We start from the raw sequence: 54,625 nt of genomic DNA, 5'->3' as shown, positions 1-54,625 counted from the left end.
CCGCGTCCGCCGGCCTCCGCGACCCGGGTCGCGGCCCGGCGGCGATACACCTTCACGTGCTTGTTGCGCGCGCGGCGGACCCGGGTGTGCAGTTCGATCAGCGCGTCCTCGTCCAGGCCGGCGAGCCGGTCCGGATCAGCCTCGCGTACCAGCGCCAACTCCGCCTCGGACAGGGAACCCAGCAGCAGATCCATGGCGTTCACGCTAGAGAGCGGACCGGCGGGTCCACCTCATCCGGAACGAGTGATTGATCCGTCGAAGGCGGGGTAGCCGAGCCGCTCGACCAGGTTGCCGGTCGCCTTGACGAAGGCCTCGGTGATGTCGTCGTCGAAGTGGTTGCGCCAGTCGCCGGGCTGGCCCTTGCGGTAGTGCGACACGCCTCCGGCGGCCTTGCGCTCGTTCATGTTGGAGAAGCTGTAGCGGGACAGCAGGGTGGCCAGCTCGGCCGGCGGAATGTTGATCCCGCAGTGCCGCATCAGCTGGTCCACTTCGTTCGCCTGGTGTTCACCGACCAGATCCTCGTAGCGGAACAGCCGGACCTCTTCCGAGGGCGGCGCGACGGCCCAGGAACGGAGCGCCTTGAACCGGCCCTTGGCAGCGAGATTGTCGATCAGATACAGCATCCCCTCCTTCCGCGGCAATTCCTGGAGGACCTTTCGGACCTCCAGCACGTCGCCCATGGGCGCATGTGAATTGCGGGTGGAGAAGTAGCCGGAGACGACCATGTCGCGCGGGTCGCGCATGACGAAGAATGCTCGGTATTTGTCCGGCTTCGGGATCGCGTCGAATTTCTTACGGTTGAAGAAAAGCGACAGGGCGATGCGGTCCGGCGGGCAGACCCGGGGGTGGCTCCAGTTGTAGAACCGCGGGTCGTAGGTGAGCAGGCCGGAGTGGCGGTACACGATCGGATCGCTGAACAGTTCCTTGATCCACTGACTCGCGGTCTTGCGCACCGCGCAGTGATAAATGTTCACGTATTCACTGCGGGTGACCACCGGAACAGTGAGCCGCAGGCGGCTGTTGTGCACTCCGAGCAGCGTCCGGCGCGTAATCACGCGAATGGATTCAGGCGCGTTCTGCTTGGCGAACATCACAGTGCGATTGAACATCGTCCTTACCTGCGCAGTCGGGGGCACGCTTCCGGTACGTCGATCGGGCCGCAGTTTACAACAAATTCGACCGAGTTACTACAGATGATCATGACAGGCGCTCCCGCCGGTTTTCCATAGCGCCCAGCGGTTCCCCAGGGAATTCTCAGCGGCCGGGTGTGACGCCGGTTATGTTTACGACCGGTCGTTCGTTTAGTAGGGTCGGTGGCATGACTCAGGACGGCCGGCTGGCCCGCGGCGAGCGCACCCGGACCGCGGTGCTCGACCAGGCACTGCTGCTCGCCACCGTGGCCGGCCTCGACGGCCTGTCGCTGAGTCAGGTCGCCGACGCGCTGCGGGTCAGCAAGTCCGGCCTCTTCGCGCACTGGCGCTCCAAGGAGGCGCTGCAACTCGCGGTGATCGACCACGCCCGGGCACAGTGGACCGACCGGGTCATCCGGCCGGCGCTCGCCGAGCCCGCCGGCCTGCGCCGGCTGTGGGCGGTGCACGACTACCGGCTCCGTTTCTACGAGGCCCGGGTCCTTCCCGGCGGATGCTTCTTCGCCAACGCCCACTTCGAGTTCAACGCGCGGCCCGGCGTGATCCGCGACCGGCTGGCCGCCGAGATGACCGCTTGGATGACGTTCCTGACCGGGCTGGCCACCGAGGCGGTCACACTCGGCGAGCTGCCGGCCGCCACCGACCCGGCCGCGCTCGCCTATCAGATCGAGTCGCTCGGAGTCTGCGCCGTCATGCAGGCCCCCGTGCTCGGCCCGGAGGCCACCTTCCGTCAGGCGCGCCGTGCACTGCTCGGCCACCTGCGCGGCCTCGCCACCGACCCGACGATCCTTCCGGAGCTGACATGACCACCGTGACCGAAGCCCCCGCCGTCGCGTACGGCGACGTGGTGCCCATGCCCGTGCACTTCGACGACCTCGACGCCATGGGCGTGCTGCACAACTCCCGGTACGCGGTGCTGGTGGAGCGGGCCATGACGCTCTGGTGGACCGAGCGCGGAGTCTCGTTCTCCGGCGGCCGCCCCACCACGCCGGACGCCTTCAACGTGGTCCGGGAGTACGGGATCACCTTCCACCGCCCGGTCCGCGGCACCGGCGACGTGAGCGTGCACTTCTGGCTCGACCGGCTCGGCGCGACAAGCGCGGAGTACCGGTTCCGGGTGACCTCCACCGACGGCGTGACGGTCTACGCCGAGGGCCGCCGGGTCAATGTGCGTCTCGACCCGGCGACGATGCGCCCGGAGCCGTGGACCGAGCACGGTCGCACGATCGCGGGTGCTCTTCTGCGTACCCCGTAGGTGTTGTCAGTAAGAGAGACCACCTGCTTCGCCGAGCAGCGCGCTGCCGTGCCCGCCCAGCCAGCCCTCGGCCGCGGCGGCGTGCTGGCTGAAGGTGTGCATGTCGCGGAAGCGACGCTGGATCGGTGAGGTGTCGCGGGCGGCTTGCCCGCCCGCGGCGCGGTAGCACGTGTCGACGGTGGACAGCGCCGCCTCGGTGACCCAGGACAGGGTGGCCGAGACGCGCGGCCCGGCGGCGGCCAGGCCGGCCGGATCGGTGGAGCACAGCGCCCACACCTCGTCGGCGGTCGAGGCGAGGAGGGCCCGCGCGGCGCGCAGCGTCAGGTCGGCACGGCCGAGGTTCACCTGGAACAGCTGGCTGTCGGCGAGGCGGGCGCGCGCGTACAGGCGCTGCTTGCCGCTGGTGGCGAGCGCGACCGTCGCGTCCAGCGTGCCCTGTGCGATGCCGACGGCGACCGCGCCCAGGTGCAGCACGAAGTGCATCAGCGGGGCGATGAAGCCGGGCCCGGGTATCGAGGAGACGCCGCCGAAGAGGTCGAAGGTGTGCTCGGCGGGCACGTGCACGTCGTTGATCTCGACGTCGTGCGAGCCGGTGCCGAGCAGGCCCAGCACCTTCCAGGTGTCGACGATCCGGGCCTGCGACGCCGGCACGAGCGCCGACCGCATCCCGTCACCCGGACCGACCAGGCAGTTGCCGAAGATCCAGTCAGCGTGGGTGCAGCCGCTGCCGAACGCCCACCGGCCGTCCACCTGGAAGCCGTCGGCGGTGGGCTTGGCCGTGCCCTGCGCGTTGAAGCCGCCGGCGACGATGACGTCCGGGCCGGCCGCGTACATCTTGTCGAAGGTCTCCCGGTCCAGGAACGCGAGCAGTTGCGGCGTCTCCGAGCCGATCATCACGGTCCAGCCGACCGCGGGCTCCGCCGCGGCGAGGGTCTCCAGGACCGCCATCCCGGTACGCAGGTCGAGCTCGTGGCCACCGTGCGAGCGCGGCACGAACATCCGGAAGAACCCGGCCGACCTGAGCTCGCCGACGAGATCCGCGGGCAGTTGCCGCGCCGCGTCCAGCTCGGCCGCCCGGGCCTGCAGTGACGGGGCGAGCTCGGCCGCGCGACGAAGCACCTCATGCATGTGTTCCTCCTGGTGGGATGGGGTTCGGCACCATCCAAACCGGAAGATGTCCCGGTCGGACAGGGACCGGTGTCCCGGCCGGCCGGGAAAGAACGCTAGGCGGGCGGCGCGGCGATGTCGTCCGCCCGTGGGCGCGTCCGCCTCCGCCTCGCTGCTGATCTCGTCTCGTCCGCCAGACGGATCCGTCGGAGTGCCGCCGGGCTCAGCGGGCCGCCGTGGCGGCTTCCGGGGCGTCCAGCATCGGCAGGTCACGCAGACCGCGCACCGGGGAGAGCAGCCAGATCAGCGGCGTGCAGACGGTGACCGCGCCGAAGATGAGCAGCGTGGTGCGGGCGCCGAGCTGGCCGGCCAGCGCACCGGCGATGAGGCCGCCGACCGGGATCGCGCCCCAGGAGACGAACCGGACCGTGGCGATCACCCGGGACAGCAGCTCCGGCGGGCTGGCGATCATCCGGTACGTGCGGGTGGTCACGCTGAGCACCACCACCGTCCCGGCGAAGATCAGGTTGCCGGCGGCGAAGGCGAGTACGCCACCCGCCGGGATGAGCAGCGCGCCCGCCACACCGGCGAAGGCGGCGAAGATCATGCCGCGGGCGGTGCCGAAGCGGTCGGTGTACCGGGTGGTCACCGCGGCGCCGATCAGCGTGCCCAGGCCGTCGGCGGCGAGCAGCAGCCCGACCAGGGCGGGCGAGGCGTGCAGCTCGCGGACCAGGTAGAAGGCGAACAACGCGTGGTACGCGCCGTTGACGAAGTTGACCACGGTGGCCGCCCACATGCCCGGAGCCATCACCGGGTGCCGCGTCACGAAGTGCCAGCCCTCGCGGATCTGCGCGAGCATCGAGGTCCGGGTGGCCGGCGCCGGGACCTGCCGGGCCGGGAGGGTGCGCAGCAGCACCGCGGAGATCAGATAGCTGACCGCGTCGACGAGCAGCGTCGGCGCCGCGCCGAGAACCTGCACCGCGAGACCACCCAGTGACGGCCCGCCGAGCTCGGTGGCCGCGTGGGTGCCGGAGTTCAGGCTGTTGCGGGCCTGGAGTTGCGCGGCCGGCACGATCTCCGGCAGAAACGTCTGGTTGGCGACCGCGAACAGCACGTTCGCGAAGCTCATCACCAGGGCCACCACGACCAGCTGGGCCACGCTCAGCAGGCCGGCCCACCAGGCCAGCGGGATGGAGACCACGGCCAGGGCGCGGACCAGGTCCGCGCCGACCTGGATGCCGCGCAGCGGCATGCGCTGCACGATCACCCCGGCCGGGAGACTGATCACGAGGTACGCCAGATAGCCGGCCGCCGAGATCACGCCCATCTCGAACGCCGACGCGTGCAGCACGGTGAGCGCGGTCAGGGGCAGTGCGACGCCGCCGATCGCCGAACCGAGCCCGCTCGTCGTACCGGCGGCCCACCACCGCCAGAACATAGTAAGTTTCATATTGGAACGCACTATAGTCATAGGTGTGAAACGAGTCGACCTGGCTGACGCGGACTGCGGAATCGCGCAGGCGGTGGGTGTGCTCGGCGACTGGTGGACGTTCCTGCTCATCCGCGACATCGCCGGTGGCGTGACGCGGTTCGACGCCCTGCAACGAACCCTCGGGATGAGCCGGCGGGCCCTCGCCGAGCGGCTCGCCGAGCTGACCGACCACGGCGTGCTGCGGCGCCGCCGCTACTCCGACCGGCCACCGCGCTACGACTACCTGCTCACCGCCAAGGGCGAAGGGTTGCTGCCGGTTCTCATCGCGCTCCAGGAGTGGGGCGACCGGCACCTGATCGGCGACGGCACCCTGACCGCCACGGCACAGGCCGGATCGGCCGAGGCCCGGCGGGTGCACGCGCTCGTCGGCCGCAGAGTGCCGGAGATCGTGCTGACCCGCCACGACGGCGAGCCGGAGCCGGTCGCCACGCCGGACAGCTGGACGGTGCTGTACTGCTTCCCGGGCGCGTTCGTCCCGGAGGCCCAGGGCTACCCGCCGTACTGGTCGGAGGTCCCCGGCGCGGCCGGCTGCACGCTCGAGTCGACCACGTACGCCGCCCGGGCCGGCGACTTCGCCGCCGCCGGCGCCCGCGTCCGCGGAGCGAGCACCCAGCGCCCCGACCAGCTGGCCGCCTTCGCCGCGCACGCCGGCCTGCCCTTCCCGCTGGTGTCCGACCAGGATCAGCGGCTCGCCGCCGGGCTGCTGCTACCCACCTTCCGGGCCGCCGGTGTGGACCGGTTCAAGCGACTCACCCTGCTCATCGACCCGGCCGCCACGGTGCACGCGGTCCAGTTCCCGATCACCGATCCGGCCGGGTCGGTGGACGAGATGCTGCGTCTGGTCCGTGATCGCTGACGAACTGCCGGGTGGTGCGGGTCAGCACGGTGAACCCGGCGGCGAGGTGGAACGCCATGAAGTCCTTCTCGTCCTCGTCGGCGTAGCTCAGCAGGCGGGTCGCGCCGCCGAGGTCCAGCCAGCCGGCGGCCTGGCCGACGAGCCAGGCGCCGATGCCGCGGCCGCGGTGGTCAGGGGCGATCCACAGGTTGCCGATGTCGGCCCAGGCGCCCACCCGGGACACCCGGGGACCGGAGTCCAGGTTCGTGTCCACCTCGATGAACCCGACGTCCTGGCTGCTCAGCGAGGCGGTGAGGCGGGTGCCGTTGATACCCAGCGTGCGTCGCGTGACCAGCCCGGGCACCGGCGCGGCGGGCCGCCGGAGCCGTCCGACGTCGGCCACCAGCACAATCTCGGTACGCCCGCCGGCCCGGAAACCGATCGACTCGTAGATCGCCCGGACGTGCGGCCACTGCTCCGGAACCCCGTACACACCCGGCACCGGCAGAGCGCCGTCGGCGTAGCGGCGGGTGACACCCCATCGGGTGAGCTGGGCGTGGCAGGCCACCGCGAGCGCCTGACCGGCCTCCGCCGCGTCCGGCCAGTACGGCGCGTCCGGCCAGCACAACAGCCAGCGGATCTCGCCGGCATTCCGGTACTCGGCGCCGGTGTTCTCGTCGTCGGCGTACCGCAGCAGGTGTGCCGCCGCCACCACCCGGCCGCGCTGCTCGGCGACGAGGGTGACCCGATCGCGCACCCACCGGTCCACGATGAACTCGCCGGGCTCACGCTCGAGCTGGCTCAGCAGGGCCTGGACGGACAGCGAGACACCCGGGACCACAGCGGCGACGTGGGCGTTGACGAGGGAGGTGACCTGTTCCCGGTCGCTTCGCAGGAACGGCCTGATCTGAGTCGGCATGGTGGGACCTTCCGCGCGGGCGCTGTACGCGCACACCACTGGACGACCCGCTACCGTGCGGTACCGGCGCCCACGCTACCAGCCACGGGCCGGCTCAGGTCAGGGTCACGAGGGCGTCCAGCGGGGTGGTCGGTGTGGCCGAACCGGGGGCGGGCTCCACGGTCACGCCCACTCCTTCGGCGGCGGGGAGTCCTTCGACGAGCTGGACCGCGGCGGCCTGGCCTTCGCCGAGCGCGCCCGCCGACGCCGCGGTCCCGGAGCGGATGGTCCACAACTGGTAGACCTGGCCGGTGGCCGGAGCACCGTCGGCGGCCAGCATGATCACGCCGGCGTCCTGGAGGCGGGAGCTCGCCACCGTGACCCGGCCGCCGGTGTCCAGCGCCTCGTCGCGGACCACCACGTCGGGGGCGGCCAGGATCGACCGGACCCGGGCCTCGTTCTGCCGGGCTGACTCGGCGAGCGTCTCCGCTCGGCGTACCCGCTGATCTTGAACGGTGTAGACGGCCGCGCCCGCCCCGGCCGCGGTGACCACGACGGCGGCCGCGGCCACCAGCCGCAGGCGGTGTGACGGGGGTGTGCGGGCCGGCGTCGCGGCCGGTGGCGGACCGGCGGGGCGGAGCTGGCGGGTGTTCGCGACCTCGGCCATGACGTTGTCCCGCAGCCGTGGCGGCGGCACCGACCAGGCGCCGTCGGCCAGGCGCGCGGCGGCCTCCCGCAGCTCGTCCGCCTCGGCCCGGCACGCCGCGCACTCCCGCAGGTGCCGGCCGAAAGCCGCCCGGTCGATGTCGTCGAGCGCGTCCAGCGCATAGGCGCCGATCAGGGAATGCACGTCCGCGGTCATGCCGCCGCCTCCGCGGACAGGCAGTCGCGCAGCCGGATGAGGCCGTCGCGCATGCGGGTCTTCACCGTCGGCAGGGGTACGTCGAGCAGCTCCGAAACCTGCGGATAGGTGTGCCCCTGGTAGTAGGCGAGGGTCACCGCCTGCCGCTGCAACTCGGTCAGGTAGTCCAGGCAGTGCCGCACCTGCTGACGCTCCAGCCGCAGGGTGACCTCGTCGGCCACCGCGTCGTACGGGGTGTCGACCGAGGCGATGCCCACCCGGATCGTGCGGGCGGCCGCGGACTGCTCGGCGCGTACCCGGTCGACGGCGCGGCGGTGCGCGATCGTGAAGACCCACGCGGTCGGTGAACCCCGGTCCGGGTCGAACCGTGCCGCCGACCGCCACACCTCGACCAGCACCTCCTGCGTGACCTCCTCGGCCTGGGCCGGGTCACGTAGCACCCGGCGGATCAGGCCGTAGACGCGTGGTGCCACCAGGTCGTACAGCTTGCCGAACGCCCTCTCGTCGCCGCGGGCCACCGCCTTGAGCAACGTGCCGGCGTCCGATGCCGGTTGCGGGCCGGGCACCGGAGCCAGGTGCTCCGGGCGGCCGGTGATGCCACGCTCCGCCATCGTGGGTCTCCTTCCCTCCGGACTTGATTCGGCGGAGCGGGCGCGGCGGATGGAACTTTTTCGGATCCGGTACGAGCGGGATGTCAGGAGGCGGTGACGGTCTCGTGCTGTTCGGCCGCCGTCGTGGCGGGCTGGCGCAGGACCAGGACTCCCACCGCGAAGGCGGCCAGGAGCAGGCCGGCCGAGGTGGTGAAGGCCAGCCGGTATCCGTCGGTGAGCGCGGCGGCCTCCGGCTGCCCGGCGGCGAGCAGCTGCTCGGTGCGGGAGGCGGCCAGGGTGGACAGCACCGCGACGCCGATGGCCATGCCGACCTGCTGGGTGGTGTTGAACAGTCCGGAGGCCAGGCCGGCGTCGCTCTCCCGGGCGCCGGACATGCCGAGGGTGGCCAGCGCGGGCAGCACCAGGCCGCCGCCGGAGATCAGCAGCATCACCGGCAGCAGGTGGGTCAGGTAGTCGGCGTCCACCGGGATCCGGCTGAGCAGGCCCATCGCCGCGGTCAGCAGCACCAGGCCGGTCAGCAGGACGGTACGGGCGCCGAAGCGGGCGGTCAGCGGGGCGGAGACGAACAGCGAGATCGCGCCGATGCCGACGGCCGCGGGCAGCATCGCCAGGCCGGTCTCCAGTGCGCCGTAGCCGAGCACCTTCTGCATGTAGAGGGCGACCAGGACCTGGAAGGCGAACATCCCGGACAGCGCCAGCATCTGGGCCAGGTTGGCGCCGGTGACGTTGCGGGAGCGCAGGACGCGCAGTGGCATGAGCGGGGTGGCGGCGGTGGCCTGGCGCAGGACGAACGCGGCAAGCAGCGCGAGTGACACCGCGCCGAGGCCGAGGGTGTGCGAGGCCAGCCAGCCGTACTGCTCGACCTTGACCACGGTGTAGATGCCCAGCATCAGACCGGAGGTGACCAGCACGGCGCCGATGACGTCGGCGCCGGCGGACAGGCCGGCTCCGCGGTCGCGGGGTAGCGCGACGAGGGCCAGGGCGATGGTGGCGATGCCGATCGGCACGTTGATGAAGAAGATCCAGGGCCAGCTCAGGGCGTCGGTGAGCACGCCGCCGAGGACCTGGCCGATGGAGGCGCCGGCGGCACCGGTGAAGCTGAAGATCGCGATCGCCTTGGCGCGCTCGGCGGGATCGGTGAAGAGCGTGACCAGGATGCCGAGGACGACCGCGGCGGCCATCGCGCTGCCGACGCCCTGCAGGAAGCGGGCGGCGATCAGTTGGCCGGGGCTGCCGGCGAAGCCGGCCAGCAGGGACGCGGCGGTGAAGATGCCGTTGCCGGCGAGGAACATGGTGCGCCGGCCGAGCAGGTCGCCGAGCCGGCCGGCGAGCAGCAGCAGGCCGCCGAAGGGGATCAGGTAGGCGTTGACCATCCAGCTGAGCCCGGCCGGTGAGAACCCGACGTCCTGCTGGATGGCGGGCATGGCGACGGTGACGATGCTGCCGTCGAGGATGGTCATCAGTCCCGCGGCCGAGAGTACGGCGAGTGCGGTCCAGCGCGAGTTCGACATGGTGTTCCTCCCCAAGAACGGGTTCCTGGAGAGAGACGCTAGCAGATAGTCCCGTAGTAGACGATATTTTTCGGAACTACTTTGCGCGCTCTCGTGCCCGGCGTGCCGGTTGCGCGCTCTCCACGGGGGTGGCCAGGTGCCCGGTGGCCAACCGGTTCAACGCGCGGACCAGCACCTCACGCTCGTCGTCCGGCACGGCGCCCAGCGCGTCCCGGTGCACGCCGTCGACGATCTGCTGGCTGCGTCCGGCGACCTCGGCCCCCTTCGCGGTCACCGCGATGATCCGGGCGCGCCGATCGGTGCTGGAGGGGCGCCGCTCGGCGTACCCCGCCTTCTCCAGCGCGTCCACCGTGACCACCATGGTCGTCTTGTCCATGTCGCCCAGCTCGGCGAGCTGGATCTGGGTGCGCTCCGCCTCCAGGGCGTGCACCAGCACGCAGTGCATGCGCGGGGTCAGGCCGATCTCGGCGAGCGCCGCGGTCATCCGGGTGCGCAGCACGTGGCTGGTGTGGTCGAGCAGGAAGGACAGGTCGGTCTCGGTGCGGGTGGGGGCCATCGCGGTCATGCCACCCAGCATAGTTTCGCGCCAGATAATCTGCGAACAATCGGGATTGGGGCGAGCCGTTCGGCTGGTTGACGCGTCGCGGGCGGCCGGGGACAGTCGTCCGGCGTACCCGAACGATCTCTGACCTGGAGCAACACATGGCCCGCCGCCTCTCTGCGGTTCTCGCCGGTGTCACGGCGGCCGCGCTGCTGGCGGCCGGCGTCGCCACCGCCGACGCCGGCACCACCACCGTCACCGCGAAGGCGGCCGGCAGCGGCTTCGCGCACCCCGGTGTGCTGGTCAGCCGCGGGCAACTGGACTTCGTCAAGGCAAAGGTGCGGGCCGGGGCGCAGCCGTGGAAGAAGGCCTACGACGCGATGATGGCCAGCCCGTCGGCGTCGCTCGGCTACACGCCTACGGCGTACAAGGTCGTGCAGTGCGGTCCCTACTCGAACCCCGACGTCGGCTGCGGCGCCGAGCGCCGCGACGCCTTCGCCGCCTACACCCTCGCGCTGGCCTGGTATCTGACCGGGGACGAGCGGTACGCCAAACGCGCGATCGTGATCATGGACGCCTGGTCGGGCACCATCACCGCGCACACGAACAGCAACGACGCCCTGCAGTCCTCCTGGTCCGCCTCGGTCTGGCCGCGCGCCGCCGAGATCATCAAGCACGCGTACCGGTCCTGGCCGAACTCGGCCCGGTTCGCCACCATGCTGCGCAAGGTCTACCTGCCGATGGCGCAGGCCGACCGCTCGTCGTGGAACGGCAACTGGGAGCTGACCCAGATCGAGGCGGCCGTGTCGATCGCGGTGCACCTGGACGACCGCACCCTCTACGACAAGACGGTGGCCCGGTTCCGCAAGCGGGTGCCGGCCTACATCTACCTGGCCTCGGACGGCGCCCTGCCGAAGCCACCGCCCGGAACCTCCATCGACACCCGCGCCGAGATCGTCAAATACTGGTACGGCCAGACCACCTTCGTCGACGGCATCTCCCAGGAGACATGCCGCGACTTCACCCACACCGGGTACGGCGTCGCGGCCATCTCCCACATCGCCGAGACCAGTCGCATCCAGGGCCGCGACCTCTACCCGGAGGTGCGTGACCGGCTGCGGCACGCGATGGGCTTCCTGGCCCGCCACGCCACCGGCAACCTGCCGTCCTGGCTGTGCGGCGGCAAGGTGGACAACCGGTGGGTCGGCCCGGTGACGGAGGTGGGCTTCAACGCGCTGCACAACCGGATGGGGGTGCACATGCCCGCCACCGAGAAGCTGACGGTGGGCCAGCGGCCGACCGGCAACAACAACTTGATGTCGGCGTGGGAGACGCTCACGCACGCGGAGAATCGCGCCTGATCGGGGGCTGCGGCCCAGCGCGGCTCGGCTCGGTAGCTAGAAGCAGTGGCTGTCTCGTACCGTGGGCGGCGCTACCACCCGGACCCGGCACCCAGCGCGACGGACTGGTGTTTCCCGGCGGCCGCGCTGGGGCGGTGAGGGAAAGCCTGGCTCGCGCCGGGAGAGCGGGCACGCGTCGGCTTCGGCAAGAAGCCGGTCACGCGTACCCCGAAGAAGCGGGACCGAAAGGGTCTAGAGGGCTCCGTAGCGATGATCTTGCTTGGCCCACGCTCAATGCTGTCTCAACGGCCGCCAGACAGCACTCACGTTGGGCCGGACGAGGGGTCTAGTTCTTCCGGCTGAGCAGGGCGCGGGCGAAGCGGGCTTCCAGCAGGGCGGCAGCGCGTACGACCGCGGGCAGGGTGATCGCGAACAGGACGGCGAGGACCAGGTAGAAGCCGATCGAGGTCAGGTACGAGTCGCCGAAGCCGAGCAGCTCGGGCAGGTCCCGGTCGTCCGGGCCGTTCGGCAGCGACCAGCCCCAGAGCGACCAGGTGAGCGAACCGAGCAGGCCGGCCCACCAGGCGAGCACGAGCGAGAACGCGATCGTGCTGGGGATGAAGCGTACGGCCGCGTGTGCGAGGTCCAGCCAGGACTGCGGGTCGGTCAGCGTGGCGACCAGCCGGCGCGCCTTGCCTTCCGCGGTGCGGTAGTCGGGCTGCGGGACCGGCCGGCCGAGCACGTTGGCGATCCGCTCGCGTTCCGCGACCGCGAAGCCGCGGGCCAGCATCATCGCGGCGATCATGATCGGTACGCCGACCCAGACCACGGCCAGGCCGAGCCCGGCGGCGAATCCGGTGAGGCAGAGGACGACTCCGGCCAGGCCCAGCGGAAAACCGGTGAGCACGTAGCGCGTGTCGCCGACGAGCTGAGGCAGGATGCGAACGGCGGGGCTGGGAGTGAGAGGTGCGTCGATCTGCGTCGTCGTCATGCCGCTGACGCTATGCGCCGGCGTCCGGGTAACCGATCCGGCAAGCTCCCCGACTCGTGGTAGTGCTAGCCCCACCCCCCGGTCGCTCAGCGGGTGGCCGTGACGACCGCCCGGCCCGGGTCTCGGCAGAGCAGGTGCCGTTCGGCCACCTCGCAACCGAAATCGGTGGGCGAGCGCATCATGCCGATCACCGTCGGCTCGCCGGTGTCCAGGTCCAGCCGGGTCAGGATGGCGTGCCCGACCGGTGTCGTGGTGGTTCGCGAGAGCAGCACGGAGCCGGTGTCGCCGGGTGGGCTGTGGATCTCGCCGCGTCCGCCGGGGCCGATCCGGCGGCCGTCCGCGGTGTCGACCAGCGTCTGAACGGGTGGGAAGTCATTGTTGCCGGCCAGCAGGCGGCCGGTGCCCGCCGGTGCGACGGAGGTGATGCCGGGCATCTGCCAGCGGGTCCGGCCGGTGGCCGGGTCGAGTGCGGACAGGCCGTGGTCGTCGATCAGGCACAGCACCTCGCCGCAGTCCAGAATCCACGGGAAGGAGTTGGTGGTGGTGTGCCACAGCCCGTCGAGTGTCTCGAGGTGGTAGGCGGTCACCGTGGACTGGTAGGTGTCCGTCCGAACCACCAGGAGGCGGTCACCGGCGGTCAGCAGGAAGACGTCCTCGCCGGGGAGGTACCGCGGTAGCGGCCGGCTGTGCACGGGCTCGCCGTCGGTGTATCGCAGGACGGTGATGTCGCCCGGCTTGGTGATCATGATGACGCGATGTGGGCGCCCGGCGTGGTACCCGATCGTGATGGCTTGCACGCCCGGAGCCGGACGGCTCCAGAGGGGTTGGCCGTCGCCGGCGCGTACCAGGCTCAGCGATGAGAAGTCGCCGTTCTTGTCGCGCTGTTCCAGAAGGACGCCGTCGGCGCCGGCGGCGAGCGGCTCGCCGGGCCGGTCCCAGAGCCGGTCGCCGGTGGCGGGGGCCAGCGCGATCGTCTCCCGGTAGTACATGAGAAGGCCGGACTCGCCGTCGCGGAACGTCCGTTCGACGGTGGCCAGGTCGCTGCGCAGCAGCAGGAGGCCGGCGTCCGGCAGGAACTCCACCGCGCCGAGATCCGGACCGACCGGGCGGGCCCATTTCGTCGAGCCGCTCGCGATGTCGTGCGCGGTCAGCACGGCCTGGCCGTCCATCATCCGCTGCGCGACGACGCTGTCGCCGGCCATCATGATGGACTCCTGCTCCTGGACCGGCAGCTCCCACGCCACGTGCACGGCGGGCGGCGCGGGGACCGCGGCGGCGACGAGAGTCGACGCGCACAGCGCGGCCACGGCCGCGACCCGCAGGCGGCGCAGCAGCCGGCGATCCAGACGTGGCATCGGATCGTCGAGCTGTGGCCCGGCCGGCCGGGTGGTGACGTCGCCGAGGTCGATCACGGGTTGCATCGAGGCGATGCTATTCCGGGGCCTCAACTCGAGTCGCGCTCGACCAGCCGCATCGCGGCGGTGTGCAGAACGCCCGGTTCGGTACCGGGCTGCTGGATGAGACGGTCGATGAGCGCGGCCAGCTCGGCCCCGCTCGACGTGTCGAAGGCGATCGAGGTCAGCCGGGGCCGGGCGAGCTGGGCGACGAGCAGGTCGTCCGCGCCGACCACCGCGACGTCGCCCGGCACGTCGAGTCCCTCGTCCTGCAGGGCGCGCGTCAGCAGCAGGGCGTAGTCGTCGTTGTAGCCGAACACGGCGTCCCATCCGGAGTCGTGCCAGGACCGGGCGAGCCGGGCCGCGTCCGCCAGCCGGTAGGCCAGGGGCACCGGGGTGATCTGAACGCCGTGGGTGGCGGCCGCCTGCCGTGCGCCGGCGAGCCGCTGGCCGGCGTAGAGGTCCAGTCCGCGTTCCTGCGGCATGACCACCGCGATCCGCCGCCGGCCGCGCTGTGCCAGGTGCTCGACGGCGAGCCGGCCGGCCTCGTCGTGGCGGAAGATCACCGTGTAGGCGCCGGGTACCGCTTCGGGTGACAGGGCGAGCACCACCCCTACGCCCGCGTTGCGCAGCAGATCGACGGCGGCCGGGGTGAGCTGCATGCCGGGCACCGCGACCGCGGCGGGGCGCAGCTCCGCCCAGGAGCGGGCCAGATCGACCGGATCGCTGTCGTGCCCGCCGTGCAGGACCAGGGTGTATCCATGCCGGTGCAGGCCCTGTTGCAGGTCGTCGAGCCAGTCGCTGACCAGGCGGCCGATCGCCGCCTGGGTGGCCGGCATCAGCACCAGGTTGCTGCGCCCGGCGCGCAGCGATCGGGCGGCGGCGTGGCTGACGTAGCCGAGCCGGGCGGCGGCATCGCGAACCCGCTGCCGGGTCGTCTCGCTGACCCGGCCGGGTTCCGTGTCGTTCAGGACGAAGGAAACGGTGGCGCGGGAGACGCCGGCCGCCCGGGCGACATCGGCGCTGGTGACTCTCGGTGCGGACATCGTCGTCATGGTTTCACAAGACTCTGGCGCGATTGCGTTTCAGTGTGTTAGACAGCACGTTACACGAGTAACGTTACACGTGTAACGCGATGAGGAGCCGCCATGAAACTCACCGACGCACCGCCCGCGAGCGCGCCGCCGCGCACCGCGGGCGGGCTCCTTCCTCTGCTGCTGCTCACCAACGTCGCCATGTACGCCGTCTACCTGGGCGTCGGCGGCGTGCTGATCCCGGCCCAGGTCGCCGCCATCGACCCGGCGAACAAGGTGGCCAACCTGGGTCTGGTGGCCGGGGTCAGCGCGATCTTCGCCACCCTGTTCAACCCGGTCGCCGGGGCACTGTCCGACCGCACCGGCCGGCGCAACCCGTGGATCCTCGGCGGCGGACTGGCCGCTCTGGGCGTGCTCGCCGTGCTCGGCCACGCCCGTACCGTGCTGCTGGTGGCGATCGGCTGGTGCCTGGGCCAGGCCGCGATGAACGTCTACCAGGCCGCTCTCACCGCCGTGGTGCCCGACCGGATCCCGGTCGCCCGGCGCGGCGTCGCCTCGGCCGTCGTGGGCCTCGGCGTCCCGCTCGGCGGCACCCTCGGTGTCTGGATCGCCGCGCGTGCGGCCGGAACCCCGGCGACCGGATACCTGATCCTCGGTGCCGTCGTGGCCGCCGCGGCGGTCGTCTTCACCGCGTTCACCCGGGAGACGAAGGTGCCCCGCGACCCGGTGGGCGTCGGCACCCAGGTACGCGCGTTCCTGTCCTGCCTGGCGCACCACGACTTCCGATGGGCGTTCATCGGGCGGGCGCTGCTCGTCCTGGGCTACTTCGCGGTCAACGCCTACCAGCTGTACGTGCTCACCGACCACATCCGGCTGCCACCCGGCCTGGAACCGGCCGCGGCCGTCGGCGTGCTGACCCCGATCTCGATGGCCGGCATGACGGTCTCCACCCTGGTCGGCGGGGTGCTCTCGGACCGCCTGGACCGGCGCAAGATCTTCATCGGGGTGTCGGCCGCGCTCGCCGGAGCGGTCATGCTGATTCCGTTGTTCAGCCCGACGTGGACCGGGATGCTGCTGTTCAGCGCCCTCAACGGACTCGCCTTCGGCTGCTTCATGGCGGTCGACACCGCCCTCGTCACGCTCGTGCTGCCCCGCGCCGAGGACGCGGCCCGCGACATGGGCGTGCTCAACATCGCCAACGCCGGGCCGCAGATCATCGCGCCCCTGGTGGCCTCTCTCGTCGTCACCACCGCCGGCTACGGCCCGCTGTTCCTGGTCGGTGGCGTGCTGTCCGTCCTCGGCGCTCTTGCGATCATCCCGGTCCGTGGCGTCCGCTGAACACTAGGAGAATCCGTTGAAACTGCACACTCGTACCTGGGGCGACGGCGGGAAGACCGCTGTGCTCGTACACGGCATCATGTCCGACTCGCGAACCTGGCACCGCGTCGCTCCACGCCTCGCCGACCTGGGGTATCGCGTCGTCGCGGTGGACCTGCGCGGGCACGGCGCGAGCCCGCGCGGCGCGTACTCCCCGCAGGAGTGGGCCGACGACCTGGTCGACACCCTGGACGGCCCGATCGCTGTCGCGATCGGGCATTCGCTGGGCGCGGTGGCGCTGAGCCTCGCGGTGGACCGCCTGGACTGCGTACGCGCGATCTACAGTGACCCGGCGTTCCTCATCGGCCAGCTCGGCACCGCGGCGGACCGGGAAGCCTTCCGGCGGTTCAAGCACGCCACCCGGGAGCAGATCGTGGCGGTCAGCCCGCGCTGGGACACCGCCGATGTGGACGTCGAGCTGGCCACCCTCGCCGACTGGGACGACACGACGGTGGACGCGCTCGCCGGGATCGTCGCGGTGGCCGCCCCGGCGAGTCCGCGGATCCCGTCGCTCGTCCAGCTCGCAGAGTTGAGCTTCGGCAACGTGCCCGAGGTGATCGAGAAGATGCGGGAGGACGGTCTCGAGGTGCGGATCGTCCCGGGTGCCGGGCACACCATTCACCGCGACGACCTGGACGGCTTCTTCACGACTCTGGACGGGTGGATCTGATGCGTGCCCGTACCGTGGCGGCCGCGCTGCTTGCCGCCCTTGCCGTGGCCCTGCCCGGTGCCGCACCGGCCGTGGCCGGCCCGGTCAAGCTCCGCATCCTGCTCACCAACGACGACGGCTACACCGCGCCCGGGATCCGGGCGGTCGCGGCCGCGCTCACCGCGGCCGGCCACGACGTCACGATCGTCGCGCCCGCGGTCAACAACAGCGGCGTCGGCACCAAGCAGGGGTACGAGCCGACCCTGCGCGCCCGGGAAGCCGAACCGAAGATCTGGGCCGTCGAGGGCACGCCGGGTGAGTCCGTGCTGTTCGGCCTGCATCACGTCTTCGCCGCGGCCCAGCCCGACCTGGTCGTCTCCGGCACCAACTTCGGCCCGAACGTCGCCGCCGTCGCCAACCATTCCGGCACCGTCGGCGGCGCCATAACCGCGCTGGACTACGGACTGCCGGCGCTGGCGGTCTCCACCGACCTCGACCTCAGCGGCAAGCCGGAGCCCACCCTGCGGGCCATCCCGCTGACGGCCCAGTTCACCGCCCGCCTGGTCGGCCACCTGGCGGCCCGCTCCCGGCACGGCGAGCTGCTGCCGGCCGGCCTGGGCCTGAACGTCAACTACCCGATCGTCGGCGACGGCTCCCGGCCGGCGACCGGCTTCCGGCTCACCGAGCAGAGCCACGAGCCGGTGTTCCACCCGTCGTACACCCCCGACGGCGCCGGGCGGTGGACGATGACGACGGCGATCGACGTGGGGAACCCCGAGCCCGGCACCGATCTGCACGCGTTGCTCGCCGACCGGGTCTCGATCACCCCGATCAACGCCGACTGGAACGCCGGACACCGCGGGCGCGGGCCGGGTGCCGCGCTGGCGGGCTTCCGCGGGTGACGCGCTGAAGGGGTACGGCGCCGGCCGTGCCCCTTCACAGCATGGTGGCGCGCCGCTGAGCGGTGACCACCTCGTGGGCGATCGCGTCGCGTTCGGCGGCCGCCCGTCCGGCCTCGGCCTGCTCGGCCGCGATCCGCCGGTCGTAGGTGGTACGCGCGGCCGCGATCTCGTTCTGGTGTGATTCGGTCCACGTAACAAGGCTGCGGATGGTCTCGTGCAGCGTGGCGCCGAGCGGTGTGAGCGCGTAGTCGACGCGCGGCGGCACTGTGGCGTGCACGGTGCGCGAGACCAGCCCGTCGCGTTCCAGGTGCCGCAACGTCTGCGCGAGCATGCGCTGGCTGATGCCGTCAATCTTGCGCTTGAGCTCGGTGAACCGCAGCGTACGCCGCTCCAGCAGCGCGATGACCAGCAGCGACCACTTGTCGGCCACCCGGTCGAGGATCTGCCGGACCTCACAGTCCTCCCGGGTGTCCCACTGCCAGACGTCGTAGTCGGGGCCGGTTACCTCGCAGGAACCGGGTGCGCCGGAAGTGCCTTCTTCCATGGTCATCGATAGTGCCCGACGATCCGGTCAGTTACCAATCGGAACCGGCATGCGCCGGAGGAACCGGAGAAGAAACACATGAACGCACGGGCATGGGGGGTCCTGCTCGTCCTGAGCGGGGCGATCTTCCTGGAGGGCATCGACGTCGCGATGCTCAACGTGGCGCTTCCCGCCATCCGCCACGACCTCGGGCTCTCCACCGGCGTGCTCAGCGGCGTCGTCAGCGCCTACGTGCTCGGGTACGGCGGGTTCATGCTGCTCGGCGGCCGGGCCGCCGACCTGCTCGGCAAGCGCCGGATGTTCCTGCTCTGGTTGACCGTCTTCCTGGTCTTCTCGGGTCTGGGCGGATTCGCCACCGAGGGCTGGATGCTGCTCACCGCACGCTTCGCCACCGGTGTCGCCGCCGCCTTCATGGCGCCCGCCGGCCTGGCCCTGATCACCGGCACCTTCCCGGAAGGCCCGCAACGCAACCGGGCGCTCGGCGTCTACGCCGGCACCGCCGCCGGCGGTTTCTCGCTCGGCCTGGTCGCCGGCGGCGTGCTCGCCTCGGCCGGCTGGCGCTGGGTGTTCTTCGCCCCGGTGATCCTCGCCGCGATCATCCTGGCCGCCGCCGTCCCGCTGCTGCGCGACGAAACCCCGCCGGCGCGGCCGGCGCGCGGAAGCTTCGACCTGGCCGGTGCGGTCACCGTGACCGCCGCCATGCTGCTTCTCGCGTACGGCGTGGTGCGGCTGGAGCACGGCGGGGACGGCCTCGGCACCACTCTGCTCGTGTTCGCCGCCGGTGCGGCCGCACTCATCGCGTTCGTGGGCATCGAGCGGCGCTCGGCCGCCCCGCTGGTCCGGCTCGGCATCCTGCGTTCACCGGTACTGGTCCGGGTCAACGCCGCCGCGCTGCTGTTCATGGCGGCGTTCGCCGGGTTCCAGTTCATCGTGACGCTGTATCTGCAGGAGCTGCGTGGCTGGAGCCCGCTGCAGACCGGCCTGGTCATGCTGATCGCCGGCATCGACATGGTGCTCGCGCCGACCCTGACCCCGCGGCTGGTCAACCGGTTCGGCACGGTCCGCGTGCTGTTCGCCGGGATCCTGTCCGCGGTGCTGGCCTACGCGCTGTTCCTGCCGGTCGCCGAGGACTGGACGTACGCCGCGATGCTGCCGAGCATGGCCCTGATCGGGCTGGCGTTCTCGCTGGCGTACGGCCCGCTGACCACGGCGGCCACCGACGGCGTGGCCGAGCACGAGCACGGCCTGGCCGGCGGGCTGCTCTACACGTCGATCCAGTTCGGCACCGCGCTGGGCGTCTCGGCGGTGACCGCGCTGAGCGCCTCGCAGCTGACGCTCGAGACGATCCGCGCGGCCCTCGTCCTGCCCGCGGTCGCCGCCGTGCTCGCCGCCATCGTCACCGCCTTCGGGCTGCGATCGCGGGCCGCCGCAACGGTCCCCGTCACGGTCTGAGCCGCCGTGCTCACATCATCCAGTTCGTGGTGGCGATCGGATCGTTGAGGGCCTCGACGCTCGGCGGTGTCTGAGCCGGTGCACCCGCCGCTGCTCTCCCGCGACCACGGAGGGCCGAGAGCCGGGGCCAGCGGCGGCGGGCGCCCTGGCGGGTCATGCCGACCGCACGCCCGATGTCGGGGTAGTCGGCTCCGTACTCGGCGGCCCGGCTGGCGGCGGTCTCCGCCAGGTCGGCGATCTGGGCCTGAACGGCGTGAAGTCCGGACAGCGTCGCCAGCCATGCCTGGCGGCGTTGTTCGTGGCTCAGTCCGGGCTCGTAGGGAGTCGTGACCTCCATCCGCTGCGGGCCTGGCGGCTGACGCCGCGCCCATGCCCAGGCCAGCTCCTGTACTTCGCGTGCGAGTGCTTCGTCCGCCATGACAGCCCCCTGTTGACAACAGCCGTTGTCGACAGCGTCCTGCGGTAAACACTTGTTGTCAATGCCCTGGCCGCAAGGGATGGCCGACGGCCGGTACGCCGGCTACTAACCTGGCGGCCGTGACGGTACGCGTGATGGTGGTGGACGACCACCCGATGTGGCGGGACGGGGTGGCCCGGGATCTCACCGAGGCCGGCTATGCGGTCACCGCCGCCGTCGGCGAGGGAGTCCAGGCCCTGCGGATCGTCGCGGCCGCCCGGCCCGACGTGGTCGTCCTCGACCTGCAGCTATCCGACCTGTCCGGCGTTGACGTGATCCGCGGCCTGCGGGAAGCCATGCCGGCCGTACGCATCCTGATGCTGTCGGCCAGCGGCGAGCAGCAGGACGTGCTCGACGCGGTCAAGGCGGGCGCCACCGGCTACCTGGTGAAGTCGGCCGGCCGACTGGAGTTCCTGGACGCGGTCCGGCGTACCGCGGGCGGCGAGACGGTGTTCACCGCCGGGCTGGCCGGGCTGGTGCTGGGGGAGTACCGGCGGCTGGCCGCCTCCCCGGCGGACAAGCCGGTGCTCACCGTACGGGAGACCGAGGTGTTGCGGCTGGTCGCCAAGGGTTTGTCGTACCGGCAGGTGGCGGAGCGGCTGGGCGTCTCGCATCGCACGGTGCAGAACCACGTGCAGAACACGCTGGGCAAGTTGCAGCTGCACAACCGGAGTGGGCTGGTGCGCTACGCCATCGAGAACGGCCTGGACTGAGTACTTGTACTCATGCCACCGACCCCGGCTGCCGGGATCTTGTCAGGCATGGTTCTCTACGCGTCCCGCGCGACCGTCCGGCGTCGTGATCCGGTGTATCGCGCTGTCACCCGCTTGCTGGCCTTCGCGCTGGCGCCGCTCGCCTGGGTACTCACTTCGGGCCGTGCCCGGCACACGGCCTGTCAGTGGGCACTGAAGCTCCGGTTCCCCGCCGAGGACCTCGCCGGCCTGACCCCGCCGGCCCGGGCGGCCTTCGAGGCGGCGCGCACCCGGGCGCTGTGGTGGCACGGCGAGCTGATCGGGCTGACCTCCGGCTACCGGGACGCCGCCACCCAGGCCGCGCTGTACGCCGCGGAGGTGGAGCGCAGCGGCTCGGTGGCGGCGGCCCGGCGGTGGACGCTGCCGCCGCACGAGTCGCGGCATGTGGCGGGCGTGGCCGTCGACGTACGCCCTTCCGAGGGGGCCCGCTGGCTGGAGGAGCACGGCGCGCGGTACGGCCTGTACCGAACCTACGACAACGAATGGTGGCATTTCGAATACCGTCCCGAGGGACGGCCGGTCCGCCTGCCGCATCCGGGCGCCGCGATTCCGGGACATCAGCGATGATCGTCGACGTGAGTGAGCGGTGGTCGGCGGCCCTGGCGGGTCTAGGTGGCAGTCTCCTGGTCGCGGTGGTGAAGTCCTCCTCGTACGGGGGTGGCTTCTCGCCCCGGCTGGCCGTCCAGGGCCCGGACGCCTACTACGGGCCGTACACGTTCCTGCCGCTGATACCGACCGCGGCGACCGTACTGGCCCTGTGCCTGCTGCGGTGGTGGCCGCATCTGCTGGTGGCGGGTGGGCTGCTGACCGTACCGATCGCCTGGCCGCGACTGCTGCCCGAGACCTCCGGCCTGGAGATGTACTACGCGCTCAGCGCGGTGTTCCCGCTGCTCGTCGTGGGTGCGCTGGGCGCCGCGCAGAGCCTGCTGCGCGGCGGGGCACCGGGCTCGGGCGCGGCCGTGGCCGGTCTGGTCACCGGAGCCGGCCTGTTCGGCGGCGCCCTGGTGGGCCCCGGCTGGCTGCAACAACTCGAACCCGTCCTGCGGGCATGGCACGTACTGCTGCTCGTGGCCGGCCTCGCCGCGATCGCCCCGGCGGCCTGGCGGTGGCGCGGCGGCGACCGGGCGGCCATCGGCTTGCCGGCCGAGCCGGCGTGGAGCTGGCGGCGGCTCCGGCTGATCATCACGGGCGGCCTGGTGGCGCTGGCGGTGCTGCCCCTGGCCCTGCTGTCCGCCGGGCGGCTCGCGACGCTGCTGGACGTCGACTGGACCACACTGTCGCGTTACTCGTACACCAAGACCGCCATCATCGGCGCGTTGACGCTGGCCGTCGCCACCGCACTGTCCCTGCTGGCCGGCCTCTGGCCGCTGGCCGGCGCGCTGACCGCCGCGACCGTGCAGGTCGCGGTCTCCGCCCCGCTGGTCATCGCCTACGCCGCCACCGGCGAGGCGGGCCCGGCACGCTGGTTCGGCGCGTTCGCCGGGGTGGCGATCGGCGCGGCCGCCGCCGCGAGCAGGTGGCGCGTTCCGGCCGCGGCGACCCTTGCGGTGGGTGCCGCGACGACACTGTTCATCGCGTACGCGGCTACCAGCGGCCAGCCGGAGAAGCTGGCCGAGCAGCACCGCGTCGTACCCGCGCTGCTGATGCTCGTGCTGGCGACCGCGGCAGCGACCGCGGTGGTCGGTGCGACCGCGCCCGTGCTGGCCCGGCGCGGGGCGGTCCCCGCGGTGCTCGGCCCCATCGCCGGGGTCCTGGTCGTGGCCGGCCTGCAGACCGTCCCGGTGATCTACCTGCGGGACGGGCAGCCGCTGCCGGAGTCGCTCACCTCGCTGATGCACCTCGACACCGCGGCCGTGCTGCTGCTGGTGGCCGGCGCCGCCATCGGCGGCCTGGGCGTCGCGCACCACCTGAGCGAACGCTGGGCGGAACGCAAGCGGGCCGAGCTGATCCGCCAGGAGGCGGCGGCCGCGGAACGCGACCGGCTGGCCCGGCCCATCCACGACGGTGTGCTGCAAGTGCTCGCCATGGTGCAGCGGCAGGGCTCCGAGCTGGGCGGGTCCGGTGCGCAGCTGGCGGCGCTGGCCGGCGAGCAGGAGGCGGCGTTGCGCAACCTGCTCAGCGGCGGCGGCGCACCGCCGGCGGTGGCCGGCGCGGATCTGCGGGCCGTGCTCACCGCGCTGGCCGCACCGGGAACCGAGGTGTCGGCGCCCGCTGAGCCGGTGCTGTTGCCGCGGGCCTCCGCCGCCGAGCTGACGGCGGCGGTCCAGGCCGCGCTGGACAACGTGCGCCGGCATGCCGGCGCCGGCGCACGGACCTGGATCCTGCTGGAGGACGAGGGCGACGGGGTACGCGTGACCGTACGCGACGACGGCACCGGCTTCGAACCGGACCGCCTCGACCAGGCGGCCCGAGCCGGCCGCCTGGGCGTGGCGCAGTCGATGCGCGGCCGGGTCAGCGACCTCGGCGGGACCACGCTGATCCACAGCCGCCCCGGCGAGGGCACCGAAGTCGAGTTCTGGGTGCCCCGCCGCTGAGTACCGGCCGGGCGTTCATCGTCTAACCTTTGATGATCTTGAGCGATGGGGGTGTGGCGATGCGGCGATGGTGGCCGGTGGTGGCCGTGACGGTGGCATGTGTGCTGGCCGGATGCACGCCGGACGCCGCGGAGCCCGGCGCGGCGAAGTCGCAGCCGGCGGCGGCCTCCGGCACCGCGCAGGCCGCGTTGGAGGGGTTCGTCGAGGTGGTCCGGTCGAGCGTTCCGGAGGTCGCCGCCGAGCGGAGCGACGAGGAGATCCAGGCGGTCGCCGACTCCGCCTGCGCCGATCTGGCCGCCGGCAAGGCCGCCCACGACGTCGTGACGGCGACCCGGTCGCTGGGCACCCTCGACGCCGAGGCGACCGACCAGGCCACCGCCCGCGAGCTGATCAAGCTGGCGATCGACACCACCTGCCCGGACCAGGCGGGGCGCGTCGACGAGTTCTGACCGGCTACGCGTGGACCTCCGCGGTCAGATACGGGGAGAGCGCGCGGAGGAAGTCGGGCGCGTCGAAGATCTGGCCGGCCGAAGCGACGCCGGTGGTCCGGATCTGGCCGCTGAGGATGCGGTGGACCGCCTCCACCGCCAGCGGCGCGGTGATGGCGTAGATGTCCTGGCCACGCGCCACCACGCGGCGCTCCTTGCCGCCGGAGCGGACGATGACGTCGACCAGGAACGTCTGGGCGGACCGGCCGTGCTCGTCGACCGCGGCCGGCGCCGGGGTGTCGGGGGACGACAGCTCGCGGGCCGCCTCGGCCGCCATGTAGGTGCGCACCTCGGGGATGGGCAGGTGGCTGGGGATGGTGACGACGTCGGCCATCGTGAACTCGCCGATGACCGGCCGGGTGCCCAGCGGTTCGGGGAACGCCCAGTCCAGGGTGGGCGGAGCATCGGTACGGTACTCCAGCCGACCGTTCGCGTACCGGACGCGCCGGCCGTCGCGCCGTTCCCGGGAGACCGCGCCGGCGGCGCGCGTGCCCTCGGTGGGGTGCCAGTTGCTCAGTCCGTACGCGACGTGCGCCTCGTCGGCGGACGTCCAGTCGCCCATCGCCGTGGTGGCCAGCAGGTCGCCGAGGCCGCCGAAGAAGGCCATGGCCGGGACGATCACCGCGCCCGCGGCGCGAGCCCGGTCGCTGAAGTGCGCGAACGTGTCGGCGTTGGCTTCGATCTCGGCGGCCACGTCGACGTACGCGATCCCGGCGCGCAGAGCCGCCTCGATGACCGGCCCGGCCGTGGTGGCGAACGGACCGGCGCAGTTGATCACCGCCGCCGTTCCGGCCAGCGCCCGGTCGAGTGCGGCCGGATCGTCGACCGACGCGGGCCGTGCCTCCAAGCCGGTCTCGGCCGCCAGTTTGCTCAGCTTGTCGGCGTCACGCCCGGACAGGACCGGGGTGAACCCACGTTTGCGCAGCTCCGCCACCACGAATCGACCGGTGTGCCCGTACGCGCCGAATACCGTAACCATCATGCGATAGATCATCGTGGGGCCGGACAGTCCGGGCTAGTGTCCGGAACGACAGGGTGCATACAATTCCGGACATGGGCACTGTCGCGCTGGCCGTCACCGACGGGATGTTGCATCTCGAGCTGTCCCTGGCCTATGAGGTGTTCGCCTCCGCCCCGGACGCCGTGCGGGTCCCGTGGTACGAACTCGTCATCTGCGGGCCGGTCGGCGTGCAGGTCGGTCGCTTCCGGCTGGAGCCGGACTTCGGGCTAGACCGGCTCCCGGAGGCGGACACCGTGATCATTCCCGGCTGGGCAGACGTCGACGTGGATCCGCCCGGCGAACTGGTCAGCGCGGTGCGCGCGGCACACGCGGCCGGCGCGCGGGTGGTCTCCCTCTGTACGGGCGCGTTCGTGCTGGCCGCGGCGGGCCTGCTGGACGGACGGCGGGCGACCACACACTGGGCGCACACCGACGTCATGGCCGCTCGCTACCCCCGGGTGGAGGTCGACCCGGACGTGCTCTACGTCGACAACGGCAACGTGCTCACCTCGGCGGGCAAGGCGGCCGCGCTGGACCTCTGCCTGCACCTGGTCCGTCTCGATCACGGTTCCTCGGTCGCCAACGCGGTCGCCCGCCGCCTGGTCGTGCCGCCGCACCGGGCCGGCGGGCAGGCCCAGTTCGTCACCGCTCCGGTGCCCGCTCAGGACGATCATCCGCTGGCCGGCCTGTTCGCCTGGATCGTCGAGCGGCTGGACCAGCCGCTGACCGTGGAGGACCTGGCCCGCCAGGCGCGGATGAGCTCCCGCCACCTGGGCCGCCACTTCCGGGCGGCGACCGGCACCACCCCGCTGCAGTGGCTGCTGAACCAGCGGATCCGGCACGCGCAGGAGCTGCTGGAGAAGAGCGACGACAGTGTCGACGCGATCGCCGAGGCCACCGGCATGGGCACGGCGACGACGCTGCGCCGGCATTTCAACCGTACGGTCGGCGTACCTCCGGACACCTACCGCCGCACCTTCCGGGCCGCTCTATTTACATCTTCAGTTAACAGTCCTAATAATTAGCCATGCGTCGATCCGTGATTCTTGCTGCGGCGGTCGCCCTGGCCGCCGCATGCTCAACCGTCTATGTCGCGACCACCGCGAGTGCCGCTGTGGCCTGCGCTCCCGCCTGGAGCGCGAGTGCCGTCTACGTGAAGGACAACGTCGTCTCCAAGGGCGGCAACAACTACACCGCCAAGTGGTGGACCCAGGGTGAGGACCCGGTCCTCAAGAGCGCGCAGTGGGACGTGTGGATCAACAACGGCGCCTGTGGTGGCACCACCAACCCGTCGCCGTCCCCGTCCAGTGCGTCCCCGTCCCCGTCGGTCTCACCTTCGGCGTCGCCCTCCACGTCGCCGTCGCCCTCGACCTCGCCCAGCACCCCGATCCCGGTCGGTGGCCTGCCCAAGCACGCGCTCATCGGCTACCTGCACGCCAGCTTCGCCAACGGCTCCGGCTATCTGCGGATGGCCGACGTGCCCGCCGAGTGGGACATCATCAACCTGGCCTTCGGCGAGCCGACCAGCGCCACCTCCGGTGACATCCGGTTCGCTCTCTGCCCGGCCGCCGAATGCCCCGGCGTGGAGACCGAGGCCCAGTTCATCGCGGCCATCAAGGCCAAGCGGACCGCCGGCAAGAAGGTGCTGCTCTCCATCGGCGGCGCCAACGGCCAGGTGCAGCTCACCACCACCGCGGCGCGCGACAGGTTCGTCAGCTCGGTCAGCGCGATCATCGACAAGTACGGCCTGGACGGCGTCGACATCGACTTCGAGGGCCATTCGCTGTCGCTGAACACCGGCGACACCGACTTCAAGAACCCGACCACGCCGGTGATCGTCAACCTGATCAGCGCGATCCGCTCGCTCAAGGCCCGGTACGGCGCCGGCTTCGTGCTGACCATGGCGCCGGAGACGTTCTTCGTCCAGCTCGGCTACCAGTACTACGGCTCCGGGCCGTGGGGTGGCCAGGACCCGCGGGCCGGCTCGTACCTGCCGGTGATCTACGCGCTGCGCAACGACATCACCGTGCTGCACGTCCAGGACTACAACTCCGGCTCGATCATGGGCCTGGACAACCAGTACCACTCGATGGGCGGCGCCGACTTCCACATCGCGATGACCGACATGCTGCTGGCCGGCTTCCCGGTCGCGGGCAACACCGCCAACATGTTCCCCGCTCTGCGTGAGGACCAGATCGCGTTCGGCGCTCCCAGCTCGACCAGCGCGGGCAACGGCTACGTCGCGCCGGCCGGGGTGCAGCAGGCGGTGAACTGCCTGGTGAAGGGTACGAACTGCGGCAGCTACGCGCCCCGCAGCGGCACCAACCCGAACTTCCGCGGCCTGATGACCTGGTCGATCAACTGGGACAAGTTCTACGGATGGGAGTTCAAGAACAGCCACGAGCCGTTCCTGAACGCGCTCGGCTGAGCCGGGGCCGGCCGGCCCCGGTGCACCCCGGGGTCAGCCGGCGTCGTGGACCAGGATCGCCGCCTGGACGCGGTTCGCCAGGCCGAGTTTGCCGAGCGCCCGGCTGACGTGGGCCTTGACGGTCGCCTCGCTCATCGACAGCTCGGCCCCGATCTGCGCGTTGGACAGTCCACGGGCCACCGCCTCGATCACGTCGAGCTCCCGGCCGGTGAGCACCTCGAGGCGGGCCCGTGCCTGCTCGGCCGGGCCGGCGTCCTGCCCGGCGAACGAGCTGATCAGCCGCTTCGTCACGGTCGGCGCGAGCATCGCGTTGCCGGCGGCCACGGTCCGGACCGCGCCGGCCAGTTCGACCGGGGGTGTGTCCTTGAGCAGGAAGCCGACCGCGCCGGCCCGTAGCGCGCGGTGCACGTACTCGTCGAGGTCGAAGGTGGTCAGCATGACCACCTTCGGTGGGTCGGTGGCCGCGGCGAGGTGCTCGGCGGCGGTGAGCCCGTCCATGCCCGGCATGCGTACGTCCATGAGCACCACGTCCGGCGCGAGATGCGCCGCCGCGGTGATCGCTTCGGCGCCGTCCCGGGCCTCACCCACCACGACGATGTCACCCGCGGCGTCCAGAATCGTGCGCAGCCCGGCCCGTACCAGGTGCTCGTCGTCGACCACCAGAACCCGGATCACGGCTGACCCACCGGGAAGCGGGCCCGCACGGTGAACCCGCCGTCCGGCTCCGCCCGGGTCTCGAGTTCGCCGTGCAGCAGCTCGACCCGCTCGCGCAGGCCGACCAGCCCGAGTCCCGCCCCGGGCAGTTGCCGGCCGGCGTCGGCCGGTGGACCGTTGTGGACGGTTACGTCCAGCGCGTCCGGCTGGAACCGGACCGCAACGTCGGCCGTGGTGACACCGGCATGCTTGTGCACGTTGGTCAGTGCCTCCTGAACCACCCGGTACGCCGCCCGTCCGACCGTGGCCGGCACGTCGTAGACCGCTCCGGACACCCGATGCCGCACGCTGAGGCCGGCCGCCTCGGACCGGCGGACCAGCTCCGGCAGGTCGTCCAGGCTCTGCGCGGGCCGGGGCACGCCCGCCTCCGGCCGGGGCGAGCGCAGCACACCCAGCACCTCGCGCAGGTCCGCCAGCGCCTCCCGGCCGGTCTCCCGGATCACCGCGGCCGTCTCGACCGTGGCCGGATCGGTCGCGCTCACCTCCAGGGCGCCGGCGTGCACCACCATCAGCGAGACCCGGTGCGCGACGACGTCGTGCATCTCCCGGGCGATCCGGTTGCGCTCCTCGGCCCGGGCGCGCTCCTCCTGTGCCGCCTGCTCCCGTTCCAGGCGGGCGGCGCGTTCCCGCAGCTCGTTCAGCAGATCCCGGCGATTGCCGAGCCACAGCCCGATCACCAGCGGAAGGACGACGAGCCAGAGCAGCATCGCGAAGAAGTTGGCCGGGGTCGCCGTGGTCACGAAGCGCGCCCCGCCGAGATAGCTCGCCACCGGCAACCCGAGGATCAGGACGACGAGCGAGCCGGCCAGGTAGACGCCGAGCCGCCGCTGCCGCAGGCGGCTGCCGGCCTGGTAGGAGGCGACGATCGCGGCCGGCCAGAGCGCGGCGACCACCCACCCGGCGGCCGCGGCGAGAAGGATCGGCCACCACCGTTCCCGGACCAGCGCGGCGGCCAGCCCGGACCCGGCCGCCATCAGCACGATCAGCCAGACGGGCAGCGGGGAACGGACGCCGATCGCGCCGCTCGCGGAGTACAGCGAGCCGGCGAACACCACGAGGCCCAGACCCCACGGGATCAGCCGCTCACGAGCAACCACGCGCCAAGCCTAGGTGACAGTTCAGGGCCGGCCCTGCGACTTTCGTAGGGGGTCGGATCGACTCAGTGCTGAGGAGCGGCGCTGACCGCGCGGCGAGAGTCGGGCCATGGATTCGGTGCTCGATGTTCTTCACCAGACGATGACCTCACCGTGGATCTACGCGGCGCTGTTCGCCATCGCAGTTGTCGACGGGTTCTTCCCGGTGGTGCCGAGCGAGACCGCGGTCATCACCGCGGGCGTGTTCGCCGCGACCGGTTCGCCGGAGCTGCTGCCGGTGATCGTGGTCGCCGCGGCCGGTGCGATGACCGGCGACCACATCTCGTACGCGATCGGGCGCCGCACCGGCCTCGCCGACCGGCTACCGGCCGAGGGGCGGCGGCGTAAGGCGTTCGTCTGGGCTCGTCAGGCGTTGCTGACCCGGGGCGGGCTCGCGCTGATCGTGGCCCGGTACGTGCCGGGCGGTCGTACCGCGGTCACCATGACGACCGGCGCGATCGGCTATCCGCGCCGCGACTTCCTGCGGTACGACGCCGTCGCCGCGGTCTCCTGGGCGGTGTACTCCACCCTCGTCGGCTACCTGGGCGGCCTGGCGTTCGAGCAGGATCCGCTGCGCGGGCTGCTGTTCGGGCTCGGCTTCGCCCTGACCGTGACCACGGTGGTGGAGGTGGTGCGCTACGCCCGGAACCGGCGGCGGAACCGGCCGTCGGTCCGGGCGGGCGCGTGAGATGGCAGGTCAGGGAGTGTCGCCCGGCTTGTCGACGATGCCGGCGCGGTTGCGGACGACCAGCCGGAACACGTCGCCGGCACGGGTCCGCGAGGTCCCGTCGTCGCCCTTGCTGACGTGATTCTTGACGGCTACCAGACGGTCGCCGATCAGCGCGTACGTCTTCGGGTCGAAGAGCAGGTCCTTCTTCAGGTAGCCCTCGACCGTCCAGGTCAGAGCGATGGCCGGGCGCCCGTCGAGGTTGACCGAGCCCAGGTCGACCCGCACGCCGGGCTGGCGGGCCAGCCACCGGAAGATGGCGGCCTCCACGTCCGGCGGGAGCACGTACTGCATCAGCAGCGCGTCCGGGTCGGCGCCGACGGTCTTGGGCGCGGCGATCCACCGGTCGACCTTGTCCGGTGTGGTCAGGGCGGCCAGGTCGGCGTACGGGATGGTGAACCAGGACATCTGGGCGGTGCGCTTGGTGACCTCGGTGCGCCCGCCGTTGTCCCGGTCGGCCATCACGTCGCCGTCGACGCGCATCCAGTTCTCCACCCGTACGGTCTCGGTCTTTCCGGGGACCAGCGGGCCGTTCGGGGCGGCGTCGAGGATCTTCCGCTGGTTGCGGGTGGAGATCGTCTCGACGTACATGAACTGGTCGTCGCGCGGCGGCGTCCACGGCTTGTTGGCGGCCGCCCAGGCCGCGTTCTCCAGCAGTTCGGCAGCCTTCGCCGGCTTGGCGAACGGCAGCGCGGCGACCACCGGCCGGCTGGTTCCCGGCCGGCTGGCGCCCGGCTGCGGCACCTCGGCGGGGCCGACGTTTTCCAGCACCACCACACCCACCGCGGCGGCGGCCGCGGTCGCTACCACCGCGGTGATCCGGACCGCCCAGCGGGGCCGTCGGCGGGCCGGGCCGGGACCGCTGATCCGGTCCAGAAGTGCCGCGCGGGCCCGGTCGTGTGCCGCCGCGGACGGGACCTCGTCGGGCCCGAAGACATCCTTGAGTACGTCGATCTCGTTCACTGCGAATCCCTCTCTCCCAGAGCCGTACGCATCTCCTGCCGCGCCCGGTGCAACCGCGACCGGACGGTGCCGGCCGGAACGTCGAGTGCCGCCGCCACCTCGGGCTGGCTGAGGCCGGCCCACGCCACCAGCAGCAGCGCGTCCCGCTCGCCACTGGACAACCGGGCGAGCGCGGCCGCGAGCCGCCCCCGTTCGGTGGCGGCGTCCAGGCGGCCGGCGACGGCGTCGTCGTGCGCACCGGCCGGTTCGTCCGGGACCAGCCGGGCCAGCGCCCGGTACCGCCGCGACTCGGCCCGCCCGTGACGGGCGATCAGATTCGAGGCAATGCCGTACAACCAGGGCGCCGCGTCGGGGCGGTCCCGGTGGTAGCCGTCGATCCGGGTGAACGCGACCAGGAACGTCTCCGAGGCCACGTCCTCGGCCAGGTCACGGCCGAGCCGCCGGGCCGCGTACGCGTAGATCCGCCCGTAGTGCCGGTCGAACACCGCCGCGAACAGCTCCGGCGACCGGCCGGCCTCCGCGATCAGTTCCGCGTCGGTACGCGCCGCCAGATGTACGTCCGTCTCCATCGGCTGTCACCTTCCTTCCGCACCCTCTTCGCCGCAGGGCGCAGAAGTGTTCGCCGGGGTTTCCTGACCGGGAGAGAACCGGCGGGCGCGTAGAGTGTCGCCGATATGGGGCCTGCCTCGATCCGTCTCGCCGTGGTCGGTGTGGACGGTGCCGGGCGTACGCATCGGCTCCGCGAGCTTGCCGCGGCCGCGACCGGGCCGGTGTGGTGGTTCTCCGGGACCTGGGACGCGGAGCGGGCCGGCGAGCGGCTGGTCATCGTGGACGACGCGCACCGTCTCGACGCCGCGACGTTGCGGGAGCTGGCGGCGGCCGCACGCGGCGGCGTACCGATGGTGATCTCCCGGCGGCCGACGATCGACCGGCCCGAGCTGGCCGATCTCGATGAGACCGTCGCCGCGGGCGGCGTGGAACTGCTCGGTGCTCTCGACCTGGACGGTGTCGGGCGGCTCGTGGCCACGGTGACCGGCCGGCCGGTGTCGCCGGAGGTCGCCGCGGCCGTCTTCGAGGCCTCGGCCGGCGTGCCCGCGGTGGCCGCCGCGGTCGCCACCGCGCCGCCGGGTGTGCCGCCGCCGGCGCTGCTGGCCCGGGTGCAGCGGCGGTTCGCCGTGCTGGATCAGGCCGCGGTCACCGCCGCGCGGGTGCTCGCGTTGCGGCTCGACCTCGCCGACCACGTGCTCGCCGCGGCCGCGGGCGTCGAGCTGGCCGAGCTGGCCGCGGCACTGCGGACGTTGCGGGACGAGGGCCTGCTGGTGCCGGACGGCGAGCGGATGATCCCGGCGGTCGCGGCGGCGGTGCTGGCGGAGTTGCCGGCGGCGGAGCGGCGGCGCATTCACGACGCGGTCGCCGGTGCGCTCGTCGCGGCCGGGACCGATCCGGTGGCCGCGGCCGGTCAGCTGCGTGCGGCACGGGCGGCCACACCGGTCGCGGCCACCGTGTACCGGGAGGCGGGGGAGCGGTTGCGGTTCTCGGATCCGGCCGCCGCGATCGGCTGGTACGACGACGCCGCGGACGCCGGGGCCGATCCGGGGACGCTGGCGGCGGGCCGGGCCGAGGCGAACGCGCTGCTCGGGCTGCCGGTCGAGGTGGACCAGTTCACCCTCGCGAGCCCGGCCGGAGGGCACCGCGGGGACGGGTCGCCCGAGGACGAGCCCGGCACCGCCCACCGGCTCGCCCTGGTCGCCGGTGCGGTCGCGGCTCACCAGGGTCGGGCGGCTCGGGCGGCCGAGCTGCTGCTGGGCACTGCCGATCCGGGGCCGGCGCTCGCCGTACCCTCGCTGGTGGGAATCGGCCGGATGCCGGAGGCGCGTCATGCGGCCGGCGGTCCGGCACCGGCCGCGTTGTCGCGGTTCGCCGAGGGCGCGGTGGCGGCCGTCGAGCCGGCTGTCGCCCTGCCGCTGCTGATCGAGGCGGCGGAGGCGGTGGAACGGGGAGTGCCGGCGGTGGTGCTGCCGGATACCCCGCACGCGGTCGCGGCGGTGATCGCGGTCGCCGCGGGCGATGTGGCGTCCGCGGAGGATCTGCTGGTCCGGGCGGGTGCCGCCGGTGTCGGTGGGCCGGTGGCGGTGGAGCGGCACCGGCTGCTGCTGGCCTGGGTGCGGATGCGGACCGGCCGGTACGACACGGCGCTGGCGGAGCTGCGGCGGCCGGCCGGCGCGGACCCGCCGGGCCGGGACCGGCTGTTGCGGGCCGCGCTGGCGGCGGGTGTCGCCCGGCGGCGTGGTGACATCGCCGGGCTGCGTGACGCCTGGTCGGGTGTGGAGCCGCTGCTGGCCCGCCGCACGGCGGACCTGTGGCTGGTGGAGGTCGTCGAGGAGCTGGCGGTCGCCGCGGCCCGGCTGCGCCGCCTCGCCCGGGTGGAGCCGGTGCTGGAGCTGCTGGACGGCATCCTGACCGGGCTGGACCGGCCGGTCGCGTGGGCTGTGTCGCTGGACTGGGTGCGGTTGCAGACCGCGATCGTGACCGAGGACGAGGACGCGGCGGCCGAGGTGGCCGGGAGGCTGGCGGCGGTGGTGACCGGCGCGGCGCGGCCGTCGGCGCAGTGCACGGCGGCCGAGCGGTGGGCGGCCGTGCTGACCGGGCGGGTGGAACCGGAGGCGGTGCTGGCCGCGACCGAGGATCTGGTCGCCGCGGAGCTGCCGTGGGAGGCGTCGCGACTGGCCGGACAGGCGGCGATCCGTACCGGGGATCCGGCCGCGGCCCGGCGGTTGCTGGAGCGGGCCCGGGAGTTGTCCGAGCCGGAGGCCGCCGCCGGTGGCGGCGCTGCGGCGGCCGCGACGCTGTCCGAACGGGAGGTGACCGTGGCCCGGCTGGTGCTGGCCGGGAGTACCCATCGGGAGATCGGCGCGCAGCTCTACATCGCGCCGAAGACGGTGGAGCATCATGTGGCGCGCATCCGCGGCAAGCTGGGCGCGAACACCCGTGCGGAGCTGCTGGCCGCGCTGCGGGAAATGCTGCCGGACTGAACCACGAGTTGGATATGCGACACGAGACTGTGGATCCCCTAACCGAACCCCTATACCACGGGGAACACCCCGATGCCCGGACCGGGCCGCGGGTCGCACGCTGGTGTCGTGTCCGGGTGAAGAAACCGGATGCGCACCCAGCGAGGAGAGGTCATGACCGTGAACGCCACCGAGGTCCTGAAGGAATTCGTCACCAACCTGCTGAGCGACCGTGAGTTCGCCGCCAAGTACGCCGAGGACCCCAACGGGACCCTGACCGCGGAGGGCGTGACCGACGTCGACCTGTCCGCGGTGGACGTCCCCGCGGTCGTCAACGAGGCCAGCTTCGAGCCGGAGGTTCCGGAGACGGCGCGGACCGCCCTGCAGAACTTCTCCAGCGGCGGCGGCAGCGGCGGCTCAGCCGGTGGCTCGGCCCCGCCGCCCCCGGCCGCGGCGAGCGGCACGCAGTCGGTCGAGCACGTCGTGCAGCACCTGAACTACGTCACCTACGCCACCTACGAGGGCGACGACTTCATCACCCAGAACCTGGACCTGAGCGTCAGCAACACCAGCATCACCGACAACAGCCTCGACGTGGACGTGGACGGCAACGTCTTCGGCGACTTCGACGTCGACAACACCAACGTCAGTGCCTCCGGCGACGGGTCGGTCGCCAACGCCGGCGACGGCGACGTGAACGCCGCGACCGGCGACGGCGCGGTAGCGGTCCAGGACGCCGAGGACGTCAACGCGATCACCGGCGACGGCAACCAGCTCATCGACGGCGACGTCACCTCGCTCAGCGGTGACGGTGCGCAGCTCATCGAGGGCGACAACTTCGGCGCGGCGAACACCGGCGACGAGGCGCTCGTCTTCGACGGCGACAACTTCGGTCAGGCGAACACCGGCGACGGCGCGGTGCAGGCCGGCGGCGACATCGAAGCCGGGGTCAACACCGGCGTCAACACCGGCATCGTGGCCGACGACGTGGACAACGCGGTCGTCGGCGACGGGAACCAGACCGCGCAGGTCGACGGCGACGCCGACGAGTCGGTGTTCAACTTCGGCGACGGCAACGTGGCGAACCTGCCGGACGCCGAGATCGAGGACAGCGCGGTGACGTTCGGGGAGGGCGACGCCGCGAACGCCTCGAACAACGTGGCCGACGACGGCTCGGCGATCTCCGCCGGCAGCGGCAGCGCGAGCGGCAACAACGAGGACAACGACACCACCGTCACGACCGTCAACGACAACGACACCAACATCAACGACAACGACACCAACATCTCCGACAACGACACGAACATCACCGACATCGACACCACCAACACGACCGTCTCCTCCGACGACGACACCATCGAGAGTGGTGACGACACCACCGTCGTCGGCGCCTGACCCGATATATCGACAGCGGGCCGGACGGGCCACGGCCCGGCCGCCCGCTGACGTGCGGAACCGAAGGGAGGAACCGTGACCGAGGTCGCCAAGGCGGTCGCCGTACTGGATCTGGGCCTTCGTGCCTGCACGGCCTACGATCGGCCGGATGCGGCCGCCCGGCTCACCGCCGCCCGCGAAGCCCTGGCCGACCCGGTGATGCACGTCGTCGTCGCGGGCGAGTTCAAGCAGGGCAAGAGCTCGCTGGTGAACGCGCTGGTCGGAGCGGCCGTCTGCACGGTCGACGACGACGTGGCAACGGCCGTGCCGACCTACGTGCGGCACGGCGAGAAACCCGAGGCACACCTGCTGTTCGCCGCGCCGGACCCGGAGCCGCCCCGGCGGGAGACGATCCCGATCTCGGACGTACGCCGCTATGTCGTCGAAGGCGGCGAGAACGGCGGCAACGGCAGCCGGGTCACCGGCGTCGAGGTACGCATCCCGCGCAAGATCCTCGCCGGCGGCCTGGTCCTGGTCGACACCCCCGGCGTGGGCGGGCTGGCCTCACCGCACGCCGCCGCCAGCCTGGCCGCCGTGTCGATGGCCGACGCGGTGATCTTCGTGACCGGCGCCGCGCAGGAGCTCACCCGCAGCGAGGTCGACTTCCTGCAGCGGGCCCGCGCCCTGTGCCCGGTGGTGGCGTGCGTCATCACCAAGACCGACTTCTACCCGGCGTGGCGGCGTATCCGGGACCTGAACGAGCAGCACCTCGCCGCACACTGCCCGGTGCCGCTGATGCCGGTCTCCTCGGCCCTGCGCTCCCGCGCGGTGAAGGCGAACGACACCGCCCTGAACGCCGAGTCCGGCTTTACCAACCTGGTCAAATTCATCACCGACCAGATCGGTGGCAATGCCGCCGACCGGCTCGCCGCCGACGCCGCCGCCGAGGTGATCGCCCTGTGCGACCAGCTCGACAGCCACTTCCAGGCCGAGCGCACGGCGCTGTCCGATCCGGAGGCGGCCCGGCGGGTGGTACGCGAATTGACCGCTGTGAAGAGCCGAGTCGAGACGCTGAAGAGCTCGGCGGCCAAGTGGAACCAGACGCTCAACGACGGCGTCGCCGACCTCACCGCGGACATCGACCACGATCTGCGGGCGCGGGTGCGTACCGTGATCGCCGAGTCGGACGCCGCGATCGAGGAGGCCGATCCGGCCGACACGTGGCCGGAGATGGAGCCGTGGCTGCAGTCGCGGATGGCCGACGAACTGCTGGCCAACTACAACATGCTCCGCGTACGCGCGGACGCCCTCAGCGAACGCGTCGGCAACCACTTCCACGAGGCGTCGACCGCGCTGATGAGCCGGCCCTCCGTGCACAACCCCACCCCGATGTCCGTGGTCGCCGACTTTCAGCACAAGATCGACCTGCAGCGGATGCGGGTGGGCAAACAGGCGATGGTCGCGTTGAAGAACGCGTACGGCGGGGCGCTCATGTTCATCATCCTCGGCAGCCTGGTCGGCGTCTCCCTGGGCCCGATCGGCATCGGCATCGGCCTGGTGATGGGGCACCGCGGCCTGCGCGAGGAGAAGAAACGCCAGGTCCAGCGGCGCCGCACCGAAGCGCGCAACGCGATCCGCCGCTACTGCGACGAGGTCGTCTTCGTCGCCGGCAAAGACTCGCGGGACACCCTGCGCCGGGTGCAACGACAGCTGCGGGACCACTACAGCAGACTGGCCGAAGAGCTCAACCGGTCCAACGCCCAGGCCCTGGCCGGCGCGTCCGAGGCGGCGAAACGCACCCAGGCCGAGCGGGAGCAGCGGCTCAAGGACGTCGACGCCGAACTGGAACGGGTCCGAAAACTGCGGCAGCGGGCACTGGCGGTGATCGGATGAGCCTGATCGACCGTACCCGGGTCCTGCTCGACCACGCCCTGCCGGTGTACCGGGGCACCGAGCACGCCGCCCGCCTCGCCGCCGTACGCGAGCGCCTCGACGCCCCGCTGCGCGTGGCCGTCGCCGGCCGGGTCAAGGCCGGCAAGTCCACGCTGCTCAACGCGCTCGTCGGGGAGCGGCTGGCGCCCACCGACGCGGGTGAGTGCACCCGCATCGTCACCTGGTACCAGGACGGGCACACGTACCAGGTGCAGGCCACCCCGAACCGGGGTGAGCCGCGCGCGCTGCGGTTCAGCCGTGAGGACGGCGCGATCGACGTCGACCTCGGCGGGCTGAACGCGAAGGACGTCGCCCGGCTCGTGGTGACCTGGCCGGCGAAGGCGCTGCGCACGGTCACGCTGATCGACACGCCGGGCATCGGCTCGCTGTCCGAGCAGAACGCACAGCACACCTGGGACCTGCTGGTACCGGAGGACGAGGAGACGCCCGCCGACGCGGTCGTCTACCTGCTGCGGCATCTGCACGCCGGCGACATCGAGTTCCTGCGGGCGTTCCACGACACCGAGGTGTCGCGGCCCAGCCCGGTCAACGCGATCGGCGTGCTGTCCCGCGCCGACGAGATCGGGGTGGGACGGCTCGACTCGATGGCCTCGGCCCGGCGGATCGCTACCCGGCTGGGCACCGACGCCAACGTGCGGCGGCTGGTGCAGTCGGTCGTACCGGTGGCCGGGCTGCTCGCCGAGACCGCGGTGACGCTCACCGAGGTCGAGGTCGCCCAGCTGCGCCGGGTCGCCGACCTGCCGGTCCGGCAGGCCGAGGAACTGCTGCTGTCGGCCGACCGGTTCGTGAACGCGATGCCCGAGCTCGGCCTGACCAACCTGGAGCGTGAGGCCTTGCTGGCCCGTTTCGGCCTTTTCGGGGTACGCCTGACGAGCACCCTGCTGCGTCGTGAGGTGGCCACCACCGCCACCGACCTGTCCCGGGAACTGGCCGAACGCAGCGGGCTCACCCAGTTGCGGGAGATCATCGGTTCCCTGTTCGTGGAGCGCAGTGACGTGCTCAAGAGCCGGTCCGCGCTGCTCGCCCTGGCCGAGACCACCCGCGTCTGCGCCCAGCCGGGCGGCGAGGCGGTGGCCGCCGCGGTCGAGGAGATCCTGGCGTCGGCGCACCCGTTCAACGAACTGCGGGTGCTGTCCAGCCTGCGAGCCGGCTGGATCACCGGCAAGCCGGACGTGGTGACCGAACTGGAACGTCTGATCGGTGGCTCGGGCGGTTCCGCCCACGAGCGGCTCCAGCTGGCGCCGGACACCGGCGCCGGTGAGCTGACGGCAGCGGCCGGGCAGGCGCTGGCACGCTGGCAGCGCCGCGCGGAGAACCCGATGACCACGTACGAGATGGCCGTGGCCGCCCGGGTGGCGGTCCGGTCCTGCGAGGGCATGCTGGCCGGGCTGGGGCAACCGCGATGAGCTCAGCCCAGCGGCTCGGCGTCCGCCTCGTCGTCCCCGTCCGCGTCCTCGGTCCAGCCGGTGACGTCGCTGTCCAGGGCGATCGGGTCGGCCCCCAGCTCCAGGAACTCGTCGTCGACGGTCTCGATGTCGTCCGGTTCGCCGGTCGTGGCGTCGTCCATTGCCTCGGTCGCGGGCCCGGTCTCGGTGCCGGTACCGAAGTCCAGGCCGGTACCGAGGTCGGCGTGCTCGCGGTCGCCGGTCACCGGCGTGAGGTCGTCGAGGTCGCCGGGCTCGGTGACGGCCGGGGCGGTAGCCAGCAGATCCAGCCATCCGGGCGGGTCGGCCGGCGGTTCCGAGCCGATGACGCTGTGTGCCGTCACGTACGGCGCCAGGTGTTCGGCCACCTCGGCGGGGGCGGTGTCGGCGTAGCTGATCACCGCTTCGGCGACGAGGTCGTCCGGCAGCGCGGGGTGGCCCTGGTCGCGCAGCAGCTCGCCCGGGTCGGCGGCGGCGTGTCCGGCGCCGGTCAGGTCGGCGAACACGTCGCGGAGGGGGCGAGCGGATTCCATGTATCCACCTTATGAGCGACGTGCCCCGGATCGTCTCGGGGAAACCCCCCGCCATACCCCCCTTGAACGACGACTACCTACGGAGCGATCTCGATGTACGCACTCGGCATAGACCTCGGCACCACCTTCACCGCCGCGGCGACGTGGCGCGACGGCCACGCCGAGATCGTCCCGCTCGGCAGCCGTGGCGCCGCCATCCCGTCGGTCGTGCTGCTGCGCGACGACGAGACCTTCCTGACCGGCGAGGCCGCGAACCGGCGCGGGCTGACCGAGCCGCACCGGGTGGCCCGTGAGTTCAAGCGCCGGCTGGGGGACACCACACCGATCCTGCTCGGTGGCGTACCGCAGTCGGCCGAGGCCCTCGCCGCCCGCCTGCTGCGTGCGGTGGCCGACGAGGTGATCGGCCGCGAGGGCGGCCCGCCGTCGGCGACGTGCGTGTCCTACCCGGCGAACTGGGGTCCGTACAAGACCGACCTGATGCGCCAGGCGGTGCGGATGGCCGATCTTCCCGGGCCGGTGAGCTACACGACCGAGCCGGAGGCGGCCGCGGTCAGCTACGCGCAGCAGCAGCGTCTCGAGCCGGGCGCCATCGTGGCCGTGTACGACCTGGGCGGCGGCACGTTCGACGCCGCGGTGCTGCGCAAGACCGGCATCGGGTTCGACATCCTCGGCCGTCCGGAGGGCATCGAACGCCTCGGCGGCATCGACTTCGACGCCGCCGTCTTCAACCACGTGCGGACCGCGCTCGCCGGCAAGCTCGCCGATCTGGACGAGGACGACCCCGCCGCGATCGCCGCGGTCGCCCGGCTGCGTGAGGAATGCGTGCAGGCCAAGGAGGCGCTCTCGGCGGACACCGACACCACGATCCAGGTGCTGCTGCCCAACGTCGTCACCGAGGTACGGCTCACCCGGTCCGAGTTGGAGGCGATGGTCCGGCCCGCGCTCTACGGCTCGGTGGAGGCGTTGAAGCGGGCGATCCGTTCCGCCGACTGCACGCCGGACGCCCTGCACGCGATCCTGCTGGTCGGTGGCTCGTCGCGGATGCCGATCGTCGCGCAGATGGTGACCGCCGAGTTCGGCCGGCCGGTGGCGGTGGACGCGCATCCGAAGCACGCGGTGGCACTCGGTGCGGCCTGGCTGGCCAGCGGCGAGCCGGGCCTGCTGGCGCCGGCCGGCCCGGTGTCCGGTCGCGCCACGGCACCGCCGCCGCCCCCGCCGGTTCAGTCGCCGCCTCCGCAGCAGCTGGTGCCGCGCTCGCCCGCGGCGCCGCGCTCGCCCGTGGCGGCGCCGCGCCCACCGGCGGACGCCATGACCGAGCCGGTCGGTCCCTTGCCGAGGTCCGTCGCGGCAGGAGTGGCGGCCGTGCCGACCAGCCCGGCGGCGCCGCCGCCTGCTCCTCCGGCGCGGCCGGCGCCGACCGGACGCCCGGCCGGCAATCCCGGCCGGAAGCGGCGGGTGCTGGCCGGCGCCGGGGCCGCGCTGGCGGTGATGCTCGCCGCCGCCGGCGTCGCCTACGCCCAGTACGGCCGCGACGACGACAGCGGCAAGCAGCTCACCGGAGCCGGAGCCGGCGCCAGCACCCCGCCCAGCGTCGCCGCGAGTGCCGGACCACCGGCGGACGAGCAGTGCACCGACGAGATCAAGAGCAACAAGCGCTGGGTCTGTCTCACCTCGGCGGTCATCGCCGACGGCAAGCTCACCATCGACTACGAGGTCGACTACGCCGGCTCGAAACCGAACGTCAGCGGCGGTTACCACCTGCACATCTACGGCGGCGACGGCGAGTACCCGCCGGATCACTCGATGGGCTCGCACACCCCCAAGAGCCAGCAGGGCGACTGGTACGTCGAGGACAACGAACCGTCGGTGCTGAGAACCAACGACGGCCGCTTCACCCGCGCGATCGGCGACAACCCGAAGGTGTGCGCCCGGATCGCGCTCGCCGGGCACGGGCTGGTGGCCGACACCAACTCCACCTACAAGACCGGCAACTGCCTGCCCATCGTCCGGAAGTGACCCGGAGCGACGGCGCCCCGAGCGGCCGCGACGGCGCTGTGGAAGGAGACCTCGCTGAGCAGGCCCGGCGCGGCGACCATGTCGCCGGCGAGGAACACCCCGTCGCCGCGATCGACGGCCGGCCGGTCGCGCCAGGTCTGTCCCGGCAGATCGAGCGCACCGGTACGGCGGTTCGCGACGCCGTGCCGGTGCCACGTGGTCCGTTCCCGCCGGCCCGGCAGAGCCTGATCGGCCAGCACCGCCAGCCGGGCCAGCCCGTCCGCGTGGCTCTCCGCCGCGCGCAGCGGCAGCTGGGCCTGGACCAGCGACTCGCCGGGCGGCGCCAGGCTCGGGTCGGGCAGCGAATAGCGCTCCAGCCAGCCGGCCTGGTCGAGGTCGGACACGACGAACGGGTCACGGCGGTCGGTGCGCACGGCGAGATCCAGCAGCACCGTACGACCGCTCGCCACCTCCGGCAGCGTCGTGCCGAGCAGACGGGCGGCCGCGTCAAGCGAGGTGGCGACGATGACCGGTGGCTCGGGCAGGGCGGTCACCCGGGCCCCGGTCTCGATGGTGACGCCGAGAGTCCGGGCGCGGGCGGCGAGCCGGTCGACGAGCCCGTTCCACCCGCCGTGGACGTACCGGGCGGGTGGGTTCGGTGCGAAGACCCGCAGCAGCCGCTCCCAGACGAACGCGGCCGACAGGCGCCCCGGGTCGGCGTCGAACGTCGCGACACCCATCAGGTTCGACGCGGCGGATGCCGCCGGATCACCGTGCCGGCCGCTGATCCACGTCCGGAAGTCGATGTCGACCGGAGCGCGGCGGCGGCGACGCGCCAGCACCGGTAGCAGCGCGGCGGGCGGGGTGTGGCGCAGCCGTCCGTCGTGCCGGAAGCGGAAGCCGGCCAGCCCGCGCAGCGGCACCCCGGAGAACGGGCTGATCAGCTCGCGTTCAGCGAGCCAGCGCCACCACGGGCCGTCGGCGTAGAGCACGTGCGGGCCGTCGTGGGCGACGTACGGCGGTGCGCTGGCGCGGGCCCGGCCGCCGAGCCTACGGTGCGCTTCCAGCAGCCGGACCCGGGCTCCGGCCTCGGCACAGGTGATCGCGGCGACCAGGCCGGCGAAGCCCCCGCCGACCACGGTGATGGTCTTCATGTCCGGGAGACGGAGTAGGCCACAATCGTGTGACATGGACGCTTGGGAGCAGCACCGCCGCTACCTGTTCGCGGTCGCGTACCGCCTGCTGGGCAGCGTCGCGGACGCCGAGGACGCCGTGCAGGAGGCGTATCTGCGGCTATGGGCCGGCGCTCCCGCCGACCTGGCGAGCCCGCGAGCCTGGCTGACCACCGTGACGTCCCGGATCTGCCTCGACATGCTCGGCTCGGCCCGCGCCCGCCGGGAGACCTATCCGGGCACCTGGCTGCCCGATCCGCTGATCGGCCACGACGACGCGGATCTGGGCGAGACCACCGTGATGCGGGAATCGGTACGCACCGCCGTGCTCCTGGTACTGGAGAGTCTCAGCCCGGCGGAACGGGTCGCCTTCGTGCTGCACGACGTCTTCGGCATGGACTTCGACCGGCTCGCCACCGTGGTCGGGCGCACCCCGGCGGCCTGCCGGCAGCTGGCGTCGCGGGCGCGCCGGCGGGTGCGGGCCGAGGCGCCGCCCCGGGCACCGGTCTCCACCGGCGAGCATCAGCGGGTCACCGCGGCATTTCTGCGGGCGGCAGCGGATGGTGACCTCACCGAACTGGTCGGCCTGCTCGATCCCCAGGTCGTGTTGCGCTCGGACGGCGGCGGCGAGGTGCTCGCCGCGCGTGTGCCGGTGTACGGCCCGCAACGGGTCGCGACGCTGCTGGCCGGGGTCCGTCGCCGCTACGCCGGGGTGTTGGCGCGCCCGGTCCGCCTGGCCGGCGGTGACGGCTTCGTGCTGGAGCTGCACGCGGCGGTGATCGGTGTGCTGGGTCTGGAGCTCGTCGACGGCCGGATCACCGAGCTGAACCTGCTGGTCAACCCGGCCAAGCTGACCCGAATCGCGCGGTACTGGCATGATGTACGCCACTGAGTGCACTGTGGACCTTGGGGGAATCCGTGGAGGAATCGGCGCATCAGCACCTGAACACCAGCACGCCGCATTCCGCGCGGCTGTGGAATTACTGGCTCGGCGGCAAGGACAACTTCCAGTCGGACCGGGAGGCCGGTGACGCGATCGCCCAGATGCTGCCGTCGATCGTCAGCCTGGCGAAGGAGGACCGCCGGTTCCTGCGCCGGGCGGTGGAGTTCATGGTCCGTGACGGGGGGATCCGGCAAATCCTCGACATCGGCACCGGCCTGCCGACGGCCGACAACACGCATCAGGTCGCCCAGTCGGCCGCCCCGGAGACCAAGGTCGTCTACGTCGACAACGATCCGCTGGTCCTCGTGCACGCCCGGGCGCTGCTGTCCGGCACGCCGGAGGGCGCGACCTCGTACGTCGAGGCCGACCTCAACGACCCCGGCTCGATCCTCCAGGCGGCCCGGGAGACTCTGGACCTCTCCCAGCCGGTGGCGTTGACGCTGCTCGGCATCGTGCACTTCGTGCGGGACGACGACGTCGCCCGTGCGGTGATCCGCGAGCTGGTCGACGCGGTGCCGCCGGGCAGCTACCTGGCGATCGCGCACGGGTGCTACGACATCAACACCGCCGAGGCGAACCGGATCGTGGACTTCTGGAACGAGCGCGGCACCCCCAAGATCAAATACCGGAGCGCCGCGCAGATCGCCGCCTTCTTCGACGGCATGCGCCTGCTGGAGCCGGGCGTCGTCCCGTGCAACCGGTGGCGTCCCGACGCGAAGGCCGGCGACGTCGACGTCAACCAGTACTGCGGCGTGGCGATCAAGGACTGACGCGGCGCGCTCGCAATAGCCTATAAAACCCGTGGGTTATGTGGTTTGCTGTTGGCGGCCACAACCTGCGGGAGGGAACCGTGCCGAGCCTCTGTACCAAGCCGTCGCCTGCCCGGGCGGCAAAGCGATGACCAGCACCGCCGTCCGGCGCCCGGCCGCCGCAGGTCGGTCCCGGGCCCGGTCCGGCGTGATCGCGATCGTCGGCGGGGGGTGCGCCGGCGCCCTCGTCGCCCGCGCGGTGCTCCGCGATCCCAACTGGCGGACCGTACTGATCTCGCCCGAGCCCGAGGCTGGCCGGGGTGTCGCGTACGGGGCGGCCGAACCCTGGCACGTGCTGAACTCCCGGGCGGCGGCGATGAGCGTGGAGTCCGGCGACCCTCTGCACCTGGTGCGCTGGTGCCGCGCTCACGGCACCCCGATCGCACCGACCGACTTCCTGCCCCGGGCCCGCTACGGCGACTACCTCGCCGATCAGTTCGCCGAGGCCGCGGCGGCCGCGGGGGACCGGCTACGGCACCGCGCCGCGTCGGCCACCGAGGTGCGCCCGGACGGCGCCGGCTACCTGGTGTGCGACGACTCCGGCGCGGAGACCCGAGCCGACCACGTGGTCCTCGCCGTCGGCAGCCTGCCACCGCACCGGCCGGCCGGGGTCAGTGACACCGCCTACCGCAGTGCCGAGTTCGTCGCCGATCCGTGGTCCCGCGGCGCACTCGACGCGGTGCCCACCGACGAACCGGTGCTGCTGCTCGGCACCGGCCTGACCGCGGTCGACGTGGCGCTGACCCTGACCGTGGGCGGCCGCCGGGCGCCGGTCGAGGCGCTGTCGCGGCGCGGCCTGCTCCCGCTTGCCCACCCCGGGCTTCCCGCGCCGGCTGTCCCGCTCGGTCTGCCCTCCGGGCGAGACCTGCGGCCGCTGTTGCGCCGGCTACGCGAGGCGGCCGCGGCCGGCATCGACTGGACCGCGATCGTGGACGACGTACGCGTACACGCCGACCGCCTCTGGGCCGGCCTCGACACCGCTGCCCAGGAACGCTTCCTGCGCCACGCCGCCCGGTTCTGGGAGGTGCACCGCCACCGGATGGCGCCCCCGGTGGCGGCCCGGGTCGCGGACCTGCGGCGACAGGGCGTGCTGCGGGTGCGCGCCGGGCGACTGCGGTCGATCGTCCCGCACTCGCGCGGCGGCCTCACCGTGCACGTCGACGGCGAGGAGCCACGCCGTTACGGCGCGGTGATCACCTGTACCGGGCCGGGATCGTTCCCCGGCGCGGCCCCGCCGCCGCTCGCCGGGATGCTGGCCGACGGCCGGCTCCGTCCCGGCCCGCACGCCCTGGGCGCCGACGCCGACGCCGACGGCCGGCTGCTCGACGCCCGCGGCCGGGTCCAGCCGGGTCTGTGGCTGGTCGGGCCGTTGCGACGCGGACGGCTCTGGGAGGCGACCGCCGTGCCGGAGATCCGCGCCCAGGTGGACCGGCTGGTCGCCGCCTTGCCGGCGCCGGTCAGTTCATCTGGATGATCTGGATCAGATTGCCGCACGTGTCGTCGAAGACGGCGACGGAGACCGTGCCCATGTCGGCGGGCTCCTGGGTGAATCGCACGCCCAGGCCGCGCAGGCGCTCGAACTCGGCCCGGACGTCGTCGACCTCGAACTGGGTGAACGGGATCCCGTCGTTGACCAGCGCGTCCTTCCACGGTTTGGCGGCGGGGTGCCCGTCCGGCTCGAGCAGCAGCTCACAACCCGTCGGATTCTCCGGTGAGACGACGGTGAGCCAGCGGCCCCCGGTCTCGCCGATCGGGACGTCGTGCTTCTTCACGAAGCCGAGCACCTCGGTGTAGAACCGCAGCGCCTCGGACTGATCGTGGACGAGAACGCTGGTGATGTTGATGCGCATCAGGTCTCCTTCGTTTCCCGGTTGCGCCACCGGTCGGTGAGGCGCTCCAGGGGGCGGGTGTCGATGTGGTGGAACTTGTAGCGGCCTTCCCGGCGGCTGGTCACCAGCCCGGCTCCGGTCAGCACCTCCAGGTGCTGGGAGATCGCCTGCCGGGACGAGCCGAGCCGGTGCTTCATGGCCAGTCGCGAGCAGATCTCGAACAGCGTCTGGCCGTCGCGCTCCGCGAGCTCGTCGAGAATCTTGCGCCGGGTCGGGTCGGCCAGGGCCTTGAAGACGTCAGCCTCCCCGGCGGTGTCGCGTTCGTGTTCGGCGGCGTCGTCCACACCACGATGATAGGCAAGCAACGACTTGCCTATCAAGCCCGGCGCCTCCCCGGTGCCGACGGAGAGGTGCGAAAGAGACCCGGCGGACTATTCTTCCGGGCCCTCGTAGTCGATTTTCTCCTTACGCACCGTGCCGGTGACCAATTCCTCGTCGCGAACGGTTTGTTTGCTAAGACTCACCCGTTCGACGGGAATCTTTTCGGTGGTAACGATCGGCCGCTCGGCGTGCAGTGTCACCGGCGTGTCGGGGCCGGTGGAGGCCTGGTCATCGTCCTCACTGTCAGTGACCGGAATCCGCTCCAGGCGTACCTCCTCGCGGGTCACCGGTACGGTCACCTGTCGTTCCTCGGTGACCAGGTACTTGCGCAGCCGGACCTTGGTGACCGCCTCGCGGCGGGTGCCGGCGACCAGTCGTTCCTCGGATCGCGTCATCGCGTCGTCGCCCGGCACCGATTCGGAGCTGGAGTCGAAGTCCGAGGTCAGGCCGTAGTGATCGGTGAGGCGTTCGGCGTCGTCCGGCTCGAGGGGGCCGTCGGTGTCCAGCAGGGGAGCCTGCCGGATGCGGGCCTGGTCGACCGCGACGGTGAGTCGTCCGGCGCTGAGGTGAGCGCCGTGCAGCGGCACGAACGACTCCTGGAAGGCCAGCGATCCAGTTCGGACGGTCACCCACAGCGGGTCACCGTCGTGCGGGTCCAGGTAGATCTGGCCGACCGTGCCGATCCGGTCGCCCGTGTTGTCGTACACCTCGGCGCCGCCAAGGTCGCCGAGGTCGTCCTTTGTGATCACGGTTTCGCCTCCGGGTTCAGGAAAGTATTCGTTACCCCGGCGCGGGCGGGTTTCACATCGCCGGCGCGAATTCACGGCGATGGCGGAAAGACAGAATGAATTCGAATTCTTGCGCATGATCGAAAACGCGGTGGGTAGCTGTGGCGTACCGAACCCGAGAGGAGACCCCCGATGATCACTCTGGAGCAGGTCCATACGTTGACCGGGCACGACGTCTACAGCACCGACGGTGACAAGATCGGCAGCGTCGGACAGGTGTGGAGCGACGGCACCGGCCAGCCAACCTGGGCCAGCGTCAACACCGGACTGTTCGGGATGAACGAGTCGTTCGTCCCGTTGCACGACGCCGACCTGCAGGGCGACCGGCTGCTGGTGCCCTACGACAAGGCCAAGGTCAAGGACGCCCCCAACGTCGACGTCTCGCACGACGAGCCGCTGACGCGGGGTGACGTCGAGCGGCTGTACGAGCACTACGGCATGAGCTGGTCGGACAGCTCCCGCGCCTACCAGGCCGGCGCCGCCGCCGGCGACGCGAACTACCGCGGCACGACCGACACGGACTACCGCGACACCGACACCGACACCGGCATCAGCGCCGGTTCGGAGGCGATGACCCGGTCGGAGGAGCGTCTCCAGGCCGGCACCGAGCGCGAAGAGGTCGGCCGGGCCCGCCTGCGCAAGTACGTGGTGAGCGAGAAGCAGCAGGTCAGCGTGCCGGTGGAGCGCGAGGAGGTGCGCCTCGAGCGGGAGCCGATCACCGACGCCAACCGGGACGCCGCCTTCTCCGGCCCCGACCTGACCGAATCCGAGCACGAGGTGACCCTGCATGCCGACCGGCCGGTGGTCGGCACCGAGACCGTGCCGGTGGAGCGGGTTCGGCTCGGCAAGGAGAGCGTCACCGAGGAGGAGACCGTCAGCGGTGAGGTGCGCAAGGAGCGCATCGAGGCCGATCTGCCGCACGAGCAGGGCCGCCGTACCGTCGACTGATCGGAAGCCCTCGCTACTGGCCGGAACCGATCGCGGTTTCGGCCAGTACGCATATCGCAAGCAGGTGCAGTGACGGCCACGACGCCCGCTGCCAGCCCGCCTCGACCTCTGTGGCCGACCAGCCCTTGGCCGTCACCGTGTCGGCTACGCCGTCCGCGTACGCCGCCAGCTTGTCCGGACGCACGTGGCCGAGCGTGTCCCGGATCTGCGCGATGTGCTGATCCACCGCGGCCGCCAGGCCGGGCCGGGTGCGCATCGCTTCCATCCCGGCGGCGCCGAGCCGGCGCGACCACTGGGCGAGAGCCAGCCTCGCCGCCGTCGTCACAGCCTGCGCGCGGCGCTGATCCATCTCCATGACGAGCGACCGTACGAACCGCGCGGCTGCCTGACAAGTCCGAAATCGCACAGCGAGTCCGGCTCAGCTGCGAGTCATTCCCGCAGTTGCCGTGCCGAGGTGCGGACTGAGCTGGAATGTGCATGACCTTCTGCCGCTGCCGGTTGGCATCTGCCGGACGGTAGGGTGCTCGATGTGACGACCTTCCGCCTGGGTGAGGCAGCCGAGCTGCTCGGGGTCAGCGCGGACACGGTTCGCCGCTGGGTCGACGCGGGCAAGCTGGCCGCCCTGCGAGACGAGCACGGTCACCGGCTGATCGACGGTGCCGAGCTGGCGGCGTTCGTGCGGGCGCAGGCCGCCGAGCCGGACGAGCGGTCGGAGTTCTCGTCGGCACGCAACCGGCTCCGGGGGATCGTCACCGCGGTGGTCAAGGACACCGTGATGGCGCAGGTCGACATCCAGGCCGGCCCGTTCCGGCTGGTGTCGCTGATGAGCCGCGAGGCCGTCGACGAGCTCGACCTCCAGGTCGGCTCGGTCGCCGTGGCAGTGGTCAAGTCCACCACGGTGGTGGTGGAGCGCGTGACGCACCGGGGGAGGACCAATTGAGGAGATCGCGCGTCGCGGTGGCCGGGCTGGCCGCACTGCTCGCCTTCGGCTTCGCCGGATGCGGCGACGACAACCCCGGATCGGGTACGGCGAGCAGCGGTAACGCCGTGACCGGCCCGGTGACGGTGTTCGCCGCCGCGTCCCTGACCGAGTCGTTCACCACGATCGGCGAGCGGTTCGAGCGGGCGCGTCCGGGGACGACCGTCACCTTCAGCTTCGCCGGCAGCTCCGCCCTCGCCACGCAGATCAACGAGGGCGCCCCGGCGGACGTGTTCGCCTCCGCCGCGCCGACGAACATGGCCGCCGTGACCAGCGCCGTCAGCCCCACCACCTTCGTGCGCAATCAGCTCGTCATCGCGGTCGCCAAGGGCAACCCGAAGGGCGTCACCGGGCTGGCCGGCCTCACCGGAGCCGATCTGAAGGTGGCACTGTGCGCGGCGGCGGTGCCGTGCGGCGCCGCGGCCAGGACCGCCATCGAGGCGGCCGGCGTCAAGATCACTCCGGTCACGCTGGAGCAGGACGTCAAGGCGGCCCTGTCGAAGGTCAAGCTGGGCGAGGTCGACGCGGCGCTGGTCTACCGGACCGACGCCCGGGCGGCCGCCGCCGAGATCGACGGGATCGAGTTCCCGGAGTCGGCGCAGGCCATGAACGACTACCCGATCGCGGTCCTCAAGGAAGCGCCGAACCCGGTGGCCGCCCAGGCGTTCGTCGACTACGTGCTCGCCGAGGGCATCACGGTGCTCACCGAGGCCGGTTTCCAGGCATCCTGAACAGATGACCTTGACCGAGAGGCGGACGGGCACCACCGCGCGCGTACCCGTACCCCTGCTTCTGCCTGCGGTTTTGGGTTTGATCTTTCTGCTCCTGCCGCTGGTGGGGCTGCTCGCGCGCACCCCGTGGTCGACCCTGCCGCAACGGCTCGCGGAGCCGGAGGTCGTCGCGGCGCTGCGGCTGTCGCTGCTCACCTCGACCCTCGCGACGCTGTTGTGCCTGGCTTTCGGCGTCCCGCTGGCGTGGCTGCTCGCGCGCGTGGAGTTTCCCGGCCGGCGGGTCGTGCGGGCGCTGATCACCGTTCCGCTGGTGCTGCCGCCGGTGGTCGGCGGCATCGCCCTGCTGCTCGCCCTGGGCCGGCGTGGCCTGGTCGGCTCGTGGCTGGACAGCACCTTCGGGATCACCCTGCCGTTCACCACCGCCGGCGTCGTGGTGGCGGAGGCGTTCGTGGCCCTGCCGTTCCTGGTCATCGCGGTCGAGGGAGCGCTGCGCGGCGCCGACACCCGGTACGAGGAAGCGGCGTCCACGCTCGGTGCCACCCGCTGGACGGCGTTCACCCATGTGACGTTGCCGCTGGTCGCACCGGGTATCGCCGCGGGGGCGGTGCTGTGCTGGGCACGGGCGCTCGGCGAGTTCGGCGCCACCATCACGTTCGCCGGCAACTTCCCGGGGATCACTCAGACGATGCCGCTGGCGGTCTATCAGACGATGGAGAGCGGTGACCTCGAGGGAGCGGTGGTGCTGAGCCTGATCCTGCTGGCGGTATCGGTCACCATCCTCGCCGCGTTGCGCGACCGGTGGCTGACCTCGTCATGACCGATGCCCTGCTCGACGCGCACCTGGTGGTGCGGCGCGGCACGTTCCAGCTCGACGTCGAGCTGCGCGTCGGCCGCGGCGAGACGGTCGCCCTGCTCGGGCCGAACGGTGCCGGCAAGACCACCGCCCTGCGCTCGCTCGCCGGTCTCACCCCGCTCTCCGACGGCCGGCTCAGCCTCGACGACCGGGTGCTGGACCACCCGCGGGGGCGGGTGTGGACCCCGCCGGAGGACCGCCCGATCGGTGTCGTGTTCCAGGACTACCTGCTGTTTCCGCACCTGAGTGCCCGCGACAACGTGGCCTTCGGGCCCCGCCGGCACGGGGTGGAGCGGCGGGCCGCGCACGCGATCGCCGATCGCTGGCTGGACCGGGTGGGTCTGGCGGAGTTCGGGCGCCGCAAGCCGCGCGGCCTGTCCGGCGGGCAGGCCCAGCGGGTCGCCCTGGCGCGGGCGCTCGCCGTCGACCCGGTGCTGCTCCTGCTGGACGAGCCGCTGGCGGCGCTGGACGCGCGTACCCGGCTGGAGACCCGGACCGAGCTGCACCGGCACCTGGCCGCGCATCCGGGTGCCACCCTGCTGGTCACCCACGATCCGCTGGACGCACTGGTGCTCGCCGACCGGCTGGTCATCGTCGAGCACGGGCGGGTGGTCCAGGAGGGCGACGCGGCGACGATCACCGCGCGGCCGCGGACCGACTACGTGGCCCAGCTGGTCGGTCTGAACCTCTACCGCGGTCACGCCGACGGGCACAGCGTCGATCTGGCCGGCGGGTTCACCCTCACCAGCACGGATTCGGTGCACGGGGACGCGTACGTCGCCTTTCCTCCGGCCGCCGTCGCCCTGCACCCGCACCAGCCGAACGGCAGCCCGCGCAACACCTGGCCGGCCGTACTCGCCGACATCCAGCGACACGGCGACAACCTGCGGGTACGCCTCGACGGGCCGATCACGGTGTCCGCCGACATCACACCGGCCGCCGCGACCCAGCTGGACCTGCGGCCCGGCCGGGAGATCTGGGTGGCGGTGAAGGCGACGGAGACGCGCGCCTATCCCGCGGATTAGACTCCCCGGCGATGTCGCTCACCGCGCACGAGGTCGATCTGTTCGAGCGCTCCCGGGGCCGCCTGGAGGCGATCGCCTACCGCCTGCTGGGTTCCGCCGGTGACGCCGAGGACGCGGTGCAGGACACCTTCCTGCGCTGGCAGGGTGCCGACCGGCAGCACATCGCCACACCCGAGGCCTGGCTGACGAAGGTGCTCACCAACCTGTGCCTCAACCAGCTGACCTCGGCTCGGGTCCGGCGGGAGACGTATGTGGGGCAGTGGCTGCCGGAGCCGGTGCTCGCCGGCGACCGGATGCTCGGCCCGGCGGAGACCGCCGAGCAGCGGGAGTCGGTCTCGATCGCGGTGCTCACCCTGCTGGAGCGGTTGCCGGCCGCCGAGCGAGCGGTCTACGTGCTCCGGGAGGCCTTCGGGTACCCGCACGGCGAGATCGCCCAGATCCTCGACATCACCGAGTCGAACTGCCAGCAGATCTACCGGCGCGCCCGGCAGCACCTCGCCACCGGCCGGACCCGCGCGGCGATCGACGCGGCCGCCGCCGGCCGGATCGCCGAGGAATTCCTCGCCGCGGCCCTCAGCGGTGACACCACGTCGCTCGTGCGGCTGCTCACCGACGACGCGGTGAGCGTCGCCGACGGTGGTGGCCAGGTCCCGGCTCGCAGCACCCCGATCGTCGGCGCGCTCGCCATCGCCCGTTTCGTGCGGGGCGCGTTGCGGCCGACCGCGACGAAGGAGGCCGTCACCGGCGGCAGCTGGGCCATGTCGGCGGCCGTCGTCAACGGCGGCCCCGCGCTGGTGGCGGCGGTCGGCGACCGGGTCGTCGGCGTCATCTGCCTGGAGGTCACCGGCGACCGGATCACCGCGCTGCGCATCCAGGCGAACCCCGCCAAGCTGGAACGTCTTGCCCGCCAGTGGGCCGGGTGACCCAGCTCATAGCCGCACCCTGTCAGGGATCGCGTCGCTGTCCGGTTCAGGAAGCGAGCCGCACCTACCGGACAGGAGCACAGCATGAAACACCGCATCGTCGTCCTCGGCGCCGGATACGCCGGCGCGCACGCCGCCGGGCGCCTCGCCCGCCGGCTGCACCCCGGCGACGTCGAGATCACCCTGGTCAACGCCGACCCCGACTTCGTCGAGCGGGTCCGGCTGCATCAGGTCGCCGCCGGCCAGGACCTGCGACACCGGCCGTTGGCCGACGTCTACCGGGGCACATCGGTGACGGTACGGGTGTCGCGGGTCACCGCTGTCGACGTCGGCCGGCGGACCGTCGATCTCGTCGACGGTGAGATCGGCTACGACACCCTCGTGTACGCGCTCGGCAGCACCGCCGCGGTCCACGGGGTGCCCGGTGTCGCCGAGCACGCGTACCACCTCGCGAGCCGGCCGGCCGCGTTGCGGCTGCGCGAACGTCTCAGCGAGCTGGCCGAGGGCGCGTCCGTGCTGGTCGCCGGCGGTGGCCTCACCGCCGTCGAGGCGGCCACCGAGATCGCCGAGTCCCGGCCGGATCTGGACGTCGCGATCGCCGCGCGCGACGGCGTCGGCGACTGGCTCAGCGACAAGGCCCGGCGGCACCTGCGCGACGTTCTCGACCGGCTCGGCATCCGGGTCCACGAGCACACCGGCATCGTGCGGGTCGACGAGGACGGGGTGGCGACCGGCGGCGGCGAGCGGATCCCGGCCACGGTGACCGTCTGGGCGGCGGGTTTCACCACCCACCCGATCGCCGCCGCGACCGCGCTGGAAGTCGACGGCACCGGTCGGATCGTCGTCGACGCCACCATGCGGTCGGTCTCGCACCCCGACGTGTACGCCGTCGGTGACGCCGCCGTCGCCGGGGGAGTGGGCGGCAAGCCGTTGCGGATGTCGTGCGCCTCGGGAATCCCGATGGGCTGGCAGGCCGCGGACGCCATCGCCGCGCGACTGACCGGCCGCAAGGTTCCTGCGAAGCCGATCCCGTACGTCACGCAGTGCATCAGCCTCGGCCGCCGGGACGGCATCGTCCAGCTCGTCACCCCGGACGACCGGGCCAGGTCGTCGGCCGTCACCGGGCGGATGGCGGCCCGCATCAAGGAATTCGTCTGCGCCGGCGCGGGCTGGAGCATCGCTCACCCGACGGTCCTGCTGCCGAGCCGGCGCCGCCGAGTCGTCCCGGCCGGCCGGTCTCCGCTGCCGACCACATAGGACTCTTCACAGGGGACTGCGGCCGGCGGCCCGCTCTGGTTGGGTGGCCGCATGACGACAACATTCGATATCACCAAGAGGGCTGCCGCGGCTTTCGTGGCCGCTGTCGCTCTTGTGCCGCCGGTGCTCTCGGTCTCGCCGGCTGCCGCGGCCGTCACCCCCCAGTCCGGGTTCGCGCTGCCGGCGCCGAGCGGGCGGTACGCCGTCGGCCGCGACGTCCTGCACCTGGTCGACCAGAGCCGGCCCGATCCGTGGGTGCCGGAGGACCGGCGGGAGTTGATGGTGTCGATGTACTACCCGGCGTCGGCCGGGACGGGCCGGCCGGCGGCGTACCTCACCACGACCGAGGCCAGCCTGTTCATCGAGGCCCGCGCCATGGCGGGTGTCGAGCCGGAGGCTCTCAGCGGCACCCGCACCGCGGCCCGTGGCCAGGCACAACCGCGCTGGGGCCGCTACCCGCTCGTGATCCTCACGCCCGGGATCACCCTGCACCGGCACACCCTCACCCACCTCGCGGAGGAACTCGCCAGCCGGGGATACGTCGTCGCCTCGGTCGAT

Annotated in this window: 55 protein-coding genes and 1 pseudogene (2 of these 56 only partly in view); 31 read left to right on the top strand and 25 right to left on the bottom strand. The window is 72.2% G+C overall.

Going from position 1 to position 54,625, the window contains the following annotated elements:
* Together I4J89_RS22270 and I4J89_RS22265 are read right to left on the bottom strand one after the other, a co-directional pair.
* Positions 1-194, bottom strand: the beginning of a protein-coding gene (locus I4J89_RS22270) for a hypothetical protein (RefSeq protein WP_196415957.1). It extends 295 nt beyond the left edge of the window; 194 of the gene's 489 nt are visible here — the first part of the coding sequence; it begins with the start codon at positions 192-194; its stop codon lies beyond the left edge, outside the window.
* 36 nt (positions 195-230) lie between these two features.
* On the bottom strand, positions 231-1,109 hold the full coding sequence (locus I4J89_RS22265; protein WP_196416091.1) for a sulfotransferase domain-containing protein: 879 nt from the start codon (positions 1,107-1,109) through the stop codon (positions 231-233).
* Between the two features lie 209 nt (positions 1,110-1,318).
* Between I4J89_RS22265 and I4J89_RS22260 the strand changes: the two genes are divergently transcribed.
* A complete protein-coding gene (locus I4J89_RS22260; RefSeq protein ID WP_196415956.1) occupies positions 1,319-1,954 on the top strand; it encodes a TetR/AcrR family transcriptional regulator in 636 nt (211 codons plus the stop codon).
* Complete coding sequence (locus I4J89_RS22255; protein WP_196415955.1) at positions 1,951-2,403, top strand: acyl-CoA thioesterase; 453 nt, start codon at positions 1,951-1,953, stop codon at positions 2,401-2,403. The genes I4J89_RS22260 and I4J89_RS22255 overlap by 4 nt, the downstream gene beginning before the upstream one ends.
* 6 nt (positions 2,404-2,409) lie before the next feature.
* On the opposite strand, the gene I4J89_RS22250 is transcribed toward I4J89_RS22255, so the two are convergent.
* Positions 2,410-3,531, bottom strand: coding sequence for an acyl-CoA dehydrogenase family protein (locus I4J89_RS22250; protein WP_196415954.1), 1,122 nt, complete (start codon positions 3,529-3,531; stop codon positions 2,410-2,412).
* Positions 3,532-3,733: 202 nt separating this feature from the next.
* Positions 3,734-4,960 carry an MFS transporter gene (locus I4J89_RS22245; protein WP_196415953.1) on the bottom strand — a complete coding sequence of 409 codons (1,227 nt, stop codon included), beginning with the start codon at positions 4,958-4,960 and terminating at the stop codon, positions 3,734-3,736.
* 25 nt (positions 4,961-4,985) lie between these two features.
* Between I4J89_RS22245 and I4J89_RS22240 the strand changes: the two genes are divergently transcribed.
* A complete protein-coding gene (locus tag I4J89_RS22240) occupies positions 4,986-5,858 on the top strand; it encodes a winged helix-turn-helix transcriptional regulator (RefSeq protein ID WP_196415952.1) in 873 nt (290 codons plus the stop codon).
* On the opposite strand, the gene I4J89_RS22235 is transcribed toward I4J89_RS22240, so the two are convergent.
* The 5 genes from I4J89_RS22235 to I4J89_RS22215 all read right to left on the bottom strand — a co-directional run bounded on the left by I4J89_RS22235 (position 5,803) and on the right by I4J89_RS22215 (position 10,284).
* Positions 5,803-6,756 (bottom strand): GNAT family N-acetyltransferase, encoded by a 954-nt coding sequence (locus I4J89_RS22235; protein WP_196415951.1) that lies wholly within the window; start codon positions 6,754-6,756, stop codon positions 5,803-5,805. The two genes, I4J89_RS22240 and I4J89_RS22235, sit on opposite strands and share 56 nt — an antisense overlap.
* Positions 6,757-6,850: 94 nt before the next feature.
* Positions 6,851-7,597: an anti-sigma factor gene (locus I4J89_RS22230; RefSeq protein WP_196415950.1), complete on the bottom strand. Its 747-nt coding sequence runs from the start codon at positions 7,595-7,597 to the stop codon at positions 6,851-6,853.
* The gene (locus tag I4J89_RS22225) at positions 7,594-8,208 is read right to left on the bottom strand and encodes a sigma-70 family RNA polymerase sigma factor (RefSeq protein WP_230859384.1); all 615 of its coding nucleotides are present in this window, start codon (positions 8,206-8,208) and stop codon (positions 7,594-7,596) included. Before I4J89_RS22225 ends, I4J89_RS22230 begins: the two co-directional genes overlap by 4 nt.
* A gap of 83 nt (positions 8,209-8,291) precedes the next feature.
* Positions 8,292-9,719, bottom strand: coding sequence for an MFS transporter (locus I4J89_RS22220; protein WP_196415949.1), 1,428 nt, complete (start codon positions 9,717-9,719; stop codon positions 8,292-8,294).
* Between the two features lie 76 nt (positions 9,720-9,795).
* Positions 9,796-10,284, bottom strand: coding sequence for a MarR family winged helix-turn-helix transcriptional regulator (locus tag I4J89_RS22215; protein ID WP_196415948.1), 489 nt, complete (start codon positions 10,282-10,284; stop codon positions 9,796-9,798).
* Between the two features lie 137 nt (positions 10,285-10,421).
* Here I4J89_RS22215 and I4J89_RS22210 point away from each other — a divergent pair, with 137 nt between their 5' ends.
* Positions 10,422-11,621, top strand: coding sequence for an alginate lyase family protein (locus tag I4J89_RS22210; RefSeq protein ID WP_196415947.1), 1,200 nt, complete (start codon positions 10,422-10,424; stop codon positions 11,619-11,621).
* 325 nt (positions 11,622-11,946) lie between these two features.
* Here the strand turns inward: I4J89_RS22210 and I4J89_RS22205 are convergent, their stop codons facing one another.
* The 3 genes from I4J89_RS22205 to I4J89_RS22195 form a co-directional block, all read right to left on the bottom strand.
* Positions 11,947-12,591: a sensor domain-containing protein gene (locus I4J89_RS22205; protein WP_196415946.1), complete on the bottom strand. Its 645-nt coding sequence runs from the start codon at positions 12,589-12,591 to the stop codon at positions 11,947-11,949.
* Positions 12,592-12,677: 86 nt separating this feature from the next.
* A complete protein-coding gene (locus I4J89_RS22200) occupies positions 12,678-14,012 on the bottom strand; it encodes an outer membrane protein assembly factor BamB family protein (protein ID WP_196415945.1) in 1,335 nt (444 codons plus the stop codon).
* A 23-nt stretch (positions 14,013-14,035) separates the two neighbouring features.
* On the bottom strand, positions 14,036-15,031 hold the full coding sequence (locus I4J89_RS22195; protein WP_230859383.1) for a LacI family DNA-binding transcriptional regulator: 996 nt from the start codon (positions 15,029-15,031) through the stop codon (positions 14,036-14,038).
* A gap of 102 nt (positions 15,032-15,133) precedes the next feature.
* Here I4J89_RS22195 and I4J89_RS22190 point away from each other — a divergent pair, with 102 nt between their 5' ends.
* The 3 genes from I4J89_RS22190 to surE are packed head-to-tail and all read left to right on the top strand — an operon-like array spanning position 15,134 to position 17,947.
* Entirely contained in the window at positions 15,134-16,357 is a 1,224-nt protein-coding gene (locus tag I4J89_RS22190; RefSeq protein ID WP_196415943.1) for an MFS transporter, read from the top strand.
* Between the two features lie 16 nt (positions 16,358-16,373).
* Entirely contained in the window at positions 16,374-17,066 is a 693-nt protein-coding gene (locus I4J89_RS22185) for an alpha/beta fold hydrolase (protein ID WP_196415942.1), read from the top strand.
* Positions 17,066-17,947, top strand: a complete 882-nt coding sequence (gene surE / locus I4J89_RS22180) for a 5'/3'-nucleotidase SurE (protein ID WP_230859414.1) — start codon at positions 17,066-17,068, stop codon at positions 17,945-17,947. The genes I4J89_RS22185 and surE overlap by 1 nt, the downstream gene beginning before the upstream one ends.
* 136 nt (positions 17,948-18,083) lie before the next feature.
* Here the strand turns inward: surE and I4J89_RS22175 are convergent.
* Positions 18,084-18,491: pseudogene (locus tag I4J89_RS22175) on the bottom strand (winged helix-turn-helix transcriptional regulator); the annotation flags it as partial.
* Positions 18,492-18,569: 78 nt separating this feature from the next.
* On the opposite strand from I4J89_RS22175, the gene I4J89_RS22170 reads away from it, so the two are divergent.
* On the top strand, positions 18,570-19,943 hold the full coding sequence (locus I4J89_RS22170; RefSeq protein ID WP_196415939.1) for an MFS transporter: 1,374 nt from the start codon (positions 18,570-18,572) through the stop codon (positions 19,941-19,943).
* Positions 19,944-19,953: 10 nt separating this feature from the next.
* On the opposite strand, the gene I4J89_RS22165 is transcribed toward I4J89_RS22170, so the two are convergent.
* Positions 19,954-20,361 carry a hypothetical protein gene (locus I4J89_RS22165; RefSeq protein ID WP_196415938.1) on the bottom strand — a complete coding sequence of 136 codons (408 nt, stop codon included), beginning with the start codon at positions 20,359-20,361 and terminating at the stop codon, positions 19,954-19,956.
* Positions 20,362-20,495: 134 nt separating this feature from the next.
* On the opposite strand from I4J89_RS22165, the gene I4J89_RS22160 reads away from it, so the two are divergent.
* The 4 genes from I4J89_RS22160 to I4J89_RS22145 are packed head-to-tail and all read left to right on the top strand — an operon-like array spanning position 20,496 to position 24,135.
* Entirely contained in the window at positions 20,496-21,113 is a 618-nt protein-coding gene (locus I4J89_RS22160; protein ID WP_196416089.1) for a response regulator, read from the top strand.
* 48 nt (positions 21,114-21,161) lie between these two features.
* Entirely contained in the window at positions 21,162-21,719 is a 558-nt protein-coding gene (locus tag I4J89_RS22155; RefSeq protein ID WP_196415937.1) for a D-alanyl-D-alanine carboxypeptidase family protein, read from the top strand.
* A gap of 8 nt (positions 21,720-21,727) precedes the next feature.
* On the top strand, positions 21,728-23,686 hold the full coding sequence (locus I4J89_RS51560) for a sensor histidine kinase (RefSeq protein WP_309238413.1): 1,959 nt from the start codon (positions 21,728-21,730) through the stop codon (positions 23,684-23,686).
* 59 nt (positions 23,687-23,745) lie between these two features.
* Complete coding sequence (locus I4J89_RS22145) at positions 23,746-24,135, top strand: DUF732 domain-containing protein (RefSeq protein ID WP_196415936.1); 390 nt, start codon at positions 23,746-23,748, stop codon at positions 24,133-24,135.
* A gap of 4 nt (positions 24,136-24,139) precedes the next feature.
* Here I4J89_RS22145 and I4J89_RS22140 read toward each other — a convergent pair whose 3' ends face one another.
* The gene (locus I4J89_RS22140) at positions 24,140-25,156 is read right to left on the bottom strand and encodes a saccharopine dehydrogenase family protein (RefSeq protein ID WP_230859382.1); all 1,017 of its coding nucleotides are present in this window, start codon (positions 25,154-25,156) and stop codon (positions 24,140-24,142) included.
* Between the two features lie 71 nt (positions 25,157-25,227).
* On the opposite strand from I4J89_RS22140, the gene I4J89_RS22135 reads away from it, so the two are divergent.
* Both I4J89_RS22135 and I4J89_RS22130 read left to right on the top strand, forming a co-directional pair.
* On the top strand, positions 25,228-26,199 hold the full coding sequence (locus tag I4J89_RS22135; protein ID WP_196415934.1) for a helix-turn-helix domain-containing protein: 972 nt from the start codon (positions 25,228-25,230) through the stop codon (positions 26,197-26,199).
* 2 nt (positions 26,200-26,201) lie between these two features.
* Positions 26,202-27,602, top strand: a complete 1,401-nt coding sequence (locus I4J89_RS22130) for a chitinase (RefSeq protein WP_196415933.1) — start codon at positions 26,202-26,204, stop codon at positions 27,600-27,602.
* A gap of 33 nt (positions 27,603-27,635) precedes the next feature.
* Here the strand turns inward: I4J89_RS22130 and I4J89_RS22125 are convergent, their stop codons facing one another.
* Together I4J89_RS22125 and I4J89_RS49675 are read right to left on the bottom strand one after the other, a co-directional pair.
* Positions 27,636-28,277, bottom strand: coding sequence for a response regulator (locus I4J89_RS22125; RefSeq protein ID WP_196415932.1), 642 nt, complete (start codon positions 28,275-28,277; stop codon positions 27,636-27,638).
* Entirely contained in the window at positions 28,274-29,413 is a 1,140-nt protein-coding gene (locus I4J89_RS49675; protein ID WP_196415931.1) for a sensor histidine kinase, read from the bottom strand. Before I4J89_RS49675 ends, I4J89_RS22125 begins: the two co-directional genes overlap by 4 nt.
* Before the next feature lie 106 nt (positions 29,414-29,519).
* Here I4J89_RS49675 and I4J89_RS22115 point away from each other — a divergent pair, with 106 nt between their 5' ends.
* A complete protein-coding gene (locus I4J89_RS22115; protein ID WP_196415930.1) occupies positions 29,520-30,137 on the top strand; it encodes a DedA family protein in 618 nt (205 codons plus the stop codon).
* 9 nt (positions 30,138-30,146) lie between these two features.
* Here I4J89_RS22115 and I4J89_RS22110 read toward each other — a convergent pair whose 3' ends face one another.
* Together I4J89_RS22110 and I4J89_RS22105 are read right to left on the bottom strand one after the other, a co-directional pair.
* On the bottom strand, positions 30,147-31,139 hold the full coding sequence (locus I4J89_RS22110; RefSeq protein ID WP_196415929.1) for a CU044_5270 family protein: 993 nt from the start codon (positions 31,137-31,139) through the stop codon (positions 30,147-30,149).
* Positions 31,136-31,708, bottom strand: coding sequence for an RNA polymerase sigma factor (locus tag I4J89_RS22105; RefSeq protein WP_196415928.1), 573 nt, complete (start codon positions 31,706-31,708; stop codon positions 31,136-31,138). The genes I4J89_RS22110 and I4J89_RS22105 overlap by 4 nt, the downstream gene beginning before the upstream one ends.
* A 105-nt stretch (positions 31,709-31,813) precedes the next feature.
* Between I4J89_RS22105 and I4J89_RS22100 the strand changes: the two genes are divergently transcribed.
* The 4 genes from I4J89_RS22100 to I4J89_RS22085 all read left to right on the top strand — a co-directional run bounded on the left by I4J89_RS22100 (position 31,814) and on the right by I4J89_RS22085 (position 38,883).
* Positions 31,814-34,171, top strand: a complete 2,358-nt coding sequence (locus I4J89_RS22100) for a helix-turn-helix transcriptional regulator (protein WP_196415927.1) — start codon at positions 31,814-31,816, stop codon at positions 34,169-34,171.
* Between the two features lie 153 nt (positions 34,172-34,324).
* Positions 34,325-35,545, top strand: a complete 1,221-nt coding sequence (locus I4J89_RS22095) for a hypothetical protein (RefSeq protein WP_196415926.1) — start codon at positions 34,325-34,327, stop codon at positions 35,543-35,545.
* Positions 35,546-35,620: 75 nt separating this feature from the next.
* The gene (locus I4J89_RS22090; RefSeq protein ID WP_196415925.1) at positions 35,621-37,417 is read left to right on the top strand and encodes a dynamin family protein; all 1,797 of its coding nucleotides are present in this window, start codon (positions 35,621-35,623) and stop codon (positions 37,415-37,417) included.
* Positions 37,414-38,883: a dynamin family protein gene (locus I4J89_RS22085; RefSeq protein ID WP_196415924.1), complete on the top strand. Its 1,470-nt coding sequence runs from the start codon at positions 37,414-37,416 to the stop codon at positions 38,881-38,883. Before I4J89_RS22090 ends, I4J89_RS22085 begins: the two co-directional genes overlap by 4 nt.
* A gap of 2 nt (positions 38,884-38,885) precedes the next feature.
* Here the strand turns inward: I4J89_RS22085 and I4J89_RS22080 are convergent, their stop codons facing one another.
* Positions 38,886-39,434, bottom strand: a complete 549-nt coding sequence (locus tag I4J89_RS22080) for a hypothetical protein (RefSeq protein ID WP_196415923.1) — start codon at positions 39,432-39,434, stop codon at positions 38,886-38,888.
* Between the two features lie 93 nt (positions 39,435-39,527).
* Here I4J89_RS22080 and I4J89_RS22075 point away from each other — a divergent pair, with 93 nt between their 5' ends.
* Positions 39,528-41,450, top strand: a complete 1,923-nt coding sequence (locus I4J89_RS22075) for an Hsp70 family protein (RefSeq protein ID WP_196415922.1) — start codon at positions 39,528-39,530, stop codon at positions 41,448-41,450.
* Here the strand turns inward: I4J89_RS22075 and I4J89_RS22070 are convergent.
* Complete coding sequence (locus I4J89_RS22070) at positions 41,411-42,583, bottom strand: FAD-dependent oxidoreductase (protein ID WP_196415921.1); 1,173 nt, start codon at positions 42,581-42,583, stop codon at positions 41,411-41,413. The genes I4J89_RS22075 and I4J89_RS22070 overlap by 40 nt on opposite strands.
* A 34-nt stretch (positions 42,584-42,617) precedes the next feature.
* Between I4J89_RS22070 and sigJ (I4J89_RS22065) the strand changes: the two genes are divergently transcribed.
* The 3 genes from sigJ (I4J89_RS22065) to I4J89_RS22055 all read left to right on the top strand — a co-directional run bounded on the left by sigJ (I4J89_RS22065) (position 42,618) and on the right by I4J89_RS22055 (position 45,827).
* Entirely contained in the window at positions 42,618-43,493 is an 876-nt protein-coding gene (gene sigJ, locus I4J89_RS22065; protein ID WP_230859381.1) for an RNA polymerase sigma factor SigJ, read from the top strand.
* A gap of 14 nt (positions 43,494-43,507) precedes the next feature.
* Positions 43,508-44,314: an SAM-dependent methyltransferase gene (locus I4J89_RS22060; protein ID WP_196415919.1), complete on the top strand. Its 807-nt coding sequence runs from the start codon at positions 43,508-43,510 to the stop codon at positions 44,312-44,314.
* Between the two features lie 127 nt (positions 44,315-44,441).
* Complete coding sequence (locus I4J89_RS22055; protein ID WP_196415918.1) at positions 44,442-45,827, top strand: FAD/NAD(P)-binding protein; 1,386 nt, start codon at positions 44,442-44,444, stop codon at positions 45,825-45,827.
* Here the strand turns inward: I4J89_RS22055 and I4J89_RS22050 are convergent.
* The 3 genes from I4J89_RS22050 to I4J89_RS22040 all read right to left on the bottom strand — a co-directional run bounded on the left by I4J89_RS22050 (position 45,811) and on the right by I4J89_RS22040 (position 47,312).
* Positions 45,811-46,203, bottom strand: a complete 393-nt coding sequence (locus I4J89_RS22050; RefSeq protein WP_196415917.1) for a VOC family protein — start codon at positions 46,201-46,203, stop codon at positions 45,811-45,813. The two genes, I4J89_RS22055 and I4J89_RS22050, sit on opposite strands and share 17 nt — an antisense overlap.
* Positions 46,203-46,526 carry an ArsR/SmtB family transcription factor gene (locus I4J89_RS22045; RefSeq protein ID WP_196415916.1) on the bottom strand — a complete coding sequence of 108 codons (324 nt, stop codon included), beginning with the start codon at positions 46,524-46,526 and terminating at the stop codon, positions 46,203-46,205. Before I4J89_RS22045 ends, I4J89_RS22050 begins: the two co-directional genes overlap by 1 nt.
* A gap of 87 nt (positions 46,527-46,613) precedes the next feature.
* Positions 46,614-47,312, bottom strand: a complete 699-nt coding sequence (locus I4J89_RS22040; protein ID WP_196415915.1) for a PRC and DUF2382 domain-containing protein — start codon at positions 47,310-47,312, stop codon at positions 46,614-46,616.
* Positions 47,313-47,483: 171 nt separating this feature from the next.
* Between I4J89_RS22040 and I4J89_RS22035 the strand changes: the two genes are divergently transcribed.
* A complete protein-coding gene (locus I4J89_RS22035) occupies positions 47,484-48,299 on the top strand; it encodes a PRC and DUF2382 domain-containing protein (RefSeq protein ID WP_196415914.1) in 816 nt (271 codons plus the stop codon).
* A 13-nt stretch (positions 48,300-48,312) separates the two neighbouring features.
* Here I4J89_RS22035 and I4J89_RS22030 read toward each other — a convergent pair whose 3' ends face one another.
* Entirely contained in the window at positions 48,313-48,654 is a 342-nt protein-coding gene (locus I4J89_RS22030) for a DUF6401 family natural product biosynthesis protein (RefSeq protein WP_196415913.1), read from the bottom strand.
* A 174-nt stretch (positions 48,655-48,828) separates the two neighbouring features.
* Between I4J89_RS22030 and I4J89_RS22025 the strand changes: the two genes are divergently transcribed.
* The 7 genes from I4J89_RS22025 to I4J89_RS21995 form a co-directional block, all read left to right on the top strand.
* Positions 48,829-49,239 carry a TOBE domain-containing protein gene (locus I4J89_RS22025; RefSeq protein WP_196415912.1) on the top strand — a complete coding sequence of 137 codons (411 nt, stop codon included), beginning with the start codon at positions 48,829-48,831 and terminating at the stop codon, positions 49,237-49,239.
* On the top strand, positions 49,236-50,009 hold the full coding sequence (gene modA, locus I4J89_RS22020; RefSeq protein ID WP_196415911.1) for a molybdate ABC transporter substrate-binding protein: 774 nt from the start codon (positions 49,236-49,238) through the stop codon (positions 50,007-50,009). The genes I4J89_RS22025 and modA overlap by 4 nt, the downstream gene beginning before the upstream one ends.
* Positions 50,010-50,013: 4 nt before the next feature.
* Positions 50,014-50,826: an ABC transporter permease gene (locus I4J89_RS22015; RefSeq protein ID WP_196415910.1), complete on the top strand. Its 813-nt coding sequence runs from the start codon at positions 50,014-50,016 to the stop codon at positions 50,824-50,826.
* Positions 50,823-51,887 carry an ABC transporter ATP-binding protein gene (locus I4J89_RS22010; protein WP_196416087.1) on the top strand — a complete coding sequence of 355 codons (1,065 nt, stop codon included), beginning with the start codon at positions 50,823-50,825 and terminating at the stop codon, positions 51,885-51,887. Before I4J89_RS22015 ends, I4J89_RS22010 begins: the two co-directional genes overlap by 4 nt.
* An 11-nt stretch (positions 51,888-51,898) precedes the next feature.
* Complete coding sequence (gene sigJ / locus I4J89_RS22005; RefSeq protein ID WP_196415909.1) at positions 51,899-52,810, top strand: RNA polymerase sigma factor SigJ; 912 nt, start codon at positions 51,899-51,901, stop codon at positions 52,808-52,810.
* 84 nt (positions 52,811-52,894) lie between these two features.
* Complete coding sequence (locus I4J89_RS22000; RefSeq protein WP_196415908.1) at positions 52,895-54,067, top strand: NAD(P)/FAD-dependent oxidoreductase; 1,173 nt, start codon at positions 52,895-52,897, stop codon at positions 54,065-54,067.
* 51 nt (positions 54,068-54,118) lie between these two features.
* A protein-coding gene (locus I4J89_RS21995) for an alpha/beta hydrolase family protein (protein ID WP_196415907.1) crosses the window boundary here: on the top strand, positions 54,119-54,625 show its start. Its footprint extends 669 nt past the window's final position; 507 of the gene's 1,176 nt are visible here — the first part of the coding sequence; it begins with the start codon at positions 54,119-54,121; its stop codon lies beyond the right edge, outside the window.

It is taken from the genome of Actinoplanes aureus, from assembly GCF_015704865.1.
Taxonomy (GTDB): Bacteria; Actinomycetota; Actinomycetes; order Mycobacteriales; family Micromonosporaceae; genus Actinoplanes; species Actinoplanes aureus.
Note: the sequence above shows the minus strand (reverse complement) of the source record. Positions and strands in the feature narration are given on the sequence as shown.

Excerpts from the sequence above, each read along its gene's own strand:
- I4J89_RS22265 (WP_196416091.1), bottom strand. The coding sequence starts at position 1,109 with ATGTTCAATCGCACTGTGATGTTCGCCAAGCAGAACGCGCCTGAATCC.
- I4J89_RS22260 (WP_196415956.1), top strand. The coding sequence starts at position 1,319 with ATGACTCAGGACGGCCGGCTGGCCCGCGGCGAGCGCACCCGGACCGCG.
- I4J89_RS22255 (WP_196415955.1), top strand. The coding sequence starts at position 1,951 with ATGACCACCGTGACCGAAGCCCCCGCCGTCGCGTACGGCGACGTGGTG.
- I4J89_RS22250 (WP_196415954.1), bottom strand. The coding sequence starts at position 3,531 with ATGCATGAGGTGCTTCGTCGCGCGGCCGAGCTCGCCCCGTCACTGCAG.
- I4J89_RS22245 (WP_196415953.1), bottom strand. The coding sequence starts at position 4,960 with ATGAAACTTACTATGTTCTGGCGGTGGTGGGCCGCCGGTACGACGAGC.
- I4J89_RS22235 (WP_196415951.1), bottom strand. The coding sequence starts at position 6,756 with ATGCCGACTCAGATCAGGCCGTTCCTGCGAAGCGACCGGGAACAGGTC.
- I4J89_RS22230 (WP_196415950.1), bottom strand. The coding sequence starts at position 7,597 with ATGACCGCGGACGTGCATTCCCTGATCGGCGCCTATGCGCTGGACGCG.
- I4J89_RS22225 (WP_230859384.1), bottom strand. The coding sequence starts at position 8,208 with ATGGCGGAGCGTGGCATCACCGGCCGCCCGGAGCACCTGGCTCCGGTG.
- I4J89_RS22220 (WP_196415949.1), bottom strand. The coding sequence starts at position 9,719 with ATGTCGAACTCGCGCTGGACCGCACTCGCCGTACTCTCGGCCGCGGGA.
- I4J89_RS22215 (WP_196415948.1), bottom strand. The coding sequence starts at position 10,284 with ATGACCGCGATGGCCCCCACCCGCACCGAGACCGACCTGTCCTTCCTG.
- I4J89_RS22210 (WP_196415947.1), top strand. The coding sequence starts at position 10,422 with ATGGCCCGCCGCCTCTCTGCGGTTCTCGCCGGTGTCACGGCGGCCGCG.
- I4J89_RS22205 (WP_196415946.1), bottom strand. The coding sequence starts at position 12,591 with ATGACGACGACGCAGATCGACGCACCTCTCACTCCCAGCCCCGCCGTT.
- I4J89_RS22200 (WP_196415945.1), bottom strand. The coding sequence starts at position 14,012 with ATGCAACCCGTGATCGACCTCGGCGACGTCACCACCCGGCCGGCCGGG.
- I4J89_RS22195 (WP_230859383.1), bottom strand. The coding sequence starts at position 15,031 with ATGTCCGCACCGAGAGTCACCAGCGCCGATGTCGCCCGGGCGGCCGGC.
- I4J89_RS22190 (WP_196415943.1), top strand. The coding sequence starts at position 15,134 with ATGAAACTCACCGACGCACCGCCCGCGAGCGCGCCGCCGCGCACCGCG.
- surE (WP_230859414.1), top strand. The coding sequence starts at position 17,066 with ATGCGTGCCCGTACCGTGGCGGCCGCGCTGCTTGCCGCCCTTGCCGTG.
- I4J89_RS22170 (WP_196415939.1), top strand. The coding sequence starts at position 18,570 with ATGAACGCACGGGCATGGGGGGTCCTGCTCGTCCTGAGCGGGGCGATC.
- I4J89_RS22165 (WP_196415938.1), bottom strand. The coding sequence starts at position 20,361 with ATGGCGGACGAAGCACTCGCACGCGAAGTACAGGAGCTGGCCTGGGCA.
- I4J89_RS22160 (WP_196416089.1), top strand. The coding sequence starts at position 20,496 with ATGGTGGTGGACGACCACCCGATGTGGCGGGACGGGGTGGCCCGGGAT.
- I4J89_RS22155 (WP_196415937.1), top strand. The coding sequence starts at position 21,162 with ATGGTTCTCTACGCGTCCCGCGCGACCGTCCGGCGTCGTGATCCGGTG.
- I4J89_RS22145 (WP_196415936.1), top strand. The coding sequence starts at position 23,746 with ATGCGGCGATGGTGGCCGGTGGTGGCCGTGACGGTGGCATGTGTGCTG.
- I4J89_RS22140 (WP_230859382.1), bottom strand. The coding sequence starts at position 25,156 with ATGATGGTTACGGTATTCGGCGCGTACGGGCACACCGGTCGATTCGTG.
- I4J89_RS22135 (WP_196415934.1), top strand. The coding sequence starts at position 25,228 with ATGGGCACTGTCGCGCTGGCCGTCACCGACGGGATGTTGCATCTCGAG.
- I4J89_RS22130 (WP_196415933.1), top strand. The coding sequence starts at position 26,202 with ATGCGTCGATCCGTGATTCTTGCTGCGGCGGTCGCCCTGGCCGCCGCA.
- I4J89_RS22115 (WP_196415930.1), top strand. The coding sequence starts at position 29,520 with ATGGATTCGGTGCTCGATGTTCTTCACCAGACGATGACCTCACCGTGG.
- I4J89_RS22105 (WP_196415928.1), bottom strand. The coding sequence starts at position 31,708 with ATGGAGACGGACGTACATCTGGCGGCGCGTACCGACGCGGAACTGATC.
- I4J89_RS22100 (WP_196415927.1), top strand. The coding sequence starts at position 31,814 with ATGGGGCCTGCCTCGATCCGTCTCGCCGTGGTCGGTGTGGACGGTGCC.
- I4J89_RS22095 (WP_196415926.1), top strand. The coding sequence starts at position 34,325 with ATGACCGTGAACGCCACCGAGGTCCTGAAGGAATTCGTCACCAACCTG.
- I4J89_RS22085 (WP_196415924.1), top strand. The coding sequence starts at position 37,414 with ATGAGCCTGATCGACCGTACCCGGGTCCTGCTCGACCACGCCCTGCCG.
- I4J89_RS22080 (WP_196415923.1), bottom strand. The coding sequence starts at position 39,434 with ATGGAATCCGCTCGCCCCCTCCGCGACGTGTTCGCCGACCTGACCGGC.
- I4J89_RS22075 (WP_196415922.1), top strand. The coding sequence starts at position 39,528 with ATGTACGCACTCGGCATAGACCTCGGCACCACCTTCACCGCCGCGGCG.
- I4J89_RS22070 (WP_196415921.1), bottom strand. The coding sequence starts at position 42,583 with ATGAAGACCATCACCGTGGTCGGCGGGGGCTTCGCCGGCCTGGTCGCC.
- sigJ (WP_230859381.1), top strand. The coding sequence starts at position 42,618 with ATGGACGCTTGGGAGCAGCACCGCCGCTACCTGTTCGCGGTCGCGTAC.
- I4J89_RS22055 (WP_196415918.1), top strand. The coding sequence starts at position 44,442 with ATGACCAGCACCGCCGTCCGGCGCCCGGCCGCCGCAGGTCGGTCCCGG.
- I4J89_RS22050 (WP_196415917.1), bottom strand. The coding sequence starts at position 46,203 with ATGCGCATCAACATCACCAGCGTTCTCGTCCACGATCAGTCCGAGGCG.
- I4J89_RS22035 (WP_196415914.1), top strand. The coding sequence starts at position 47,484 with ATGATCACTCTGGAGCAGGTCCATACGTTGACCGGGCACGACGTCTAC.
- I4J89_RS22030 (WP_196415913.1), bottom strand. The coding sequence starts at position 48,654 with ATGGAGATGGATCAGCGCCGCGCGCAGGCTGTGACGACGGCGGCGAGG.
- I4J89_RS22015 (WP_196415910.1), top strand. The coding sequence starts at position 50,014 with ATGACCTTGACCGAGAGGCGGACGGGCACCACCGCGCGCGTACCCGTA.
- I4J89_RS22010 (WP_196416087.1), top strand. The coding sequence starts at position 50,823 with ATGACCGATGCCCTGCTCGACGCGCACCTGGTGGTGCGGCGCGGCACG.
- sigJ (WP_196415909.1), top strand. The coding sequence starts at position 51,899 with ATGTCGCTCACCGCGCACGAGGTCGATCTGTTCGAGCGCTCCCGGGGC.
- I4J89_RS22000 (WP_196415908.1), top strand. The coding sequence starts at position 52,895 with ATGAAACACCGCATCGTCGTCCTCGGCGCCGGATACGCCGGCGCGCAC.